Annotated in this window: 38 protein-coding genes and 3 pseudogenes (1 of these 41 running past the window's edge); 3 read left to right on the top strand and 38 right to left on the bottom strand. The window is 43.6% G+C overall.

What is annotated here, in order from left to right:
- Window positions 1–150, bottom strand: partial view of a type 1 periplasmic-binding domain-containing protein gene (locus BLR42_RS05705; RefSeq protein WP_091867372.1) — the beginning only. 1,023 nt of this gene lie to the left of the window's left edge; the window shows 150 of its 1,173 coding nt (coding positions 1–150); its start codon is at window positions 148–150; its stop codon lies off the left edge, out of view.
- Window positions 134–2,374 (bottom strand): MFS transporter, encoded by a 2,241-nt coding sequence (locus BLR42_RS05700; RefSeq protein ID WP_091867370.1) that lies wholly within the window; start codon window positions 2,372–2,374, stop codon window positions 134–136. The genes BLR42_RS05705 and BLR42_RS05700 overlap by 17 nt, the downstream gene beginning before the upstream one ends.
- Before the next feature lie 484 nt (window positions 2,375–2,858).
- Between BLR42_RS05700 and BLR42_RS05695 the strand changes: the two genes are divergently transcribed.
- Entirely contained in the window at window positions 2,859–3,260 is a 402-nt protein-coding gene (locus tag BLR42_RS05695) for a YolD-like family protein (protein WP_091867368.1), read from the top strand.
- A gap of 66 nt (window positions 3,261–3,326) precedes the next feature.
- On the opposite strand, the gene BLR42_RS05690 is transcribed toward BLR42_RS05695, so the two are convergent.
- The 32 genes and pseudogenes from BLR42_RS05690 to BLR42_RS05540 all read right to left on the bottom strand — a co-directional run.
- The gene (locus BLR42_RS05690; protein ID WP_091867366.1) at window positions 3,327–4,934 is read right to left on the bottom strand and encodes a Y-family DNA polymerase; all 1,608 of its coding nucleotides are present in this window, start codon (window positions 4,932–4,934) and stop codon (window positions 3,327–3,329) included.
- Between the two features lie 11 nt (window positions 4,935–4,945).
- Window positions 4,946–5,818: a BMP family lipoprotein gene (locus tag BLR42_RS05685; RefSeq protein WP_242879226.1), complete on the bottom strand. Its 873-nt coding sequence runs from the start codon at window positions 5,816–5,818 to the stop codon at window positions 4,946–4,948.
- Window positions 5,803–6,072 carry a hypothetical protein gene (locus BLR42_RS23505; protein WP_242879223.1) on the bottom strand — a complete coding sequence of 90 codons (270 nt, stop codon included), beginning with the start codon at window positions 6,070–6,072 and terminating at the stop codon, window positions 5,803–5,805. The genes BLR42_RS05685 and BLR42_RS23505 overlap by 16 nt, the downstream gene beginning before the upstream one ends.
- Before the next feature lie 16 nt (window positions 6,073–6,088).
- Complete coding sequence (deoD, locus tag BLR42_RS05680; protein WP_091867364.1) at window positions 6,089–6,799, bottom strand: purine-nucleoside phosphorylase; 711 nt, start codon at window positions 6,797–6,799, stop codon at window positions 6,089–6,091.
- A gap of 123 nt (window positions 6,800–6,922) precedes the next feature.
- A complete protein-coding gene (locus tag BLR42_RS05675; protein ID WP_091867362.1) occupies window positions 6,923–7,744 on the bottom strand; it encodes a sugar phosphate isomerase/epimerase family protein in 822 nt (273 codons plus the stop codon).
- A gap of 17 nt (window positions 7,745–7,761) precedes the next feature.
- Window positions 7,762–8,661, bottom strand: a complete 900-nt coding sequence (locus BLR42_RS05670; RefSeq protein WP_091867360.1) for an alpha-hydroxy-acid oxidizing protein — start codon at window positions 8,659–8,661, stop codon at window positions 7,762–7,764.
- Between the two features lie 24 nt (window positions 8,662–8,685).
- Window positions 8,686–9,861, bottom strand: a complete 1,176-nt coding sequence (locus BLR42_RS05665) for an iron-containing alcohol dehydrogenase (RefSeq protein ID WP_091867358.1) — start codon at window positions 9,859–9,861, stop codon at window positions 8,686–8,688.
- Between the two features lie 192 nt (window positions 9,862–10,053).
- On the bottom strand, window positions 10,054–12,147 hold the full coding sequence (locus tag BLR42_RS05660) for a hypothetical protein (RefSeq protein WP_091867355.1): 2,094 nt from the start codon (window positions 12,145–12,147) through the stop codon (window positions 10,054–10,056).
- A gap of 434 nt (window positions 12,148–12,581) precedes the next feature.
- Window positions 12,582–14,336, bottom strand: a complete 1,755-nt coding sequence (locus BLR42_RS05655; RefSeq protein ID WP_091867353.1) for a YARHG domain-containing protein — start codon at window positions 14,334–14,336, stop codon at window positions 12,582–12,584.
- 442 nt (window positions 14,337–14,778) lie between these two features.
- Window positions 14,779–15,297, bottom strand: a complete 519-nt coding sequence (locus BLR42_RS05650) for a hypothetical protein (RefSeq protein ID WP_091867350.1) — start codon at window positions 15,295–15,297, stop codon at window positions 14,779–14,781.
- 222 nt (window positions 15,298–15,519) lie between these two features.
- On the bottom strand, window positions 15,520–17,268 hold the full coding sequence (locus BLR42_RS05645) for a leucine-rich repeat protein (RefSeq protein WP_091867348.1): 1,749 nt from the start codon (window positions 17,266–17,268) through the stop codon (window positions 15,520–15,522).
- A 349-nt stretch (window positions 17,269–17,617) separates the two neighbouring features.
- The gene (locus BLR42_RS05640) at window positions 17,618–18,505 is read right to left on the bottom strand and encodes a metallophosphoesterase family protein (protein ID WP_170832644.1); all 888 of its coding nucleotides are present in this window, start codon (window positions 18,503–18,505) and stop codon (window positions 17,618–17,620) included.
- 121 nt (window positions 18,506–18,626) lie between these two features.
- Entirely contained in the window at window positions 18,627–22,208 is a 3,582-nt protein-coding gene (locus BLR42_RS05635; protein WP_091867344.1) for a hybrid sensor histidine kinase/response regulator, read from the bottom strand.
- 189 nt (window positions 22,209–22,397) lie between these two features.
- Window positions 22,398–23,423, bottom strand: a complete 1,026-nt coding sequence (locus BLR42_RS05630; protein ID WP_091867342.1) for an ABC transporter permease — start codon at window positions 23,421–23,423, stop codon at window positions 22,398–22,400.
- On the bottom strand, window positions 23,420–24,940 hold the full coding sequence (locus BLR42_RS05625; protein WP_022762105.1) for a sugar ABC transporter ATP-binding protein: 1,521 nt from the start codon (window positions 24,938–24,940) through the stop codon (window positions 23,420–23,422). The genes BLR42_RS05630 and BLR42_RS05625 overlap by 4 nt, the downstream gene beginning before the upstream one ends.
- Window positions 24,941–24,966: 26 nt before the next feature.
- On the bottom strand, window positions 24,967–26,082 hold the full coding sequence (locus tag BLR42_RS05620; RefSeq protein ID WP_022762106.1) for a substrate-binding domain-containing protein: 1,116 nt from the start codon (window positions 26,080–26,082) through the stop codon (window positions 24,967–24,969).
- Window positions 26,083–26,299: 217 nt separating this feature from the next.
- A complete protein-coding gene (locus tag BLR42_RS05615; protein ID WP_242879221.1) occupies window positions 26,300–28,936 on the bottom strand; it encodes a glycoside hydrolase family 2 in 2,637 nt (878 codons plus the stop codon).
- Between the two features lie 63 nt (window positions 28,937–28,999).
- Complete coding sequence (locus BLR42_RS05610; RefSeq protein ID WP_091867338.1) at window positions 29,000–31,240, bottom strand: glycoside hydrolase family 3 N-terminal domain-containing protein; 2,241 nt, start codon at window positions 31,238–31,240, stop codon at window positions 29,000–29,002.
- Window positions 31,241–31,266: 26 nt separating this feature from the next.
- On the bottom strand, window positions 31,267–32,907 hold the full coding sequence (locus BLR42_RS05605) for a glycoside hydrolase family 43 protein (protein WP_091867471.1): 1,641 nt from the start codon (window positions 32,905–32,907) through the stop codon (window positions 31,267–31,269).
- Window positions 32,908–32,921: 14 nt separating this feature from the next.
- Window positions 32,922–33,956, bottom strand: coding sequence for an alpha/beta hydrolase (locus BLR42_RS05600; RefSeq protein ID WP_170832643.1), 1,035 nt, complete (start codon window positions 33,954–33,956; stop codon window positions 32,922–32,924).
- A gap of 107 nt (window positions 33,957–34,063) precedes the next feature.
- Window positions 34,064–35,533: an MFS transporter gene (locus tag BLR42_RS05595; RefSeq protein WP_242879219.1), complete on the bottom strand. Its 1,470-nt coding sequence runs from the start codon at window positions 35,531–35,533 to the stop codon at window positions 34,064–34,066.
- Window positions 35,534–35,757: 224 nt separating this feature from the next.
- The gene (locus tag BLR42_RS05590) at window positions 35,758–38,166 is read right to left on the bottom strand and encodes a GH39 family glycosyl hydrolase (RefSeq protein ID WP_091867333.1); all 2,409 of its coding nucleotides are present in this window, start codon (window positions 38,164–38,166) and stop codon (window positions 35,758–35,760) included.
- A gap of 120 nt (window positions 38,167–38,286) precedes the next feature.
- On the bottom strand, window positions 38,287–38,730 hold the full coding sequence (locus tag BLR42_RS05585) for a C-glycoside deglycosidase beta subunit domain-containing protein (RefSeq protein ID WP_022762113.1): 444 nt from the start codon (window positions 38,728–38,730) through the stop codon (window positions 38,287–38,289).
- A gap of 30 nt (window positions 38,731–38,760) precedes the next feature.
- Window positions 38,761–39,633 carry a sugar phosphate isomerase/epimerase family protein gene (locus tag BLR42_RS05580; RefSeq protein ID WP_022762114.1) on the bottom strand — a complete coding sequence of 291 codons (873 nt, stop codon included), beginning with the start codon at window positions 39,631–39,633 and terminating at the stop codon, window positions 38,761–38,763.
- Between the two features lie 87 nt (window positions 39,634–39,720).
- On the bottom strand, window positions 39,721–41,010 hold the full coding sequence (locus BLR42_RS05575; RefSeq protein ID WP_091867331.1) for a Gfo/Idh/MocA family protein: 1,290 nt from the start codon (window positions 41,008–41,010) through the stop codon (window positions 39,721–39,723).
- A gap of 69 nt (window positions 41,011–41,079) precedes the next feature.
- Entirely contained in the window at window positions 41,080–41,916 is an 837-nt protein-coding gene (locus BLR42_RS05570; protein ID WP_091867328.1) for a sugar phosphate isomerase/epimerase family protein, read from the bottom strand.
- A gap of 249 nt (window positions 41,917–42,165) precedes the next feature.
- On the bottom strand, window positions 42,166–42,885 hold the full coding sequence (locus tag BLR42_RS05565; RefSeq protein ID WP_091867325.1) for a gamma-glutamyl-gamma-aminobutyrate hydrolase family protein: 720 nt from the start codon (window positions 42,883–42,885) through the stop codon (window positions 42,166–42,168).
- 138 nt (window positions 42,886–43,023) lie between these two features.
- On the bottom strand, window positions 43,024–43,587 hold the full coding sequence (locus tag BLR42_RS05560; protein ID WP_091867322.1) for a WG repeat-containing protein: 564 nt from the start codon (window positions 43,585–43,587) through the stop codon (window positions 43,024–43,026).
- A 39-nt stretch (window positions 43,588–43,626) separates the two neighbouring features.
- Complete coding sequence (locus tag BLR42_RS05555; protein ID WP_091867320.1) at window positions 43,627–44,463, bottom strand: polysaccharide deacetylase family protein; 837 nt, start codon at window positions 44,461–44,463, stop codon at window positions 43,627–43,629.
- 462 nt (window positions 44,464–44,925) lie between these two features.
- Window positions 44,926–46,377, bottom strand: a complete 1,452-nt coding sequence (gene rhaB / locus BLR42_RS05550; protein ID WP_091867317.1) for a rhamnulokinase — start codon at window positions 46,375–46,377, stop codon at window positions 44,926–44,928.
- 75 nt (window positions 46,378–46,452) lie between these two features.
- Window positions 46,453–46,812 (bottom strand): annotated as a pseudogene (locus BLR42_RS05545) (class II aldolase/adducin family protein); the annotation flags it as partial.
- Window positions 46,808–47,308, bottom strand: a pseudogene (locus BLR42_RS05540) (L-rhamnose isomerase); the annotation flags it as partial. The pseudogenes BLR42_RS05545 and BLR42_RS05540, both read right to left, overlap by 5 nt.
- Window positions 47,309–47,675: 367 nt before the next feature.
- On the opposite strand from BLR42_RS05540, the gene BLR42_RS05535 reads away from it, so the two are divergent.
- Entirely contained in the window at window positions 47,676–48,662 is a 987-nt protein-coding gene (locus BLR42_RS05535; protein ID WP_091867312.1) for an AraC family transcriptional regulator, read from the top strand.
- A 54-nt stretch (window positions 48,663–48,716) separates the two neighbouring features.
- Here BLR42_RS05535 and BLR42_RS05530 read toward each other — a convergent pair.
- Window positions 48,717–49,082: pseudogene (locus BLR42_RS05530) on the bottom strand (methylglyoxal synthase); the annotation flags it as partial.
- Window positions 49,083–49,126: 44 nt separating this feature from the next.
- On the opposite strand from BLR42_RS05530, the gene BLR42_RS05525 reads away from it, so the two are divergent.
- Window positions 49,127–50,248: a helix-turn-helix domain-containing protein gene (locus tag BLR42_RS05525; protein WP_022762125.1), complete on the top strand. Its 1,122-nt coding sequence runs from the start codon at window positions 49,127–49,129 to the stop codon at window positions 50,246–50,248.
- Window positions 50,249–50,317: 69 nt separating this feature from the next.
- Here BLR42_RS05525 and BLR42_RS05520 read toward each other — a convergent pair whose 3' ends face one another.
- The 3 genes from BLR42_RS05520 to BLR42_RS05510 form a co-directional block, all read right to left on the bottom strand.
- Window positions 50,318–51,727, bottom strand: a complete 1,410-nt coding sequence (locus BLR42_RS05520; protein WP_091867308.1) for an MFS transporter — start codon at window positions 51,725–51,727, stop codon at window positions 50,318–50,320.
- Window positions 51,728–51,968: 241 nt separating this feature from the next.
- A complete protein-coding gene (locus tag BLR42_RS05515) occupies window positions 51,969–54,428 on the bottom strand; it encodes a glycoside hydrolase family 2 TIM barrel-domain containing protein (protein ID WP_091867306.1) in 2,460 nt (819 codons plus the stop codon).
- A gap of 137 nt (window positions 54,429–54,565) precedes the next feature.
- Entirely contained in the window at window positions 54,566–57,343 is a 2,778-nt protein-coding gene (locus BLR42_RS05510) for an alpha-L-rhamnosidase (protein ID WP_091867304.1), read from the bottom strand.
- Window positions 57,344–57,671: the final 328 nt, after the last annotated feature.

Here is a 57,671-nt window from a genome sequence, read left to right as displayed (position 1 = left end):
ATATTCCTCGCTCTCAACATATCCTAATCTGATGGGAGTGCCGGGAGTTACATTTTCCGATGCATTCGCTTCGCACACCTTAGTAAGGGAGGAGATGATTAAAATACAAATTATGCAGATAGTTGCAGTCAGTTTATTTCGTGTTTTCATTATCTGCCACCTCCTTCGCTCTATTATCCTTGCTTTTAAAATAGAGTATTGCCGCTCCGTAAACTACCAGGCCGATTACCAGAGCTGCCACGATAATTCCGGTAGCATTAGCAGCGCCTTTGTTAAGACGCGAGGTTATTGCAATAGGTCCTATTCCTATCGCGATCTTACCAAACACCATCTGAAGAAGTGTACTCTGCTCCGTGACGGTTCCTTCAACATGATCCAGTCCCGAATCAATTACAACCATACCGAAGCAGTCCCACAGGCTTGTAAAAATGATAGCCAGTATCGCAGCCCAAATACTTGATGTTAATACAAAAAGGCCAATGCTCAGGGTCTGAAACAGCATATAAAGAAACATCGCCGGCCTTGTGCGCATCCTTTTCGTAACCCATTCCGAAATCGGATCCGTAAGGTATGCAATTATCATGAAATTGACCATCAGGAGTCCCGCCACCATTGAATTGGAGAAATTCATCTCATCTCCGAACAGCGGGAATGTATACTCCACAAACAGCGAAGCCATGTACAAAGGAATAACTACAAAGATCATGAATATGCTGACCTGAGGGATTCTGAGTTCCTTTACAGCTTCGAAAAATGAAATTCCCTTCTCGTTTTCCTGCTTTTCAGGGAAATGAGCGATGAATATAAGAAACAGACACAGACATCCGATAGCCGCACCTACCAGGAATACAACTGCATAGGATGCCACATCCGCTATAAGTCCGCCTATTACCACACCGCAGCATACACCGAGATTAATTGCCGCCATGTATTCCACAAGAAGTCTGTTATGCATCTCCTGATTTTTCTGGGATGCCGCATAGAGCCTTATGGCATTTACAATTATGCCGTCGCAAAAACCGAATATAAATCTGGATACGATAAGGAAAGGCAGATTAGGTGAAAAGGCGCACAATATATATCCGAGGATTCCGGCTACTATTCCGGCAATCAGCGTCTTCTTCATACCGAATCTGTTTATCAGAGTGCCGCAGCCAAACAGGCCGATTAGCACCGCAACCGAGAACATGGTATTGGGCATTCCGCCTAAAAAGGACATGGACTCGGGCAGATTCATCGCATCAAACATTTTATTACTGAACACCGAGAAAAAGCCGCTGTCCAGTGCAAAGGCAATACCTTCTGCAAAGACAAACAGACGAAAGCCCGGGATATATAGCTCTTTTTCCCGGCGGCTGTCCCTGTATTCGATATGATTGGTAAGGAACTTTATCGTCTCCAAACTCATAAAGATTGCTATAAGAATCAATATGATAATATCTATGGCATTGTTAATTTTTTTTCTGTTTATATAATCAATGCTGTAATTACAATTAAGGTTAATTCCATCCTTGTTCTGAACATCAATATTTATACATTTATTCTCGTCGGTATCCGCTTTGCTTTCCGTCATTATCTCCATGCTCGATATTTCCGGAATGCTCTGTGACAGGTCCTCAAGGTATTCCTCAAGTCCTGTGAATTCATCATAATCTACGCCCTTGTTGATGACCTCGTTTATATCATTTTCCACCGAGCGCGCTGTCATTATCGCTATCTTATCCAGGGAAGTATCGAAAGCAGAACTCACCTTCATCATCGAAAATGTGCCAAGCAGACACTGGGATGCAACAAGTATTATGATAGCCGTAATGCGCATCCGCTTTACGGTAAGTTCCTCTCCTCCCAGGATGAAACAGGAGGCGAAAGCCGCTATGATTACTGTAAGCATGACAGCTAAGCTTACCCTTACTATGTATTCCAGATATTCTCTCGTAGCAGCTTCTACTGATCCCTTATCAAACTTAAGAATCATCTCACCGCCATCGAAATCCACAAAAGCGTACAAACCATCAGACCGGATAACATATTCCTCATCCGGAGTGGTTCTTCTTACAGGCTCATCAATGTCACTGATTGCCTCTACTCTCTCCCCTTTGCTGTCAGTGACCTCCACACCGATAATGTCTGTAGACAACGCGGCTATGCCCTCCATGATGTCCGTAAGACCATAGAACTTATTGATCGGTTTTCCAAAGCTCAGCGCATAGTTCATCTTCCTCACGGCACTTGTCGTATTAAGGACTCCGGAATGGACCACCGTGTCAGCCTGCAATTTGCGGTATGACATGGTATTCAGGGCAGCGGAAAAAAGCGTCATTACGACACCCAGGAGAATCATTGTAAGAATTACGCGATTTCTCTTTATCTTCATAATGTCTGTCCTTATCTGTTATAGATATACCGCTTTAGCATTTCCTTGCTGTCTTCTCCCTCACGAAGGATTATTTCGTCGGGATGAAAAGTTAAGATGCTATTGTTATCCACAGGCTTTCCCTTTCTGCGCCGGGGCAAATGTTTTCTGGACTGAGGTATAACGCATTCTGCGCCGGGGCATGTGCTTTCTACGCAGGGCAGAATGCTGAAAAAGTAAATACAACGGCAAAATAGCACTTTTGGTACCCTTTTTAGCCGGATTTTTCTGCTTTTTCATTACCTATTGTAAATGAGAGTTCCTTTTTGCCAGTTTGGTACCCCTATTTTCTCAAATCATGGGTACCAAAACCGGAAAAATCCACTTATATTTACTTTTTATTACTTTTATCCATTAATTTTACCATTTTCCATACAATGATTATCTAAAATAAGTATAAAATCGGACATTGTACCGCCTAAAGAGTCTCGTTATACTATTAGGTATGGAGAAGTACGCAGATATAATTAATCTTGAAAAACCGGTCTCAAAGAAACATCCCCCTATGCCCCTCCAAAACAGGGCTGCCCAGTTCATGCCCTTTGCTGCTCTTGTGGGTTATGATGACGAGGTGTCAGAAGCGGGAAGATTTACCCGCGAGAGGATTGAACTGACTGAAGAAAAACAGTCAGAACTAAATGAAAAGCTCACGGAAATGATTGGTTCCCATGAGCCCGGTGATACATTATCTGCAACTGTGACATATTTTGTTCCCGACGAATTAAAAGAGGGTGGAGAATATGTTACTAAGCAGGTCAATATAATAAAAATCGATACCTTCAAAAAGTGTCTTGTACTTGAGGATAAATCAATAATTCTTATTAAGGATATCTACTCATTTGACTGATATTTGCGGTCACAAATTGTGACCGCAAAATTTTCGAACTATTCCTTTTTATGCCAAGGCATCCCCTCAGGCCTTATGTCCGCCTATCTGCTTACCTCGCTCAAGGCCGGTGGCACCTTCCTGAAGCGAAGTGCCTTTTACTATGGCGTTTTTCCCGAATTTCTTCTGAATCTCAAGAGTTGCCTTCTGAAGGGCAAGCTGTTTTTCATCGGACCTGGCGAGCTGTTTCTCATTAGCTCTGCTCTGCTCCTCATTCGACTTGGTCTGATCCACCTCATCTGCATTTTCCTTCCGGGAATCAGCGTTTTGCGAATTCATAATATCAAAAAGAGAAAGCTGCTCGTAAGACTCCTCTGTCGCTTTTTGTGAAGAAGCTTCATCTATCACATGCGATGCGACGATTGTCACTCTTCTTATCAAAAGCTCGGGAGCCACTTTTTCATCATAAATCTTTAATGCTGCATCTATTATATGTCCGGAGAGAGCCGTGAATTCGTCAAGGTTACAGCTTCCGTGCGCATGCTCGGGAACCTCTCTTCCGTAATAATCCTTTTTAATTTTACCTTTGTATTTCTTAGCTATTCCGGGAATCTTAAGGCTCTCCATGTCATAGCCTATGGTCAGGACTATCTGATCGGTAACCTTTTTCTCCTCCAAAAGCTGCATGGCAAGGGCATCCGCCATTTCCCTTACAATTATGCGTGCCTTATCAAAATCATAGGGACAATGCAGAACCTGTCCCTGACTTAGGCTGTTGTTCTCGGGCTTGTAGGCCTTTATCATCTCCATCGTACAGGGCTCGTATCCCCACGCATGATCAATGAGGAGCTCCGCGTTAATTCCGAAAAGCTTGTAAAGAAGCTCTTCGTTATGGAATTCCATGTCCTTTCCGAGGCTGCATCTTGCGATATCTCCCATCGTATAAAGCCCGACCTCGGAGAGTTTTTTCACGTAGCCTCTTCCGACTCTCCAAAAGTCCGCGAGAGGAGTATGATTCCACAGTTTTTCCCTATAGCTCATCTCATCCAGCTGCGCAATTCGGACTCCGTTTTCATCGGGTTCAACATGCTTGGCGACAATATCCATCGCCACCTTTGCAAGGTAGAGATTCGTGCCAATTCCGGCTGTTGCCGTAATTCCGGTGGCCTCCTGGACATCCTTTATCATGTCCATTGCAAGCTCCTTCGGAGTTCTGTTATAGGTTCCAAGGTAGCCCGTGGCATCTATGAAAACCTCGTCAATCGAGTAAACATGTATATCCTCGGGAGAGATATACTTCAGGTAGATTTTATAAATCTCCGTGCTGATCTCCATGTATCTTGCCATTCTCGGCACAGCGGCAATGAAATCCAGCTTAAGAGATGGATTTGAAGAAAGCTCGTTGTCATCATCCGATTCTCCTGTAAAAGTTCTTCCCGGAGCCTTCATCAGCCTATTCGCATTTATCTCCTTAACCTTCTGCTCAACCTCAAAAAGTCTGGCCCTCCCGGGGATCCCATATTTTTTGAGAGCGGGAGAAACAGCCAGACAAATTGTTTTTGAAGTTCTGCTTCTGTCCGCAACTACGAGATTTGTAGTCAGCGGATTTCTGCCTATATCATGGCATTCGACAGAAGCATAAAAAGACTTCAGATCTATAGCGATATATGCTTTTTGTTTTTCGTTTTGAGACATAGACTTAAGTATCAGTGTATATTGTCAAATACCTTAATTTTTATTTCAGTAGTCGGCATCGCTTCGATGTCATTTGAAATATTAACCTTTCCCTCATACATTGATGAAACAAGTGCCTTGTAGTCATCAATGGTAAAATTCTTCATGGACCAGGTATCCATCGGAAGCTGTACATAATTCGCTTCAGGGTCATCGCCCGAAACAATTCCCAGGCTCATAATTTTGCCTGCGTAGTTGTCCCAGTTTCCGTCGAACAGATCTGTAAGCGCTGCCTTTATTGACGGAGCAATTCCCTTCATAGCAGAAGTCACACAGATTCCGTCTCCGTAAAGACCGTCCAGAGATACAGACTGATCGACATCAACACCTATGATCTTGCCGCCTGCCTTCTTTGCAGCTTCTCCTGCTGATGTGAAAATTCCGCCGCCGCAAGAAAATACTATCTCTGTGCCATTCTGGTACCAGGTATCCATAACTGCGGTAATCGACTCATCGCCGAAGAACTGCCCTCCGTATACATAGTTTACTTCAACTTCCGAGGTATTTCCAAGTTCCTTTGCCGCATCGTCGGCGCCCTGGATGAAACCGTAACCGAATCTGATAACCGCAGGAACTGCCATTCCACCGAGAAATCCAAGCTTTTTGTATCCTTCCTTAACTACAGCATAGCCCGCCATATATCCCGCGAGCCCTTCGTTATATGTCAGAGAGCAGGTGTTCTGAGGAAGCTCGTAGACTCCTGCGCTTTCGAAATCGCCCTGACTGCAGTCAACCACGATAACATGAACATCTTCGTTACTGCCGGCCCAGTTTGCAAGGACTTCCGCAAACAGATACCCGGGCACTACTATTACATTAAAGCCATCAGCTACCGCATTATCAATTGCAGCAATTCTGGCATCATCAGTGTCCTCGGTGGGTTGTAGTACTGGAAATGCACACCTCTTTCCTCCGCAAACTCTTTTGATGCCTCATAGGTCGTCTGGTTAAAGGACATGTCCGTGACATCACCGGAGGTAGTGATCATCGCTATCTTGTATTCGCCACTATCACTGCCTTTGCTCCAGGAAGATGCGCCGCAGGCAGTCACGCCGGTTAAAAGTAACAGAGTAAGTAACATTGCTATAATTTTTTTCATCTTGTGCCTCCTATTTTCATAGTTCTACAGCAGTCTGAAGTGCGATTTCAATCATATCCGTGAGAGTTGTCTGCCTCTCCTCCGGAGTTATATTATCCTTTCTGAAAAGATGATCCGAGACAGAAAGAATAGAGAGCGCATTTTTCCCGGCATCAGCAGCATTCATGTAAAGCCCTGAAGTCTCCATTTCTGCCGCAAGTGTGCCAAAATCTCTGTAGCGCGCATACCTGTCCAGAGTGTCCGAGTAGAAAATGTCAGTCGAAAAGACATTTCCTACATGATATCTTACGCCTCTTTCTCTTGCTTTGTTCACGGCTCTCTCAAGAATGCTGTAGGTAGCTGTAGGGCAAAAGCACCCCACCAGTCCATATTGTTGTCCGTATGTGGAATCGTAATGAGCTCCCACCGCAAATATCAGATCTCGGGCTCTTATGCTATCCTGCAGTGCTCCCGCAGTGCCGATTCTTATGATATTATCAACATCAAAGAAATTGTAGAGTTCATAGGTGTAAATACAAATTGAAGGGATTCCCATTCCATGCCCCATCACGGACACTTCCTTGCCTTCATATTTTCCTGTGTACCCAAGCATCCCCCTTATCTCATTTACACACTTTACATCCGTAAGATAATTCTCCGCCACGAATTTTGCCCTCAGCGGATCTCCCGACATTAGAACTGTCTTCGCGAAATCACCGGGTTCTGCACCTATATGAGGTGGTGACATAGTTACTGCCTCCTCATCAGAAGTTCTCCTCTTATTTTACTATATTTCATCTCCTCATATTCTTAAACAAGTATAAAATATGAAAAGGGACTCAAGCCCCAAACAGGCAAAAGTCCCTTGAAATCATATACCTTTCAGAATCTCCTTAAGGTAATCCATATATTTATAATATTCTTCGTCCGTGCTAAGGTGCTCGAGGATTACTGGCATATCCTTATCCAGAGCACTCATTTTTGATACATAATATCTAAGCGGGAATTCACCGCATCCGGGTGCACATTCCTCAAGTCTTGTGGTGTACTTCTCGCTGAGATGAACGTCCTTAATATGACAGCTTCTGATCTTGTCGCCGAGAATATCAACGCATTCATCCACGAACTCCTCTGCCCTGAAGTAACGCTCAATGGAATTCGTCATGTTTATTATATCCATGTGCACTGCAAAGCGGTCTCTTTCGACTTCTTCAAGAAGCATTGCGTAGTCCTTGGGGCTTGTAGGAATCATCCAGGGCATGGGTTCCAATGTAAAATAGGTATTTTTAACATCAGCCCTGTCAATTATTTCTCTGACCATCTTTATGGTTTTGCTTCTTGCTTCCTCAGTGAAGTTTTCCTTATATGCCCCGTCCCATATCGGTCCAAAGGCTCCCGCCACATTGACGCAGCACCTTGCACCTACGAAATCAGCGAGCCTTAGCTGTTCCACGCAGTAGTCCAGATTTTTCTTTCTCTCGTCCGGATCCTGAGCAAGCGCATTTCTCCAGATTCCAACCTCCGCTATGGACAGCCCTGCCTTGTCGGCGGCTTCCTTATATTCAATGATCTTCCTTTCAGGTTCATTACTCTGCACAGGAAAAACTACCGTCCTGCACCCAAGCTCAGTCTGTGTCTTCGCCCAGTTTTCCGCAGAGTCATAGGCAAGGGGTGATGATGTACCAAGTCTCATTTTTTACTCCCATATAATCAAAGTTCGTACAATACTGAGCTGTCTATGTCGGAGACTTTTTCAAAACCGGTGGAGCTCATAATATATCGCAGCTCACTTTGCACTCCGCCTATGAACTTCTTAACGCCTTCCGAGCCCTCACTCTCAAGTGCAGGAAGCATGGATCTTCCCACAGCTGCAGCATCTGCGCCAAGGGCAATTGCCTTAAACACATCGGCTCCTGATGCTATGCCGCAGTCAACGATTATCTTTACATCTCTTCCCTCCAAAGCATCCTTTATTTCGGGAAGTACCATCATCGGAGGAACCGCATAGGGAACCCTGCCGTGATGGTGGCTGACAATGATGGCTTTAGCTCCAATATCTGCGCTCTTTACAGCATCTGCGACGCTGAGCACGCCCTTGACTACAAAAGGAAGATCCGTGAGTTCCACATAAGAATGGAGCATCTCTGCAGTCTGGAAACTCATCTCTTCTCCCACAACAACGTCGTAGCCTTCATGTCCGAATATATGATCAATATCCATACCTATGGCAAAGGCTCCTACCGACTTTGCAAAAAGCATCTGATCCTTCACCTTGCCGTTGTCGGCATAGGGCTTTACGATTCTTACGGTTTTTGCACCTGTATCGGCAATTTCCTTAAACTGGTCATTTTCCATCATTCCGCAGAAATTGAGAATGTTCAAATCCCTTGCAGCTTCGGAGTATTCTACAAGGCCGTTCTTTTCACGCCCCGCATGCTTTCCGAGATGTGAAAAGGCCGGTGTCATAACAGGCATAGAGAATTTCTCACCGAAGAATTCCGTCTCCGTATCCGCCTTCACGGAATCTATATATCTGGATTCTATCAAAATTGAATCCATGTACTTCTCTGTAATGATATTGGGATCAGAGATTCTTTTATAGTTTTCCATAAGTATCGCTCTCCTGAAAAAATCTTATACCATCATCTTGTAAATCTTCTCACAGTCCTTTTCATCCAAGGTTACAAAACCGGAAATACTTCCGTTTCTTCCATCGCCGTAGCAAAGAGCTTTCACAAGTGTCGGAATATCCTCCTCTTTTGCTCCGAGCTCTTCGAAATTAAGAGGCATGCCGATGCTCTTTAAGAAATTCTCAAGTGCTGCTATTCCTGCAAGTGCGGTGGCTTCGGGATTGTCGAAATCCATCTGGCATCCCCAGACTCTTACTGCAAGCTTTGCAAAGCGCATAACATCATGTTTATAAACATACTTAAATACTGCGGGCATTGTCACAGCGAGTCCTGCTCCGTGAGCACAGTCATAGAGAGCTGACAGCTCATGCTCGATGTTATGGCTGTTCCAGTCCTGGCTACGGCCTACGCCGCAGGAATTGTTATGAGCCATCATTCCTGCCCACATGATATTTGCTCTTGCTTCATAATTATTGGGATCAGCTATTACTCGGGGTCCCTCGTGAATCATGGCAAGAAGAAGTCCTTCTATCAGTCTGTCGGTAACCTCAACATCTTTTGAATTAGTTAAATATCTCTCGTGAAGATGCGCCATAATATCAGTGATTCCGGCCGCTGTCTGATAGGGCGGCAAAGTCTGAGTAAGCGCCGGATTAAGGATACTGAACTTCGGTCTGATGGCATCTCCGCTCGCTCCGCGCTTGAACATTCCCTCTTCCTTCGTGATTACGGAATCAGGGCTTCCTTCACTTCCGGCAGCTGCGATTGTGAGAATTGTTCCTACGGGAAGAGCTTCCTCAATTCTTTTTCCCATATAGAAATCCCAGAAATCACCATCGTAGATGGTTCCTGCCGCAATAGCCTTAGAGGAATCTATTACACTTCCTCCGCCGACAGCCAGCACGAAATCAACCTTCTCTTTTCTGCAAAGATCAATTCCTTCATAGACAAGTCCGCTGCGGGGATTGGGTTTAACTCCTCCGAGCTCGATATATGCAATCCCTTCTGCTTCAAGGGACTTTTTCACACGATTCAAAAGTCCGGATTTTACAACGCTTCCTCCGCCATAGTGAATAAGAACTTTATTTCCACCGAAGCGCTTAACATATTTTCCTGCTTCGTTTTCTGTATCTTTTCCAAATGCAAAAAATGTAGGTGAATAGAATGTAAAATTCTCCATTGATTATTTCCTCCTAAAAATTACGGATTGTTACTTTATACCTGCGAATTAACAGGTCGTGCCTGTTCGGTAACAGGGTTCACTTGCTTATTATAGGGTGGACCTCTTAAATCAACTTCTCATTTTCTGCTATCGCACTGATTAATTTTTGTTTAACCTTTGGACCGATTATTGAGATTTTTATAATTGTGTTTATCCCTTGGGCCAGTTATCGGGGTCTTTATAATATAGCTGTCCAGCGTAATCCATCATGTATCCGAAATCATCAACCGGTGCAAATTCAAAGTCCTTGTAAAATGTGCCATCGGAATAAAAGAGTCTGTAAATCTCGCCGTCTTCCAAGATGGGATCCTTATCCCTGAATTCGACGTAGCCTGTAGCCTCCACAAAGCCATCCGCATCATGTGCAGTGAAGGTTCCCACCGTATCGAATTCCATCCAGGTCGGTGCAATTCCGTCATCGTAGTAGAGATACCAGATTCCGGGAATAGCTGCGGCGTGTTTCCCTTCAAAAGTAACTTCGCCCTCTTTTAAATATGAGTCATCTATTATCGGTGCTCCAACCGGAGTTAATCCTGTAGGGGCAATGTTTTTCATATGTGCCAAAGTGTTCTCAAAGTCCTTGACCTCATTCAGCCTCATGCCCTGCATATCGGGAGACTTCAGGAACTTTGTTCCATCCTTATCTAAGTCATAAGGTTTCGTCCGGTCGCTTCCAAAGATGTTTATATCCGCAGTTCCTGCCGGTATATAATAATTTGGAAGTATCTCTCCCGTTTTTGGTGAGTAATACATCAGTCCGTACATTGAGTACTCTCCGACCTGCTTCACTTCTCCCGCTTCAACTGTGAAAAGGTGCACAGGATTCCAGGGACAGTCCCCATTTGCAAGCACAAGGTCCGGAATATCATCATCGTTTACATAGATGAGTTCGAAAACCACATCGCTAGCGTCTACAGGTCTGTCTTCCTCTCCAAAACCTTCTTCATACATAGTAGATATAACCGGATGCTGCATGTAATTTTCCAGAAAATCGGCGTAGGCTTTTGTGCTATCTGCAGTGCCTAAGAAACAGCTAAAGGTTCCGCCGTAATCCGATTCGAAAAATCCTGCCTTCTCATTGTCCCAGGGATTGTCGTATTTGCTTGTTCTGGAATCATAGGTGGCGTTTCTGTACTCAATTGATTTAGAACCGTCTTCATTCTCTGTTGTCTTTGAGTAATTTATGTTTACTATGCCATTGTCTCTTTCGATTATGCTATCCAGTGTATATCCCTGACTCTTCAGCTCTTTTTCCGCATTGATTCCGTACTTTTCATCCAAGGTATCCTCATCTATAAACCTTGCTTCGTATTCGGTGAAATCACCTTCACTTCTTGAGTAATAATAGTAATACGGCTTCCAGGTGTGCCCTGTCCACATGGGTTTGTCTGCCCCTTTCTCATAGTCGCAGTAATTGTCATAGGCATCGATGGTTATTATCAGATCGCCTGTGCTTTGATCCACTTCTGCATAACCCATTCTTGAAACAGATGACTCGTTTAATTTATCCCCGTCAACATAGTAGAGATTCGTCACCCTGCTTGTCACATAGACATCGCTGAATGCAATAAATCGCTTATCCGCACCTTCGATAATTCCAAAGACATTTTCATTATCAGCTGCAAAGCCAAATTCATCATGAATCTGTCTGCATTCGTTCTCGTTTACAAACCAGATGGTTCCTTCACAAGCACCAAGTTCATCCATGACTCCATCACCAACATAAAAGAAGCCCTCGATTTTTCCATCGGTATCGAAATCGTCCACAAGATAATACTTGGATGCCTTTTCCGGCGACACGCCTACTGCCTTGGCAACCTTAGCAGTGAAGGTGTCTGTCATCTTTGCAATTTCAATCTGCGACACTACCGGCGCCTTCAAGCCGTCTGAATCCGGCTCGTCTTTGTCGGAGGATGTGGATTCATCGATGTCGTTCTTTTCTGTATCGTTTGTTCCGGTGCCTGTTTCTTCGATGTCGTCACCTTGGCCATCGCCGGCTTTGCCGGTGCTGTCCTTATCATCGCCCAAATTATTCTGATTCGTATCGTTAGAATTATCCTGTTTAGCTTCGTTCGTATTGACTGCCTTGGCCATACCATCTTGCTCAGCCTGCGCGGAATCTACTTCTCCACCGTTGCTATTGCTATCTGAACCGGGATTATTGCTATTTCCGCATGCTGTTGCAGCAAGTGATAAAGTGACTATTGTTATCGATAGTAGTGACAACAAAGATTTCTTTTTCATGCTATCTCCCTCATATCATGCTGTGCCAAGATATATCATGTTTCAACCTTATCTTGGCAATGAAATAGTTCTCATGAACCAAGATATTTCTTGTTTTGACTTTATCTTGGTAACAAAATCTTCCTCCTGTACCAAGATTTTTCACGTTTCGCCTTTATCTTGGTAATGAAACAGATTTCCCAGACCAAGATATTTCTTATTCTCTTATTTTAGTAGATATTTCCTGGCGAAATCTGTGTTTTAATACTTTTCTCTGATTACACAGATGTATTTTTAGCGGAAATCTGTGCTTTTGACTTGTTCTCTATTTCCACAGACATTTTATCTGCAGTAGTCTGTGTTTCAGCTTAATTATTCTATTCCACAGATTCCCGCCAATCTACTCATCTGTGCTTTCACACAAATCTTTCATTCCATAGAAAAAGAGATCGAACTTACTTCTTCATCTTCTTCTCATACTTACTGATAAAGTCCAGGTTTTCCTTTTCATATACGTTCAAAAGGCTCTCATCAAAATCGTCAGGCTCGGTCATAGGGAAATACCATTCCATTGTCTCAAAATATTCCTGAAGCTTCTTATCTTTGAACTTTCTTCCCCAGCGGGCATATATCTCATTTCTTGCAATCCTGAGTTCTTCCTCACTGAAGCCCTTTAAGTCATCCTCAGTTAAGTATCTCTGGTCGCTGTCGGGAATGAGCTGTCCCTCTGTGATCGTACTCTGATCAATATCCGGCTCGTAAGACGGATTCTTTGCAATATAGTCAGGAAGATTGGATTTAAAACGATATGTGCCATTTTCCTCGGTGAAAGTCACACCATACTCCTCACCTTCATAATTGGTGTAGATAATAGTGTACTCACCATCCTCCAGCATTCCTTCGTTAACTGTGACAAAGGCCATATTGGTATCGCCATGCTCAGAAATGAAAAGATCATATTTCTCAAGATAAACCCAGTCGAGGTCGTTTACCATTTCATCGTAGTCAAAGCCGGTAGTCTTCTTCACATAATCCCTGACGTCCTTACCGGAAACAACCGTGAGATCAGTGTATATCTCATCATCACCGGTTGCCTTCAAAAATGCATCCCTGACCTCCTTCGTAGCTCCGTGCTGATCAAATCCGGCACCTGTATAGAACACTTCATTCCAGTCAATGTAGTGAGGATCCGTGAAAGACCTTAGCAGGAAACCATAGTAACCGATACTGTTCAGCTTTTTCTCAATTACCCTAAGCTCGGCCGCTGACATATTGTTCTTAAATACCTTCGTGGGCTCCCCACTATCTGCCTCTACGCCATCACCGCTATCTTTGAAAAGTGTAAGCGGAAGCTCTTCCTTTACCAAACTGTCTTCCTCATTTGAAAAATCCATATCGGTGATGTCCAGTTTTTCTGATTTTTCCACATCATCCGTTCCTAATGTATTATGGTAATAGGAGGCGGTTCCGTCATGATTATCTTCTGAAAAATAGAAATCCTCCCATACTTCCTCTGTGCCATCATCGCTTAGATGGCATACCCCAAAGTACTGGTACATAATGCCGCCTGAACCCAGATAGCTGAACTTTCCGTCGCCTGCCCAGTAATAGCAGCTTCGATTAAAGCCATCAAAGACTAAAACAGGCTTATTATCCTTGCAGGTATAGCAGCAATAGACAATTCCTTCATTCCCGGGTCCTATAAAATCTTTTTGTCTGTTTCTTCCAACCACAAGCTCCGGCACGCCATCACCGCTGAGGTCTTTTATCAGATAACCGACGGTATCATTCATGATATCTTTTTCAACATAATTCACGTCTTCCAACATTCCCATCGCAATATAGTCGGAAAGTGGACCTTCGTAGTCGTAGCCGTTTTTCAGAATGTCACGATAAGCATCGAGAACAGGTGCGTAAACTTCTTCGTAAGCTGCTATAGGAATCGCATCTGTTCCGGCATCGCCTTTGGACGAATCAAGTGTGGATAATGAATCTTCGCTGTCATCTGCCTGTGCATCTGCATTATCTTTATCTGCGTCATCCTTGCCTTCGGAAACAGCACTGTCTTCTTGAGCTGTTTCTGCTACGCTGCTATTCTCATTCTGCGCGTTTGAACCCTTGCCGTCACCTGCTTTTCCGCAAGCAGTCATATTCAGCGCAATCACTGCAGCAAGTGTTAATGAAAATGCCTTTATATAATGATTTTTCATATTCACTCCATGTGAGAAGTATTAGTATATTTTCATAGTGCAACAACTCTTCTTATCATTTCTGGATTTGTTGTACCTAAGAATTCTCTAAACAATAAATTTTGTTGGTATCAGCCGGTTTGTTGCACCTTAGAATTCTCTATACAATAAATTGAGCTGCTATCAGCCGGTTTGTTGTTTACAAAAATAGTCGCAACAACAAATCTAACTATTCTTTACGGATTTATTGTACAGGTGCCTTTTCCCTTACAACAAATATATCCATAGCTGCTCCATTTATTGTATTGCTCATTTTTCCTTACAATAAATTCAAGCAACACTACTTCTTTTGTTGTTTCCCTTATTAATCATAATACATTTCTTATTCTTCACTACCGCCATAAGTAGGTAATTTCCGATTTTCTGCTGATTCCAAGATAATAAACAAGACTTCCGTAACCTATCACTTCACCTTAAATCCCATATCTACAAGATCATCAAGTTCTTCAAGAAACGGATACCCATAAGGAATATTGTCGAATTGTCCGTTGTCGGTAACCCTGGTTCCGTCTGACAGCCAGTATTCCAAATAGAAATCCATACCATCCAGTACGAAGTCATCACTCTTGATTTCTTTGATCTTATAGATATTGTACTTATCCAGAATATTTAGGAAAAGCTTGACCTCAGCATTACTCGCCTTGTAATATTTCTCCCAATCATTTGAGAAGTAATATCCGTCAGCCAGCTTTACCACTTGAATCTTGTAGCTATTTGGCACAGCAGCCATCCCACCACCGGCTGAAAAGACAAAGTTAGTTAATTCCGGATCTTCTTCACTATCCAGCACCACAGTGTAGCTTTCTTTCTGCAATTTCAGCATTTCATCATGAGAGATAGTTTTCTTGCTCCCGCATCCTATAAGTGAAAAAAGCAGAAGTACAGTTATAGAAGTTACTACAAATGTTTTCATAGTTTTCATGATAGCTCCCCTCATAACAAGTCCCATGCAACTATATTTAATCATATAAAAAAAAGGAATCGATTCTATATAAACCTTCTTTTGAAAATACGGAGGAATCTATATAGTGACTCCCCCGTATTTTTTATCTTTTTATTCACTTCATCAGCTTGCTATTCTCTTTGCTATCTTTCGCATAGTAAGCTTACTGATTTCTTACCTATCTTGTATTTAGCCTGTTATTTACTTCGTAATCTTCTGTCCCTTGCCGTTTAAACCTTTGCCCGGAAGGAATTTCTTGTATAACTTAAGAACCTTCTTCGGAACTTTTGCTTTTGCCTTGGCATTTACGCCCTTGAAAGCATTCTTGCCAACTGTCTTCTTGGTAAGAAGAACTGTCTTGAACTTTATGTTCTTAAGATTCTTGCAACCAAAGAAAGCATTTGCTCCGATCTTGTTTATGTTCTTACCGATAGTTATCTTCTTAAGCTTCTTATTGTTTTTGAATGCATTTGCTGCAATCTCTGTTACCTTATACTCCTTATTATCAATGGTTATGGTGTCCGGAATTGTAGCACTTGTAACCTTATTGGAATCAGGCTTAGCATATGTAACCGCTTCTTTCCCTTCATCTACTGATGAGATGGTGTAAGAAGCTCCGCCATTCTCTACAGCTTCTCCCACAGCATGCGCAGCAGGTGCGGGGTCCTCAACTTTCTTTGCTTTTTCTGTCTTTTCCGCCTTTCCGGTCTCTTCTGTTTTATCGTCTTCCGGTGATGAGGATGATTTCGAGTCAGGGAAAATAAATGTTGCTTCCCTATAATATGCGTATTTTGCCTTATCTAATTCTGCCTTAGTCGACTCACTAAGACTCTTGGTAATACTAGTCTTAATGCTGCATGTAGGAAGTGCTGTGATAGTCATATCAACAAACTTATAGGCCGAATCTAATGTCAAAACAATATTTATATCCCATGTACCGTCTTTGTCCAAATCAGCATCTGCTTCGGTAAGGGATTTTTCATTTACTTTAATACTTCCCTCATCGATGCACGCTTTGTAATAAGTATAGAAATAACTGATATTTTTTGTATCGTTTGTATAATATGAGCCCTTTGATAAGTCTATATTTGGTGCTGAGAAATTCAAAATTACTTTCTCATAAAATTTATACCCGGATGATAAGAGCATATTTTTCATTTCATCAGATAAAACTATTATAGCCTGATCTCTAACAGTATTTGTGCTTAAGACCTCAATCTTCGCATACATATCGGGATCTGAAAAATCAGTAGCTGTGACTTGTATATCGCCTTTACCATCTTTGTTCAGGTCAAAATCTATTCCTGTATCAAGCTCACCGTCTCCAAGTCTATCTGTAGTTCCATCAACTGATGAACCTGAAATATTGTAGACAACTGCTTTAGCGTCTTCGCCTGTTACTCTTGCGCTGCCACTGGATAAATCGATTGTATACGCTCCCAAGTTCTTCCCATCTACTGCTGATGCAATTGTATATCCGGTACAAATAATTTTATGATCATCCTTATGCTCTACATCCAAATCTTTCAGCCATTTTACGCTACCCGGAGAATCATCTATTTCCACGGTGAAGTCATTTATATTAATCATAGATGTACTAATCGTGGCAACATAAATATAGTATGCGCCTCCCATAAATGACATCCCTGCTTCCAGCTTTTCTTTCTTCCCATCACCAATAACCCTATACCATTTTTCTTCAACAGAATATGAGGCTTTCCCACCAATATAATAAAAATAATCTACAATTCCTACATCACTACTCTTCTTTCCTGCTTCTGGTTGTTTGACTATCAGTGTGAATTTTTGTCCGCTAAACGAGAATTTGGGTTCAAATGGACTATCATCTTCCGCCTTCGCCTTGATCCCCGACACCGGCAGCGCCGTAATAAAAAGTGCAACAGCCATAATTAAAGGCATGATGTTTTTAAATAATCTCTTTGTCTTCATTAAAATTTCTCCCTTCCCAAAACATAAAAACCATAAAAAAGAACACAAAAAACACACCCCAAGTAAACTTAGGATGTGTCATATACTAAGTAAATGCGAAACCGTATTTGACTATTACTCTGCCTTCGTAGTCCAGTCTCCAGTTTCATATTTTGTATCCCTCAAAGAAAATCGTTTCCCATACCCATGGCGCTGTCTGGATTTGCAGAAAAGAAAACGCCAATAGTATTATACACGAAATCCTTGAGGGTTTGCCTACGAATTATGAATAAGTCAGTTCATATTTCGTACTTGACTTATGCGAATTTTTATCTTTTGAATCAGAATTCTTCATCTAATATCTGAAATATCAATCCATCACCGGTTCAGCTATCGGAATACTGTAGGAATCAAGCGCCATGTCCCAATACTTCTCAGGAATCTTACCCCACTGGGCAAAGCCTTCGGCCTTTTCGCAAAGTTCGAAAGCCTTCTTAAGGATCTTGCCCTGGGAGACATCGCCTCCGAGGATTATGGATCTTGTGACCTGATACCAGGCGGGTGCGTGCTTCCACAATTTTTCCTCATCCATCTCTCGTATGACCTCTTCCACCTCATAGGGGAGCGATATGAACTCAGGCTCCCATCTTCCGTCATTTCCGTGAAGCATCATGAACTGAGCCTTTCCGCCGCATCTAAAGGACAGCCCTACAGAGCCGGGATTTATTACGCGCTTTCCGTTTCTGACATACTGCATCTGAATATGAAAATGGGCGCAGATTGTAAGCTCGCTCTCGAGTTTTTCCGTAAGTTCATCAATATAATCGTTGCCTTCCCTCATGCTCTCTGTGGCACTGAAGGGTGACCCGTGGCAAATTGTAAAGGGCGGCATCCCCTCGCGCTCTATCACCATGGAAATCGGCATCTTTTCGAACTCATCTATCTGACTGTCCGTGATCCTGTCAAAGCCGTACCTGAGCATTCCTGTATTTGAGGTCCCCGGCTTCCACTCCCACTCATCATGATCTGCCTGTCGGTAATCTATCCAGTAATCCTCCTTATTCCCCCTGATAAATGTGCAGGGAACTTCAGAGCGAAGCTTTTCAAGGTACTTAAGTGTTTTCTGAGGATAGGCGAGATCTCCGACGTAATCTCCAAGAAAAAGGAACTCATCAGCTCCAAGCCTTTGTGCCTGCCTGACACACTTTTCAAGTGCTATATGATTGCTGTGAATATCAGCCATTACCGCTATCTTCATACCATTTCCTCCTGACTTTATCATCTGAAAAGAATTATAAAGTTTGCCCCAAGGGCGAGGTCAAGACATAGAAACACCCTCCGGAGAATTTCCGAAGGGTGCGAAAAATCATACGACAATATCACAGCGCAGCTTCACAGATAACTTCATTAATTTTGCGATACTCCTCCATCATAGCCTTGTGATTAGCCTTGATGTAATCGGCATCACCTTCCTTGGCCGCTTTTTCCAGAGCAAAAGCCTTCTCTGCAAGCTCCTGCATTCCGATTGCACGAAGGTTACCCTTAAGTGCATGGATCAAAATGTCGTAATCATGCCAGTTTTCACTCTCATAATAAGATTTAAAATTCATGCTCTTCGTCTCATAATCATTTGTAAAAACAGAGAGCACTTCAAAGAAGGTATCGGGATCACCTGCACAATAGGCAAGGCCTGTCTCGGTGTCCATACCTGCCTCCTTCAGTCTTTCTATATCATAGACAGGTGCATCATCATCGAATACTATCGGCTTATATTCAGGCTTCTCAGACTGTTCAGATTGTTCAGTTTTTTCAGTATTCCCCGTTACAGGTTCCGTTTCGCGCACATGTTCATAGGCGGTTTTCGGAAGATACTTTTTAAGCTGCTCCACAAGATTTTTGAGTTCTATGGGCTTGGACAGATAATCATCGAAGCCCTCCCTCAAATAGTTTTCCTTAGCTCCCACAACCGCATTGGCAGTTAGGACTATCATCTTCGTCCCGGTAGGAATGAGGCTGCATTCCTCAAGTTCATGCAAAGTCTCGATTCCATCCATACCCGGCATCATATGATCAAGGAAAACAATGTCATAGGACTTCTTCCCCATGAGATTTATGGCTTCTCTGCCGGAAGCCACTGCATCAGGAAAAATATTGCACAGCTTAAGAAGGCTCTTTGCAACCATGAGGTTCAGGTTATTATCGTCCACCACAAGAACACGGGCACCCGGCGCGCTTATCAGGTCCTCGTTCGTGCGCTCTTTTTTCTTGTTCTCCAGATTCTTTGCAAAATCGCCTATAGGCGTTTTGTCCACAACTCCCTGTTCAATAACAAAGAAGAAATTTGAGCCTTCGCCATAGGTACTTTTCACGCAGATCTTGCTGCCCATGAGACTCAGAAGGTTTGTAACGATGGACATTCCAAGGCCCGTTCCCTCGATGTTACGATTTTTCTTTTCATCAAATCTCTGGAACGAAAGGCTGAGTCTGTCTATATCTTCAGGCTTGATACCAATACCGGTATCCCGCACGGAGACGTAGAGCTTCAACTTGTCACCGTCAATAATTTCATTTTTCATGGTGAGCCAGACAGAGCCTGTCTCAGTATACTTCACGGCATTTGTAAGAAGGTTAACTATAACCTGCTTAAGGCGCACATCATCACCGAAAAGCGTGCAGGGAATGCTCTCGTCTATCTCCGGAATGAGCTCCAGCCCCTTTGTCTCCGCTCTTCTCTTGATGGAATTTATCAGATCAAGAATGAAGGATGAGGTATCGTAATTTACGGGAATGATATCCATCTTGCCATCCTCGATCTTTGAAAAATCCAGGATGGTATTGATAAGCGCAAGCAGGATGTTCCCCGCAGAATCAATGTTATTGGCATATTCAAGAGTCTGTTCATCCTTCGAGGTGCGAAGGATCATCTCGTTCATGCCAAGCACTGCATTGATAGGCGTTCTTATCTCATGAGACATCTGTGCAAGGAACTGGCTCTTTGCCTTGTTAGCCTCATTCGCAGCTGTCTCTTTTTGCTTGAGTACCTGAGCCTCATACTCATGGCGCATATCCGCGCTTCGCATATCCTCCATCTTTCTGGCATTCAGCTGTTCATTCTTATAACCCAGATAGTAGAAGAAGGAAATCAGCAGGAAAATCAGCAGTGACACAACTATATTCACCGCCAGCTGTCCGTTGGATTCTGCAAAGAGCTCGCTATCACTTATGGCAATCACCACATACCACTGATTTATGACGGAATTTATGAAAAGAGTACAATCACGGTTCTCCAGTCTTGCTTTCACCGAGCTGTTGCAGTTTTCAGTAATAGTTTCTATGAGTCCGGTTCCGTATATATCCTCTATATTGCTGCCGTTTAAGGAGCGATCGGGGTGGGCTATTATCATCCCGTCTTTGTTTACAACGAACCCGAAGCCCTTGCCGCCGATATTGATATCCTCGGTAACCTTCTGAACATGATTGACGACAAGATCCAGTGCGACGACATCGCGTTTTTCATAATTTCCGGGTTCATCTCTGTTATCAATCAGTTTACAAATGGTTATAACCAGCGATCCCGTCTGCATATCAACATAGGGATTAACAATGATGGTGTTGCCGTTCGCATCCACCGCATTCTTATACCAGTCACGCACTTCCACGTCGTAATCCGCAGGCGGAACCCATCCGGAGCCGTCCATATACTCTCCGTTCACATAGGCGTAGAGACCGGTGAAGTTCTCATCAAACTGCTCAGACTGATTCTTTGTCTGATCAGTGATGTAATCAAGGACATTTTGCTGTGAAGAGCCTGTTTCCAGCATGATATCTACCGTATCTGCCGTAACCCACAGAATCGACCTTGCAACACCTATATAATTCTCGAGTTCTTCCGAGGTGGAATAAACCCTGTTCTGCCCGTTTTCTATTACACCCGTAACAGCCACTTTGTAAAACAGCCTTGATGTATAAATAACGGAAATGATCATCAGCGACAACGTGATCACAATAGTCAGCACAAAGTTGAAGCGTCCGCGCTTTATGGCAGCATCTTCGGGCATATTGCGCTCTATGGCCTTATAGCGCATGGCTGTCATCGTGATTATCATCATTATGAAAAGTACAAGAACAATTGAAATGACAAAGAGCGTAATTGCGATATTTTTATAGCTTCCGGGATCCGATGCCCCTTTAGGCAGAGCATTTTTCATCATAACACCGACAGAGTAGCCACCGACACCGCCGAAGAAGATAATTACTGCTATCGTTGCCTGCAAGAGAATTGTAAACCGAGTCTCCTGAACGCTTCTCTCAGGCTTTACACAGCCCCTCTGGGCATATTCCTTGTCAGTGGCTGGCGCCAGAAGGAGCAATGATCCACACTCAAGGAAGCTGAATACATAATAGGGATCTACCGGTGCCCAGCTCCAATCGTAACATGAGGAGGTCCACATGCCATATTCGAATAGTATAAAAAGAGCCAGAGCAACATGGAAATACGGGAAAGCTACATTCTCCGCCCTGTGCATGAAATAATGCAGAATCACCTGCAGGCATATGCACGCGATACCGGTAGCCAGGACTCCCTCCCAGATATTGTTGAAGATTCCGCCATATTGAATATATATGAAAAACTGCCAGATATTGAGCGGAATCGGAAGCAGCATCAGAAGATTGAAGAACCCTTTTACATAATCCGGCCGCATTTTAATTGCCATGAGCAGCATAACAAGATAGCCTACATTCCAGCCGAAGTAAGCCATCAGAGCCGAGACATCAGGGTCCTCACCGATTACGAGAAAATATGTGGTCCAATAATAATCGCTGAGAAGATGTGTCAGGAAAAAGATGGAAATGTAAAGCCACCCACGAAGCGGCGTCTTGACGTATTTAAAAAGCGAATACAACGTCCCGAAAATAACGACCAGCAGGGTGCATACGTTTTCAATGATATCGATGCCCATAACACAGGTTCCTCTATAAGAAAAAAAGGTACAATTTAACCTTTATGCATCTATTTTACTATGGTATTTCATCCAAAAATCTTAAATAAACATAAAAAATCACAGACCCGTTTGATTGGATCTGTGATTTGTCTATGTTTCTTATAATTCAGGCATGAAGCTCTATGGCTTTGTGCCAAAACTATATGATCATTCTTTGGATGTCATAAACTTCTCTTTGATCTGAGGGCCTGCAACCTGGATAAGGATTACAAGGATGAGGATTATGCCCTTGATTGCGTTGTTAATAAGTGAATCCATCTTAAGAGCGATGATGATTTTGTCGATTACGGTGTAGGAAAGTGATCCGAAAAGTACACCGATCATTTTTCCCTTACCGCCTGACATTGCGATGCCACCGAGTACTACTGCTGCGATTGCATACATCTCATAGCTGTTACCTGTTGTTGCGGGATCTGATGAACCGTTCATGCAGATCCAGAGGAAAGCTGCTGCACCGATCATAACTCCCATGATCACGAAGGACATCATTTTCATGAGTCTTACGTTGATACCGCTCATAAACGCACCCTTTTCACTGGAACCAACGGCATAGATCTTTTTACCAAACTTTGTATCGTTTGTGATGTATACGAAAAGAACAGTGAAAAGGATAAGCACGATTCCCACGATGGGAAGTGTTGCAAGTTTGCCGTTACCAAAGCCGTACATTGAATCGTAGCCCGCAAGGCCGGAGGTCATCTTGTATACTGAGCTTCCTCCGCCGATAAGCTTCTTTGAAATGTGCTGGCAAAAATACTGTGCAAAGGATCTGTAGATAAGCATGGTTGCAAGAGTAACAATAAAGGAAGGCATTTTCACAACACCGACCAGTATTCCGTTGATGAGTCCGAGAAGCGCACCCATTACCAGTGAAAAGATGAGCGTTGCTGCGATGTTGCCATTTGTCATATTAAAAATGACTACCGAAAAACCGCTGACGAAAGCCAGTGTCGAGCCGGCTGACAGATCTATCTCTCCCGTGAGGCACACAAGACCCATGCCAAGTGCTACTATTCCGATAACTGCTGAGTGACGGAAAATATTCATGGTCGCACTCCAGGTAAAGCCGCTGCTGGTCAGAGCGTAAACCAGAAAAATTATGAAAAATACAAATATGAAGCTGTAGCCTCGCCATATTTTTCCAATCATATTTGTTTTTGACTTGTTCTTCATTTCACTGTTACCTCGTTATCGTTTTTCTTTGCTCCGGTTTCCGTAAGTCCTGTGGACATCATCATCACTGTGTGCTCTTCTATCTCCTCGTGACTAAGAGTCCCTGCTATTTGTCCCTCATAGAAAATCAGACATTTGTCCGCTACCTTCTGAAGCTCAGGTATTTCGAGCGTATTTACAAGTACTGTTTTGCCCTCATTTGCAAGAGACAGGATCAGCTTGTATATCTCTTCCTTTGCGCCGACGTCTATGCCCTGAGTCGGGTTGTCGAACAAAAGGATATTAGCATCTGTGTTAAGCCATCTTGCTATGAATACCTTCTGCTGATTACCGCCGCTCAGCGATACAATAGGCGAATTCCCCGATTCTGCCTTGATGTTAAGCTGCTTCTGGTAGCGGTTGTATTTCTCTGTTTCAGCCTTTTTATTTATGTGGAATTTTCCTGCGGACAGCGTCTGCTCCGCAAGATACATATTCTCCACAAGGCTCATATCCGGTATTACCGATGTTTCTTTTCTGTTTGCGGGAAGAAGTCCTACTCCCGCTTTCATAGCTTTGTGAACGCTACCGCTTTTTACAGGCTTTCCGTTTATCTCCAAAGTTCCCTCTATTGGCGCTGTTATTCCGAAAAGACACTGTAAAAGTTCACTGCTGCCGCACCCCTGAAGTCCGGTCAGCCCTATAATCTCCCCTTTTTTTACCTCAAAAGAAATGTTTTTAAAGCCCTTACCCGACAAGTTTTCGAGCTTCAAAACCGTATCTCCGGTCTTTCTCTTTTCGTAGCTTCCTGCCTCCTCGGCGTGACCAACCATAAGCTTTGTCACCTCCGGAGGAGTAGTGTCCGCGATCTTACCGCTTCCAATCAGTTCTCCGTTTCTGAAAACGGTATAAGAGTCGCAGTAGGCAAAAATCTCAGGCATCTTGTGTGAAATGAAGATGAAGGATATTCCTTTATTTTTCAGGTCCTTTACCATACCGAAAAGGTGCTCAACCTCATCATTGTTAAGTGAGGTGGTGGGCTCATCAAGTATGAGGAGCTTTGCCCCTGTAAGAAGAGCCTTACTGATCTCAAGAAGCTGCTTGTCTCCTGTCCTTAGGTCGGACACCATAGCCTTCGGATCCATTTTTATTCCCAGTCTCTCAAAGAGTTCCTCGGACTGTCTGATCATTTCTTTTTTATTCAGTTTTCCAAAAGCTCCGGTGATCTCTCTGTTTATGAAAACATTTTCAAAAACCCGAAGATCGTTAAAGAGATTAAGTTCCTGGTGAACGAAGGCTATTCCAAGCTGTTCACTTTTTCTTACTGTGATGTTCTTAAGGTCCTGCCCGTCAAATCTGATGCTGCCGCCGTCACACGGTATTGTTCCGGTAAGTACGTTCATAAGTGTGGATTTTCCTGCACCGTTCTCACCGAGAAGGGCATGAATCTCACCCTTCTCAACTGTAAGATCCACGCCCTTTAATACCGGCACACCACTGAAGGACTTTCGTATACCTTTCATTTCAAGAAGTGCCATGATTTTTACCTATCCTACATTATGATTTAGTTAAATCCTACGAAGTCAGCTACGTTGTCAGAAGTTACGTTCTGGCACTCGATTACGTGGTCCTGAGTAACCTCTTTGCCATCAAGTGAATCAACCATATCCTGGATTGCTGTCTGGATCATGCTGGGGCTGTATGTTACAGACATGATGCCGCCAAGCTTCTCTGTGATGTCTGTGTAGTCCTCACCGCGAAGAACGCCGTAAAGCTCATCAAGACCGCCGCAGCCTGTGATAACGGGCTGGTTTCCAAGGAAAGCTTCCTTAGCTGCATCGTCGATTCCGCCACCCTTAAGTGCCTCAAGGATACCCATTGCAAGTTCATCATCCTCAGCGTAGAACCACTTGATATCTGTGTTTGAAGAATCACCCATAAGTGTCTCGAAAGCAGCCTTGGTATCGGAACGGCTCCAGTTCATAGCGCCTGAATATGTGATGTTTGCATCGATCTGATCCTGTGTCCACTTTGCATCATCAGCGATCTTCTGTCCGTCGAATTCGATCTCGCCAAGAAGATACTCTGTGAATCCCTGGTCACGAAGAGTTGTAACTGAAGAAGTGTCGCCCTCGTAAACATATACCTTTTCACCGGGCTTCATTCCAAGTGATACGAAGTATGCTGCAGAACCTGCGCCGATACCTTCGTTGTCACCCTTAACGTTTGAAACTGCGCTTGATGCAACGCCGTCGATGATTCTGTCAAATGCTACGTAAGGAATTCCTGCATCTACAAGTTCCTGGATAGCTGACTGTACTGTGTCATCGATAGGCTGAACAACTACTGTGATGTCCTTCTCGCCCTTAGCGATGATGTCCTCGATCTGTGTGATCTGGTAAGCAGCGTCCTCACAGGTGATAACCTCTGCTGAGTACTTTCCGCCACCGTTCACTTCTGCAACCTTCTCCTTTGCAAATGTTGCAACGGAACCTGTCCAGCCGTGATCCTCGGGTGCTGTAAGAACATAGATGTGTGATGCGCCTTCAGCTGCAGCTGCCTCTGTGCTCTGTGCTGTATCTGCTGATTCTGATGTAGACTCTGCGGATGAGCCGCCGCATGCTGTAAGTGATAATGCCATAACGCCTGCAAGAAGTCCTGCTAATAGTTTCTTTTTCATTTTGATAATCCTCCCTAAACTGAAAAATATGTTCGTCACAAGTGCTGTGCACATGTGCGTGTTTCATTTGATGTACATATGATATCGCGGGAAGAAGGGTGCCCGCTTTTCCCTCTATTGAATATAGCCGCCCTTTTATTGCAAAAGTTTGAAGACATAAAAAAAGCATGCAACAGAAGTCAAATATTCGTTGCATGCATATGAGGGGGAAGGCTTTTTATTTGAGGTATAGTCTCACCTTCCCGCAAATACCCGTCGGGTCTATGGTTTCATGATTAAAGTCAAAAGGTACAGAGGGGTAGTTTCTCTGGTCTCTGGCGGGTGTTGTTGCAACTTCGCAGAGAATCTCGTTTTCACCCTCCTTCAGAAGTTCACCGATGCTTACCGTGTAGGGCGGAGTGAGCCTTACTTCAGACTCCTTTCCGTTTACAAAAAGCTTAACCACATCATAAACCTGTTCCATCTCAAGGTAGGCTTCCTTCACAGGGCGGCCTATGGTGACATTTTTCCTGTATCGAAGGACACCTGCAAAATCCGGGTGCGCATCGCTATAGGGCTCCAGATCTCTATAGGTCTCCTCCTCTGAAAAAGTGGGATAATCTTTTGCTTTTGTTGCAGAGACCTTCCACTCGTGGGAGATATCTTCTATCTTATCCGCAGCGCGAAGTCTTCCGGAAAGTGAGCAATAGGGCTTTAGCCCCTCTCCGTCCTCTTCTATTAATAGACAGCTCTCACCTGCTGGGACTTCGATTCTTACCCTGCCGTCTGCCATCCTGCTAAGCGCCCATTTTTTCTGTCTGAAGGCGTCGACATATACTGCACTTCCCTCAAACGGAAGATTTATCACGCCGTTAAAATCTTCCTCGGGAGACTCGTTCATAAGCATAATGATCTGCTTACCTTCTTTTTCATAATGGTAGAGTGTGAGCTCCGAAAACTCCTCATCAAGGAAAGGCTTGCTCCAGTCGTTGCACTCAAGCTCTCCCGACACCTCATCAAGGCTGACCATGCTGAAAAGCTTCTTCCATTCCTCTTTCGCAGGCGCTTTTCTCACTTCATCCATAAGCATGGACTTCGGGTAGCCACCGACAAAGTAAACGGGGAAGGTAGGATTTTCCTTCTTAAACTCATAGAGCCTCTCGGGGAGATACTCCGCATAGGGCACAAGAAGCACATCAAAGGTCTCTCCGTTTATGCATACTTTGTTTCCGTCCGCATAGCCGTTATAGGCCTTGAGGTCACACAGCATATCCAGGCATATGATGTCGAACTCTATCTGATTCGTTGTGAGCGCGCGGCACACTCTCTGCATCGGCATGCATGAACCGCTCCAGTCGCCCTCGCCGTCATAGAGCACAGCTATTCTTGCTTTGTGGACACCGCCGTTTAAGAGGTCGCACATTCTGTTTGCATACTTCATGAGTTCTGCAAAATATGGAAATTCCGGGTTGTTTCCACCTGCATAGAAATGCGGCGGGCAGTCGAAATCCGGATACTGTGCCATGGAAAATGCATGCGGAACAAGATGATTGATACCTCTCACAAGAAGGTGATCAAGAAGTCTCTTCTGATCGCGCACTCCGAAGTTCCATCCGTAGGCTCCGAAAAGTTCACACATAGTGCGGCCTTTTTTCTTCGGATCAAGGTGACCCGCTGAGGCACCCATTTTTCCTAAGGCATAGTGATAGAACTCGCCATCGAGAACAAGCGGTCCCATGCCCTTTCTCTCCTGAACCGGCGCGCCGAATACCACCTGGCCTCCGATTACGTCAATACCAGCCATGTCCTGGCCGCTGATTGCGCGGAACCAGTGGGCATCTCCCAGGCCAAGTCTTGAATGAACTCCGTTGTCCTCAACCACGTGTCCTATATATTCGACACCATGCTCATGGCACCATCTGCCGATGGGCTCCGAAAAGTTCTTCTGATAAAGTCTGGAAACACAATCCATGTAGTCATAGCGGATCTGAGGCTCGTCCTTTTTCTCCTCACCCTCTGCAAAAAGGAAGGCAAGAAGTCTCTGATAGTCTTCTCCGCAGCGCTCCTTCAGCATCTGTGCAAGCTCATCGCTCCAGGGAAGCTGCATACCGGGCTTACCTAGCTTCGTATCGTAGCCTTGCTCCATTGTATTTCCAAGCTGCGGTTCATCTGAAAAGAAGCCCGCGATCACATTTCCGAAAAGATCCCCGTAGTGCTTATAGTGCTCCTCGTAAACCCCCTCTATCTGAGTATGCGCGGAAACGCTGTCTATCATGTTGATGTAGCTCTCGTTACCACCGTCGGTGCAGGTTGTGTAAAGCACATGTATCCTCCACTGTCCCTTGGGGAGAGTGAAGGTTATCTCATCCTGTCCATGGTACTGGCCCATGAGGTTTATCTCTTTTTCATGAAAACGGTTGCCCTCTGCGAAGGGCACAGCCATGATTGAGAGTATCTTATTCTTTTCTCTCTCGGCATCGTTTTCCGGTTGTCCTATCTGCCAGAAGCCTATGGTAGGCTTCATCATGCGGCGAACGTTAAGTGTGCGCGATCTCACGGAACCGAATACATCGCAGGCAGTACATGCAAGATACTGCTTTTTCCTTTCGGGATACTTTTCCTCGATAAGTCCGTTGGCGTAGCCTGTGGGAAAGTGTTTATCGTCCAGTATCCATATTTTCATGTCGCGCTTCTTTGCTTCGTCAATGACAATGTCCATGTCATGCCACCAGCCGGGACCGCAGAAATCCTTGTGCGGTCTCGCTTCCACGCAGACGGCCTTTATGCCGCATTCGTCTATTTTTTCCATTTCCTTGCGGATGGTGGCTTCGTCCTCGCCGCGCATCCATAAAAACGGGAAGATATAGTTGTTCATGATTGTTCTCCTTTATATTTTTCCCCTCATCTGGCAGCTTCGCTGCCAGATGAGGGGAAGGCTTTATTCTGTAGGATAATCCGGCTCCTTCTCGACGCCTTCAAACCCTACTCTTATTTTTTCGCACAGTTCTGTAGCTGAGTCCGCACCTGCATAGATTCTGAAAAGTCCGTCCTCCAGGCAGTACTTACCATGATTGTTCCAGAAGCCCATATGCTTCTTTAAAAGTTTTACCTCTACAGTTTTTTCCTCGCCGGGGTTTAATTCAACTTTTTCAAAACACTTAAGCTCCTTAACGGGTCTTACGATTGATGCAGCGACATCCTGCATATAAAATTGAACAGTCTCGGTGCCTTCTCTGTCACCGGTGTTTTTAACCTTAACAGAGATTTTGAGTGCATCGTTGTCCTCGGTTACTGCAAGGTCTGAATACTCGAAGCTTGTGTAGGAAAGTCCGTATCCAAACGGATAGAGCGCGGTGAACGGTGCATCGAGATATCTCGAGGTGAACTTGAAGTTGCCCGCAGGTCTTCCCGTGTTTGGATGATTGTAGTAGATCGGGCACTGTCCCGTAACTGCAGGGAATGAAGATGAGAGTCTTCCCTCAGGATTCTTTTTACCTGAAAGAATGTGTGCTATCGCATTACCCATCTGAATTCCAAGATGCCAACCCTCAAGGATTGCAGGAACATTCTCTGCTTCCCACTGAAGGGCAAGCGGTCTTCCGTTCATAAGAACCAGAACCACCGGCTTTCCGGAAGCAATGAGCTTTTGCAGAAGCTCTCTTTGTTTTCCGGGCAGTGTGATGTCCGCTCTTGAGGAAGCTTCGCCTGACATAGCAACAGTTTCTCCGAGAACCGCAACGATCACATCGCCGTTATCGCAGGCAGCCTTGACTTCATCATCATTTATATCACCCTCGGGACCACCGCAGGGATAGTAATTTACATTTGAAAATTCCTGCTTCATTCCATCTAAAATAGAAACGCAGTCCTTTTCCTTCCAGCTTATTGCCCAGGCTCCAACTACCTCAGACCTGTTGTCGGCAAGACTTCCTACAAGACTGATTTTAGTGTCCTTTTTAAGGGGCAGTAAACCACCTTCATTTTTCAGCAGAACTGCAGACTTCTCTGCAGAAGCAAGTGCAAGTTCTTTGTGCTCTTTCGGTATCTCTTCGTATCTCTTCATCACCTCTTCGGACACATAGGGATGATCAAAGAGACCAAGCCACATCTTTACGGACAGAACTCTGCGGCAGGCATCGTCTATAGCTTCCATTGAAACCTTGCCTTCCTCTACGGACTTCTCAAGGTTCTGAATATATATTTCCGTTCCCATGTCCATGTCGAGTCCGGCATTTGCTGACTTTTCGCCTGCATCCTTCTCGTCCTCGGCGATGCCGTGAACCACACATTCTTTTATTGCATTGGCATCACTTACGACAAATCCCGGAAGTCCCATGTTGTCCTTAAGGATGTCACGGAGCGTCCACTTATTCACAGTGCTGGGAACACCATTCAAATCGTTGAAGGACGCCATAGCTGTCTGCGCGCCTTCCTCCACTGCTGCCCTGAAGGGCACGAGATAATTGTTATATAAAATGTGGTTAGCCATGCTTACAGTGTTGTAGTCCTTGCCAGCCTCTGCCGCGCCATATCCCACAAAGTGTTTAAGACATGCTGCCACGTAGTTTTCATTTTCAGAGTGGTCGTTCTGAAGTCCTCTAACCTTCGCCCTTGCAAAGCATGAGCCAAGATACGGGTCTTCTCCCGGTCCCTCGGATACTCTTCCCCATCTTGCATCCCTTGCGACATCGAGCATAGGCGCAAAATGCCAGGCAACGCCTGCGCATCTGGATTCCTTAGCCGCCATCGCAGCAGTTTTCTCCATAAGCTCTGTGTCAAAGGAGCCTGCCTCCGCTATTGCAATCGGATAAACCGATCTGAATCCGTGAATTACATCAAGTCCGAAGATAAGCGGAATTCCGAGTCGTGTCTCCTCCACCGCAATTTTCTGAAGTTCGTTGCACTTCTCGGGATCCTGCACCATGAGTGATCCCACTTTTCCTTCTCTGATTGCATCCTCATGGTAGTCGGTCTTTGCGGTTTTCATGATGGTTTCAAACTCTTCTTTCGAGAGTCTTCCGTCAGTCATCATCTCGATGAGCTGTTCAAAAGGCACATCAAAGCCTCCCACAATCGAAACGGACTCCTGATTCATCTGTCCGATCTTTTCAGTTAATGTCATTTTTGAGAGCAACTCTTCCACCCTATTTGTCTGCTCTTTTGTTAATGCTATACCCATTTTTGCCCTCTCTTATTATGCCTTTTTTATCTGCCTGTATATCCAGCGTAGTCAAACTTTGCAATGTTATCGGATTCACTTCCGTTACCGGATGCAAACATTCCCAGCATGGTTCCGACCATGCCGCCAACCTCTTCGGGGTTTATCTTCTTTCCGTCTGCATGTGCGTAGAACTCTTCCAGGTTATCCGCAGTCTGTCCCATGTAGAAATTATAGTCCTGTCCCTTTGCTTCAAGCCTTAGAATTACAGGTCCGTCAAATTCCACCTCGCATTCCTTTAAGATGGTCTCAGTTGACTCACTCTCATATCCCGGCATGAAAGGAAGTCCCTTCTGCTTTGTAGTCACAAGTACAAGTGCAATAATCTGTTTTCCGTCCTTGCTTTTTTTCTCGAAGCGGTACTGGTGATTGCACTGCTGCATTATCACCATGCCTGCGCTTTCACTTATCCCTTCATTTGTGCCTGCCTTGAAGTCCATGCTGATTTCGAATGAAAAGTCTATGTGTCTCTGTCTTCTGCCTACAAAGGCTACGTTCTCATCCTTTTCGGTTTTCGGTGCAAAACTCACAGGCTGAAGCTTTCTTGTCATACCTCTCTTAAGGCACTTAAGCTGTAATGCGCTGTCTTCTATTTTGTAGTAGTCCTCCGAAGGTGTTCCCCAGAAGCTCCAATCTATGTCAAGTGTTTTTCCATCAAAATCATCTCTGTCTGCGGATATTTCATCCCCATCCTCGCACCACGGAAGATTCGGATCCGCAGGATAGCTCAGCTCAACTTTTCCTGTTTCCTTGCTGAAAACCGGCCATCCTCTCTGCCATTCCACAGGGCAGATGAAGGACTCTCGTCCCATGTTCATGTGCTGACCATCGATTATTCTGACACCCAGCATAACGGCGTACCATTTCCCCTGAGGTGTCTCCACAAGATCTGCATGGCCGACATTTTCAATAGGATAATCCCATCCAAGGTGTCTGTGTGTGAGTACCGGATTCGCGGGGTTTCCCTCATACCAGCCGTCTATGGTCTTGCTTCTTGCGATCATTACGGAATGGTTGTGCTCTGTGCCGCCCTCAGCGATCATCAGATAGTAGTAATCGCCAACATGATAGATATGAGGAGATTCAGGAGCCCAGGCTCCTCTCATCGCACTGTTCCAAATTTTCTTTCTCTCACCGCAGACCTTGAAATTCTCAATATCATAAGGTGTTAAATAGAAAGCCCTGTTGTTATCCTGCTCTTTATCCTCACCGGGACTGACCAGATAACACTTGTCATCGTCGTCGAAGAATATGGAGCAGTCAATATCCTGAATGTCTGTAATGTAATGAGGCTGTGACCACGGTCCCTTGGGATCCTTCGCTGTTACTATAAAGTTGCCCTTATCCCCAAAGTTACAATTTATAATATAGAATGTTCCCTTGTGATAGCGTATTGTAGGTGCCATAACTCCGCCGGAAAACAGGTTGGCGTCAGTATAGAAGCCGTTCTCCGGTGTCATTGCATAGCCTATTTGCTTCCAGTGCGCAAGGTCCTTACTGTGAAAAATCGGTATTCCCGGGCACAGCTCGAAGCTTGAATTTGCTATATAAAAATCATCTCCCACTCTGCATATGGAAGGATCGGGATAAAATCCCGGAATTATTGGATTTCTGATTAAATGCTCCATAGTAACTACTCCCATCAAATATTAGGTATCTTGGAAAGCTTCTCATCCATCTCGTCAAACTTATCAACATCAATATTTCTTTCTGCGAGAAGGTCTCTCATCTTCATTTTTCCAAGGACTCCCATCATCATGTCTTCGAAGGTGAGATCAGGGGCAAAGGGAGGAATCTCCTTTCGCATTCTGTCGATAGTGTCAGAGAGCACCTTAACCGCCTCGGGATTACCAAAGATTCTCTGAAGTGTGCAGTCAAGTGAGAGCCACTGCTCACCGTCGTCTGTCACATGCGCCTTGCAGACAGGCTTTGTAATACCGGTCTCATCAAAATCCCCAAGAACATCGCGGAGCCAACCGATACTGTCATCAACCCAGTTCTTAGCTCTCTCGGTGATAAGCACATTCTTAAATACCAGACTTGAATCGCAGGTTGAGAAGCCGTGCGGACCATAGTCATAGACATGGCACTCGAAGGAAGTGTTGTACTTATTCAGCGCACTCATCATGTCTATAGTATTCTGGATTGGCACCACATTGTCAGTCCTTGTTGCAAACAAGAAACAGGGGCAGGTCTTCTCATCAACAGCATCCACAATTGAAGGACCGTCTGTAATCTCATGTGCAGTATCTTCTCTTAAAACTGCATATCCAAGAATTGCTGCTGCGGGACGGTTCTTTGACATTGTCGCTGCTGCGCCCGCGAGGTGTCCGCCTGCTGAAAAGCCGATAACTGCAATCTTATCAGTCATTACGTTCCACTCATCAGCTTTTTCCTTAATATAATCCATAGCCTGATCGTAGTCATTCAAAGGATTGGGCCAAGCTGAATCCTCTTTAACAGAATATCTCAAAATAAAGGCATCATATCCAGCCTTGAGATACGGAAGTGCCACCGGATCTGCTTCCCTGTCGGAGCAAAACATATAACCGCCGCCCGGGATTACAAATACTGCAGGGCGCTTGGTCACTCCTCTGAATTCTCCGCCTACATCCTGGATCATTGCGGTTAAAGTTACGTTTCTTTCTTTATTAAGTGTTATTGTTTCTATTTTCATAATGATTCCTTTCATTATGTCGGAAAGTAAGTAAAAAGCGCCGGCATGTCTTTTCACATACCGGCGCGATTACATACCAAAATCGTTACCATTAGGTTTTTGAAAAATTACTTGTTCTTTCTTGCATCAAGCTCAGCATAGATCTGCTTCATCTTCTTAGGTGTAAGATCATAGAAGAGAACTGAGATACCTGAAATAGCAATGACTACTGCAGGGAAAAGGTTAACAAGTGCGTTGATACCGATCTTAACTGCTTCAGTCTGCTCTGCATTGGGAACATAACCGATAGCTGAAAGAAGTGATACTGTTACAACACCTGTAACTGCTGTAGCAAGCTTAACTGAGAAGCTTACAAGTGAGAATGTAAGACCAACCTCACGTACGCCATACTTCCAGTCGCCATACTCGATAGAGTCGCACATCATACCGGGTGCAATGTTCGCATTAGCCATTGTAAGACCGATAACTGCTGAAACTGCAAGGATGAATGCCATGTTGTTTACAGGTACAAGGAAGAGCAATACAAGTGCTGCAACCTGGATGAATGTTGTAAGAAGCATGTAGCCCTTCTTAGAGAATGTCTTTGTTCCCCAAGGAAGTGTCAGGTTACCAAGAAGCTGGCAAACTGTCATTGTTGTGAAGATAGGTGAAATCATCATCGGATTTCCAATTACATAGATTACATAGAATGTAAGCATTGACATACGAGCCATGCAACCGATAGCACCGGAGAATGTAGAGAAAACCGTGATCATGATGTTCTTGTTTTTAATAACATAAGGAAGAGCTTCCTTGATAGGTGTAGGCTTTACGTTCTCTTCCTTCGGAACTGCAACTTCCTTACACTTCCATGCGCAAAGGAGGCAAACAGGGATAAGAAGCAGTGAGAAAAGAACAGTTGTCTTGAAATAACCCTGAGCTGTAGGCGTTGCGCTGTGACCGAAGTAAAGGATAAGAGGCATTGCAACAGCTGAAAGAATCATGCTGATAGCACCTGAACCGATACCTCTGCAAGAAGCATAGTCCATACGAACCTGTGAATCTCTTGCGATAAAGTTTACAAGTCCCTGGTAAGGGATGCAAAGTGCTGTGTAAGCCATACCTGCGCCGATGTAGCAGATCAGGCATACAAGAACTTTCATAGCGCCCTGAAGCGGGAATACTGTAAATGTAAGTATGTTAAAGATTGCCAGGAAAATAGGTGAGAACATGATGTAAGGACGGAACTTACCGAAGCGTGTCTTTGTCTTATCACATATAGCACCCATCATAGGATCGTTGATAGCATCCCAAACACGAGCTATTACGAAGATCAGTGATATAGCTGATGCTGATAATCCAACGATATCTGTGTAGAAAATTGTGAGGTAGGTGTTGATCATATACCATGAAAGCTGGCAGCCAACCTCACCCATTGCGTAGAAACCACCGGTGACCCAGTTAGTCTTTTCTTTTTTTTCATTGTTCGAAGCATTGTTTACCGGTGTTAACACCCTCTCATCAGATGCCTCTGTCGTAGCATGATTTACCATTTTGTCGTTTCCTCCCAAGTCATGGGATGTAAATTTCGATCCCATACCTTTATACCTTCCTAAAAAAATATAGTATTGCGTTAAAAGTTTTTTGTTTGCCTAACCCTTAAGGACGGGTTAAACACGTGCACGTTTGTTATGTATATACTTTATCTTTTATATGCAATTCTCTCTTGCTATACATTCCACGATTTACTGCAAACGTTTCATATTTCAGGCCAAAAAATAAGAGCGATGCAACAAATGACAAACATCGTTGCATCACCCTTTTAATCCATTGAAAAGATATGAATCATGCACACTTCGTGCGGTTCAAGGCTGGCATTCACCATAATCGAATGATCCGAATCCTCAAGCTCCGCCTTCTCCAAAGTGAGCTTCGGAACGCTTATTGACTCAAGGTATTTTACATCATTTCTTGTAAGTCTTGTCTCATACTGGAACTTCTGCCACTCATCAAGTATGCTTCCATGATTTCTGTTAAGAATACGCCTCTTTATATACCAGTTACCGGTACCCTGCAAATGTTTGATGGTCACTGAAAGATCAAGCGCCTGTCCTACAGTATATGAGCCCGAACTCATCCTGTCGAGCGGCACTTCCTCAGGTCCGAGGAAATATCCCGCAGAGAACCAGGAATCATTGAAAAGCATCATTCTAATACTTCCGTTATCTGTTTTCGTAATAATATAATGGTCTCCGTGCGCAAGAAGCTTATGACCAAGAGTATTCAAAAATGCAAAGGAATAATAAGCAGGTTTCCTTATTCTGTCAGTGGATATAAGTCCGATACTTCCGTTCAAAAGTCCGGTGGTATCCATATAGTTACTGATCCAGTCCGTAGAGCTCATTATTGAAAGTGCATCAACATGTCCGAGAAGCTTCTCAGCTCTGCCCGCTATATATGAAGCTCTGAAGCAGCTGTCATTTACATAGTTTCTGTTAGAAATAGAAATATTCCACTCGGTTATAAAAAGCTTGCTGTCCGATAATCCGGACTGTTCCATCAACTCTCTTATCTGGCGTACCTGCCGCAGTTCATTCTCAGGATCCTTGCATACACGCCTGTCATAGTTCCCTTCGTCATCAACTGAATTCTCATAGGGGAACAGCAGGAAGGACACAAAATCCGGCGTCTCATCCTTTGCAACGAGACTCAAATACAGTGATCGAAGCTTCTCCCAGTCATCCTCAACCGTTCCACCGAAACCGCCGACCATTGCATCCGGTATCTTCCTTTTAACAGTCTTATACAGAAAATCGTATGCCTCTTGTACGGAATAGGAATCCCCCTGCCATAATCTGATATTGTCCTCCTGAAGAATCGGTATGGAAGATAGCTCGAAAATCCAATCAGATACTTCCTTAAGTCCGTATCTGTCGACTATATGATTGAAGAATTCCGAAACGGCTGTCTCCCAGGCCTTCCTGGACACAAAAGGAATATAGTCGTCCATTTTATATATCTCACCCGTGGACATAGCCGCCATATCAGGCTTTCTGCCAAGGCTGAGAAATACTTTGATGTGATGTCTTACAAGGAAGTCGAGTGCAATATCCACCATGTTAAAATTGCAGGCTTTCCTTCCGCTGCCATCCGTTATCATCAGTTTTGTTGAAAAAAGTGTCCAGATACGTGCCATATCAAAATTGAGCTTGTCGTGCAGATATTCAGTGTGATACTGCATATTTGCACGTGTCAGATCATTGACACTTCCTATATTAAGCATGCGGTTCCAGATCTTTTCATAATCCTCACCGTCATTTTCGGATAAATCCACCGAAATGCTGTCAGACACTCCTGCGCTTCCATGAATAGCGACGTTGTTCTCAAGCTTTTCCCTAATTTCAACGTCAATTTTCTTCTTCTCATCCTCCTCTTTCTTCGCATCCTCGCTGTGAAGCTCACGGTACTGTGAAGGAGACATATTCATCTCTTTTCTGAAGGCGCGGTTAAAGGATGAAGAGTTGGTAAAACCGCAGGACAGCGCTATCTGCGTCATGTTCTGATCAGTTGATGATAGCAAAAGAAGTGACTGCTGAAGTCTTAATCTTGTTACATAGTCAGCAAAGTACACACCTGTATTTTTCTTAAAAATTCTGGAAAGAGTGGATGCAGATACATACATGCTCTCCGCAAGTTCGGTGAGATTGACCTCCTGATCCAGATTGCCGATGATATACTGCATCATCTGCTGCATACGCACGTCGTTGTCAGGATTACCCTGCGCTTCATTGAGGTTCTGCGTCTGATAGTTCTCTATAAGAGTATCAAGAATCAGGTACAAATTGCTGTCAATACGGCAATCCGACTGGCGCGATCCGTAGAGATACTCCTCCGTCATATGGTAAAAAATGTTCCTTAAATCCTCGTAGGACTTACTCTTATCAGCCACCGAGTTGCAGTAAAAGAGCACATTTTTGCCCTTCATTACACTTCCGATCATCTTCATGGAAAAAAGAGCACGTCCCACAATGGAGTCGCCCACATCTCCAAAACTGTACTCAACACCGGGATTAATCATGACAACATCACCCTCGTTAAGGACGAAGCTATCTTCAAGCACGTTGACGGTAACGCTTCCCTCAATTGCAAAAAGAAGCGTCAGGCTCATAATTATGTGCTTTTCATTCTTTTCCGGTCTTACTATTTCATAAGAGCATGTATCAAAATTCATAGAAACATCCTTTTCAATTTATTGGTGAATATTAATTGTAACATTTTGGAGATTTTTACGCAAAAAACGCCCCGATAAAGCTTACTGTAAGCTCTATCGAAGCGCTCAAAATTTTACAGATTAAACAATAAGAAGACGTCTCTCATTTACGTGATGACCGAACTCGGGCATGTAAACCATGGGCTCCTTGTCGGGATCAAGTCCGTCCTGGATGATGGGCGGCATATAAGATGATGTCCAGCAGAAACCATACTTGAGGTCGTGATAACCCTGTGCAAGGCCGCCTTCCTTCTTAACCTTCAGAACAGCGGGAACTGTTGTCATCCAATGTGTATGGAAGTCTGAAGCCATCTCTTCGTTTGTGAAATCCTCACCCTTGATGTTCCAGGTGATGTTTTCCTTCTCGATCTTCTCACCGTCAACGAAAAGTGTGCCGGGACGAAGCTGTGAAAGGAAAATTCCTCTGTAATAGGGCAGTCTTACCTTGAACTGGAAGCCTGTAACATTGCCCTCTGCGTCTTTTATATTTCTGAATCCAACTGACTGGATTACCTGTTTCTCCATTGTATTTCTCTCCTTCTCTGAAAATCGGTATTAGTCACCAAGCACATCCTTAAGTAAGATGTGGTGTTTTCTGAGTGTCTGGCCTACTTCGTAGCCATCGTCATACTTGTCAGCACCTTCATACTCACTAAGGAGATATCCTTCGTAGCCGTTTTCTGCCATTACCTTGATAACCTCGCGGTAAGGAATTGTTGTCTCCTCAAAGTCATCACTCATGTTGATGAACTTAGCGTGGCAGCAGTAAATGTAAGGAAGAAGCGGGATGATATCCTCAGGCTTGTTGGGTGTGAAGTTGGGATCTACCCACTCACCGGGCTTGAACTCTGTACGGAAAACAGAGAAGTCAATGTTAAGTCCGAAGTTCTTGGTTCCTGTCTCCTTTATGAAATCAACGAAATCTGTCACAAGCTTGCCCTTCAGGTTGGAAGGTGTGTGAATCTCAGGGCACATCTGGATTCCGAGTTCCTCAGCAAGCGGAAGTGCTCCCTTGATGATCTCTCTCCAGTTATCAACAGGCTCAAGAAGATCGTTGATAACGGGCATCTTGGTCCTCATAACTGTGAAACCAAGGCGGTGTGCGAGACGGATGTCTCTCTTAAGCATCTCAACAGACTCTTCTGTTGTAAGATCTCTGTCACCGAGAACGTGGCTGTCGATCCAGTTACCATACTCAACAGGAACGATTTCATACTTCTCGCAGAGATGATGCCATTTCTCAACCCACTCATCTGTGGGATAAGGATAGTTTTCGATATGTGTATTTGCAAGAATCTCAATACCATGAGCTCCCATGTCATAGAGATCTTCGAAGCAGTCTTCAAGTGTTTTGGTAAGGCCAAACTCTGCTGAATAGCTGTAAAGAGCTACGCCGCGCTTGGGGCCTTTTTTGTTATACTGATACATTTTGAATATTCCTTTCTTTAATGTTATATCCCCTCATCCGGCACTTCGTGCCACCTTCTCCCTTGGGGAGAAGGCTTAAGGTGTTTTTTATTCGGGCTTGTACTCGTCGAAGTCGTATGTGATTACGCCGAAGTCTGTCTTCTGCTCACGAAGAGCGATGGACTTGGACATCTTCTTGATTTCTTCAGCTGTTACGCTGCGGCCAAGTTCATTTGAAAGCATAACACCCTCTGACAGGAATGCTGTCTGCATAGCGATATAGGGTGAGTCAATTCTTGTCTCATCTGTGAGATCTCCGCGGAGGTATGAGTACCACTGAAGCTGGTTGTCGTTGTACATAGCCATCTCAGGGTGAAGAGCGAGTTCCTGCATACCTGTAACGTCGTCGATTGCACACTCAAGCTTTGTATCAAAGAGGCGACCCTTTTCATCAACACCAAAGTACTGAAGTCTTGGCTTCTGAAGAGCACCGCCGCCTACGATCTGTCCGCCTTCCGGAACAGCCATAGGGCCACCTGTCTGGTCAACGTCTGTAAACTTAAGTCCGCCGAGTGAACCAGCGATGAAGCTTGTTCCGATCTCATCCATGTGAATAGCCCAGTCTTCATAGATATCCATTGAAAGGCCGTTTTTGAAGCGAGCGATTGCAACTGAAAGATCTTCAACAGGTGTGTGGCAGTCTACTGCATCGTCGATTGCCTTATCTCTCCAGTAATCACAAGTTGTTGTTCCGTATACGCTCTCGAGCTCAGGCATGCCCATTACATAGAGCATCTGTGCAATGTGATATATACCAAGGTCGAAAAGAGGTCCGTGTACGCCTACGTTAGGATCTACGAAATCACGGCTGAAGAAAGGCATATCATAGCCGGGACGTCCCTGACGTCTGTGTCCAACTGATCTGCAATGGTAGATCTTACCAAGCTTTCCGTCAGCGATCATTTCCTTAGCAATTCTTGTCTGAGGGTTGTAGATTGAGCTGATCTGGATAGCAAGCTTCTTACCATACTTCTTCTGAGCATCGTAGAGAATCTTTGCATCAGCATAGCTTGCTGACATAGGCTTCTCTGAGTAACAGTCAAAACCTGCTGCCATAACTGCTGTTGCAACAGATGTATGAAGGTTGTTGTGTACACAAACTTCTACTTCATCGATGTCGTCTCTCTTAAGCATTTCTCTGAAATCCTGGTAGAGGCAGTCCTCTGAAAGGCCGTACTGTTTGCCCCAAGCCATAAGCTTGTCCTTGTCGATTTCAGCAGCAGCTACTACGCGAAGATTCTGTCCTCTCTTGTTGAGGTTCTCGATAACTGTCATGTGACGGTGTGAAATCATTCCGCAACCGATGATTGCAATTCTTAATTCCTTAGGTGTGTTCATTGTTTTCCTCCCTTATTTAAATGGAAATTGTTTTTCCGTTAATGTACTATTTATTGTTTTTAATTCGATTTACCATCCGAAGATCTTGAGGTACTCGCGGCTTCTTCTTGCGCACTCAAGTACGTCTGCATCGTAGTGCTCATCCTGCTCAACGATTACCCATTTTGCATTAGCCTTAACTGATGCCTCGAGAACGGGCTCCCAGATCATCTGGCCGAATCCAACGGGGCGGAATCCGAAGTATCCTGTATCTCCCTCTGACTCCTCTTCCTCAATTCCGATAAGCTTGTACATGTTCTTAACTTCGCCCTTCTTGATGTAGTCCTTAAGGTGTACGATCGGGATTCTGTTTGAATACTTCTCGATGAACTCAGGTGCCTGGCCTGTTGCAACATCGCACCAGCAGGTGTCAAGCTCACACATGAGATTGTCGTGGTCAATTGCTTCGAACATTGCATCGTATCCGTATCTTCCATCAGGAAGCTTTACAAACTCGAAGTCGTGATTGTGATAAAGGAATGTCATTCCTGCATCGTGGATTTTCTTTCCTACTTCATTAAGAAGAGGAAGGAACTTTTCAAATCCTTCGGGATTAACCGGTCTGTACTCCTCAGCCATGTAAGGCATTACAAGGTACTGGACTCCGATTTCCTTGTAGTCTGCGATAACCTTATCAAGATTATCCATCATGTCAGCGAATGCAACGTGTGCACTTACGGGTGTAAGACCAACCTCTTTAAGTGTCTCTCTTACGAAAGCGGGCTCAAGTCCGTAAAGGCCTGCCAGCTCAACGCCGTCATAACCGAACTCCTTGATCTTTGTCATTACGTTCTTGAAGTTCTCAGGTGTGTTCTCCAGAAGATCACGAAGACCGTATACCTGGATTGCAACAGGAAGTTTGCTCATTTTTATATCCTCTCTTTTCTTATAAAATACTCTCCCGGTACCGCCTCGATGCGGTATCTTATGTGTTACATGCAAGGCTTTGTTCCTTGCGTTTTTGTTATCTTATGGTCTATATATTATCGTTTTGAAAAGAGCTCCTCTTTGTTCAGATTTCTAAAAAAGGCACAAATATTGCAATAAAAAAGTGCATGCAAAAAATGCATGCAACAAATGAGCAACATATGTTTCATTTAATAACAGGGATAAGACTCAGCAATCAGAGCAGCGGCTCACGAACTCTTTGAATATCAGTCTGCTGTTGTCATCCTTTTTATATGAAAATTCCGGGTGCCACTGCAATGCCCACACAAAGCGTTTTCCCGGTAGTTCCACAGCTTCTGTCAGACCATCTTCTGATACTGCCATTACTTTTAAAGAATCGGCGACTTCCTTTACCGCCTGATGATGATAGCTGTTTACGCTGATTCTATCTGACTGAATCAGCTTATGCAGACCGGATTCTTCTATAATATTAACTTCGTGAACAGGCACATCATAAGGTGGTTTCTGGTGATGCTCCGTCTCTGAAGGATGCTGTTTCCCCAAATCCTGATAGAGCGACCCTCCAAGATATGCATTCAGAAACTGAATACCTCTGCAAATTCCGAGAATAGGAATGTCCTTTTCCAGAGCCTGACCCAACAGCTCTTTTTCCATGCTGTCTCTTGCCTCGTAGCAGGCAACAGAACTATCAAGCTTCTCTTCTCCATAAATCTCCGGGGACACATCCTGTCCGCCCGTCAGAAGAATTCCATCCACGGTATCAAGAAGCTGACGAATCGTCTCTTTATCTGAAGTTAATGGTAGCATTATCGGTATTCCACCTGCCTGCGTTATTCCATCCATGTACCCCGGCAGCATCCATAAGCTATCTTTTTCATCATCAAAAAGCGGCGATACGCCAATTATTGATTTTTTCTTATCTTTCATCTTATTATCCCCTTTATCAAGCTGTCCTGTCTTACTTCCTATTATATATAACAAAAGGCAAAGACCACGTTCGTTCTGAAAGCGTCTTTGCCTCTTTTCATAATAATATCATATTTTTTTGCATTGTTTGCATTTTCTTCACACGACTTGTGTTTCAGCATCCCCTACATCAGGTTTTTTCTTAAGAAGTGTTATACTGATTTTCATCGTGAATAGATAATCCATGCTCTTACCTGTAAGTCCCGTTTGGAGCGCAAAAAGTGCAAACTTTCTGGGATTATCAAGAAATCTTTCATCCTTACCATAGTATTTGCAATCAACAACTATCTTGCCTGTTTTATCAACATAATGTCCCTCGTAGTCCCAGGCAAGTCCGTCGAATCTGAATAACAAACTGTCTGAAAATCGCGGCTCTGTCGCTGTCTTATTTTCAATATCAATAAGTCCGTATTTTTCCTGATAAAGCGGAAACCAATGCGGCCATCTGTTACTTACCATGTACTCTGCATAAAGTTCATCGGTTTCAGGGATGTGCCCGAAGTATACCTCCTTGTATCCCTGATCAACAACCTTGTTCCCCTCTTCGTTAACCACATATTGATTCCCGTACTCATAGCGCGAACAATAAGCAGTGACTATTCCTGCAATAAGCGCCGCAACAGTCAGGCCCGCGACCTTTATTTTCTTAGTGTTTATAGGCAACTCCCATTCCTCCCCAAATGATTTGTTCCCCCTATTATATCAAAATGTCACTGTGTTTCCTGCAGGAACATATACATTTTTCTCGCCATAGGAGAACCACAGTGCCTTGGAAGTCGGATTCTTGCACATAGTCATATCAGTGTTGAAAATAAGCTGACTGAACGCATGGCAGTAATCATATGCTTCGATGTTGGTACAATACCAGATATCGTCGCGACCGCCAATATACTCAGCGAACTCCTCGATCACATTCCAGTTGTCGAACTGTTCGAACTCATAGGTGTGTCCCCAGAGATAGAAGAACATCGGATCCCACCAGTCCTTGGTCTCGACAAACCTCTTTGCAAGATTCATAAGCTCCGGATCAGCGTGGTGGCAGGTTGCAGGCAGTCTCATCCAATCCTTGGGAAGATGGAAATCATGTGTTGCCTCCACCGTTCTCGCATAGCAAATGCCGCAATTCTTAAGAATCTCCACACTTGTATCATCATAAGCACCATAAGGATAAGCAAAGCCTCTTACGAAGGTTCCGAAAATCTCCTCAAGTTCCTTTCTGTCCTTTGCAATCTCCTCTGTCGCAATATTCCCGGGAAGTCCCACAAGCGATGCGTGAGTGTAGGCATGCGCTGCAATCTCCCATTTACTCTTAGCATAAACCTGCTTCGCACGGTTAAGAGGCATGCGTCTGTGAATTGTGCCGGGCTCGTACTTCACATCCTCCGGAGGAAAACAACCGCTGTTAAGGTTAAAGGTTCCCTTCAATCCGTTCTTTTCTACTGTTTCAATAAACTTTTCATCCTGCTCTACACCATCGTCATAGCTTAAAGTAAGCGCCTTCGGAAGGCCTCCGGGAAAGCGCATTATCATATTTGCCATAGTTCCTTCTCCTTTTTTCTATATAATAGCAGCATATTCCAAATAAGAAAGAATGCCGCTTGCGGCATTCTCGCGCCGAGCGCGGTTGCATTTATGCAACATATTCCTTTCGCGCGAGTGCGCATCCTCACGGAGTGTTTTTATATCATAGGAAAGCAATTTCCTATGATATAAAAAAGCCATATATGCTACATATTAATGTAACATATACGGCTACTGTGTTCTTGGGCATTATTGTTATGATAATGCCAATTATTGCTTTTAAACTCCTTACTCTGCGAGCATCAGAACAAGCATCAGCATAACGCTGAAATACGTCATCATAGTTGCAGTCATAAGTATCGGAGCGAAGTATAGAATGCGATTGTGTTTCATGATATCCCCCTACTATTAACACTTTTTTCAAGCATCGCTACCCTTATAATTTATCACCCCGTGTCCTACAAAAAGTCGTCAAGACAATTACTTAAATTCTTTAACCCCAAAGGATGAAAAGATGCATTGTCTGAAGGCATTAAGATCAGCAAAAGTGCGGTCTGAGAGCATCTGCGCTCCGATGTTACCGATGGCTGTTGCTTCCGAAGGGCCTGCATAAATCGTCTTGCCGGTTGCCCCCGCTGTCAGCTTATTCAGATACTCTGCGTTTGATCCGCCGCCTACTATATTTATGGAGTCAAAATGCTTCCCGGTAATCTCTTCGATTTCTTCTGCTGCCTGTTTGTAGCACGCTGCGAGAGATCTGTAAATCACGCGCGAAATCTCCCAAGGCGTGACAGGCACCGGTTGACCAGTTCTGTAACACTCATCCTGAATCGCCCTTATCATGGACTTAGGCGCAAGGAAAAGTTCGGAGTTGGCATCAACTATGGAATCGATTGTCTCCTTTTCAGCTCTTGCACAGAGATTTGCAAAGGAATAATCTGCTGCCTCCGCGTTATCACTGCAACCATCCCCGGAAGTATAGTTGTAGTCTGCCTCAAACTCCTTCTTCACGGACTGGATCATCCAAAGGCCCATGATATTTTTTAGGAATCTGTATCTGTGATCGTATCCTCCCTCATTAGTAAAATTAGCACTGCGCGCTGTTTCCGAAGTGTTCGCTTTTTCCAGCTCACACCCAAAGAGCGACCACGTTCCGGAGGAGATGTATAGAACATCCTCCGAGGTATTCGGAACACTCATGACTGCGGCGCCTGTGTCATGCGTCGCAGGTAGGATGACCTTGCAGTTAAAGCCCACTTTTTCCTGAATCTCTTTTGAGAGGTCGCCCACTTCAGTTCCGGGCATGGAGAGCTTTCCGAATAATTTTTTAGGAAAACCGAGTTTTTCAATAAGTTCGATGTCCCACTCGTTGGTTTCCGGATTTACAAGCTGCGTGGTGGTTGCATTGGTGTACTCCTGCCTTTTTACCCCTGTCAGCAGGAAGTGCAGATAGTCGGGAATCATCAAAAGTGATTCTGCCTTTTCAAGATTCTCGGGCTCCTTGGTTTTGCAAGCCATAAGCTGGTAAATTGTGTTGAAAATAGCCTTCTGAATTCCGGTGCGCGCATAAAGATCTTTTTCGGAAATAATCTTATAGACCTCACCGTCCATTTCTTCGGTTCGGCTATCTCTGTAGGCATAAGTGCTGCCAATGATGTTGTCGTTTTTATCAAGGAGAACGTAATCAACGCCCCAGGTATCGATTCCCATGGAGGCGGGTGCTTTGCCCATCTCATGACACTTCTTCATGCCGGTAAGGATCTCTTCAAAAAGCCTCCCTGTGTCCCAAACCTTGTGACCGCCTTCGTCATCCATACCGTTGTAGAATCTGTGTATTTCTTCATATTGAATTTTGCCGTCTTCGATCCACGAAAGGATATGGCGTCCCGAGGAGGCGCCTATATCGACGGCTAAGTAATATTTTATATTCATGTTGCTATACCCTTTATTTAATGCCCTCATCCGGCGCTTCGCACCACCTTCTCCACTGGAGAAGGCTCTTATATGTTAGCGCTCCCCGATTATGTTGCTCTTTTTCTCGTAGAGGCAGTCTTCGTTTACCTTGATTCCGAAGGGTTCATCGAGGGCCCTGAAATCATCGGGTTCGATAGTCTGACGTTTTGTGTTTGTCATGGACATAACCTTGACGAGGACCTCTGCTGCCTTCTCTACTGTGTGCATAAGTCCGAAGGTGATGTCGAAATCAGCTCCGCAGGCGAACATGCCGTGGTGTGCCCAGATAGCTACGTCCTGCTTTTTCATGATGTCGGAGGTTGCAACCGCGATGTCGCGTCCGCCGGGTACCATCCACGGTACAACGCCGATTCCGTCAGGGAATACAACGGGGCACTCTGTAGCCATCTCCCATCTTAAGGCATGCGATACAGTGATCAACCCAGAATTTTCTAACTGTCTCATCCTCTGATGAAAGTGTTGCATTCTCTGCCATGGGATGTGAAAACATTGTGGGATTAAAATCAAGACCGATGCCATGCTTCTTTGCAAAATCTACCCAGGCCTTGAAGTGCTTAGGCTCTAATTTATCTCTGTCTACCCATTCATCACCTTCAAATACTGCGTAGCAGGCATGAAGATTGAGCTTATGTTTTCCGGGTACAAGTGTGAATACCTCATCTATATCCTGCATGAGCTGCTCAGGTGTTGTAGCCTTATACGGATAATTTCCTGTTGTCTGAATTCCTCCGCTAAGAGGTCCCTTCTGATCAAAACCTACTACATCATCTCCCTGCCAGCAGTGCATTGAGAGACTGATTTTTTCAAGTTCGCTGATAGCCTTATCTGTATCAACGCCAAGCTTTGCATAACGCTCTTTTGCTGCTTCATATCTTTCCTTAACTATCATTTTTTGTAACCTTCCCTTTCTTTTTTGCTATCTGTTTATAATCCGGAAAAATATTACGAGAATAATCTCATCGTCTACACCGGCACATGATCATTACATGCACAGTAAACTATGGTTAAATCCAATCTGACACTCTTTACAAGTAATCCTATCCAGTAGTGTCAGGATTATTGACAAATACTTATGCCAAAAACTATTGGCCAAGATAAATCAATCGTGAAAAACTCTCGTCTTAAACATCTTGAAATTATATTAAAACTCCCAGACGAAATATTTAAGGTCCTACATTGAAGAAAAATAGGTCCTTTATTGCAAATAATAAACACACATGTTAATTTAAAGACATAATCCTTCACGGAGGTCCTAAATGAACAGAGAATTACTGCAAAAGCTCAGTATTATCACAGATGAGGAGCAGTCCATACTGGATGGAAAAGAATATATAAACCGTGACTTGTACTATAGTCCTCAAGCGTCCAAAAAATCAGATGAGATTGATTCTGCGAGGGTATTAAAAAACGGACGCCTTATAGATATGCGTCCGCATGTGCGCTTTATTCACTTTCCGAAGCATACTCACAACTATGTTGAGTTCATTTATATGTGCAATGGTACTACAAGACATATCGTGGATGGTCAGGAAATTATTCTGAAAGAAGGCGATCTTCTTTTCCTGAATCAGCATGCCACTCAGGAAATATATCCGGCAGGTGAGAATGATATTGCAGTTAATTTCATGATACTTCCGGAATTTTTTGATGTGGTGCTTCCTATGATGGGAGCTCAGCCAAGCGCCCTTAGAGACTTCATAATAAGCTGCCTCACCAGAAAGGATTTGACCAGCAACTACATGTATTTTAATGTTTCGGATGTTCTTCCCATTCAGAATTTAATGGAAAACCTGATATGGAATATGCTGAACTCCGACAAAAACAGCAGAACCATAAACCAGGCCACTGTGGGACTTCTTTTCCTTAATCTCACAAATCATTCTGAGCTTATTCATATTGCTTCGCATTCCTATGAACAGGAGATAACGCTTAAGCTCCTCTCCTATATTGATACATCCTACAAAACCGCATCTCTTAAGGATTTTGCAGCAACAGAAAAAGCAGATGTATACACAATTAGTCGCATAATAAAAAAAGAAACAGGCCACACCTTCAAGGATTTCCTTCAGGAGAAGCGCCTTGAAAGGGCCTGCTCTCTTCTTGTTCGTTCAAATGCACCTATTGCCGATATCGCTATCTCTGTAGGCTATGACAACACCAGCTTTTTCCATCGTCTGTTCCGCAGAATATATGGCTGCAGTCCCAGAGACTACCGACTGGCTAATCACAGTTTTATACAGTGATTAAATATCCCAAAATACATCTGCCTGTAGCTAATATCATATTGCATTTTCAATTTACAAAAGTGTCTCTGCTCTGTGCTCAATGTTCTGCTTAAAGTTGATAATGTCGTGGTCATATTCCTCATCCATGTATGATGAATGAATAAGGAAATCAGCTGTAGCTTTGTTATTGGCAAAAGGAATATCATACACCTGTGCAATTCTCATAAGTGCCTTTACATCAGGATCATGAGGTGCTGCTGTAAGCGGGTCTGAAAAGAAAATAACAAAATCAATTTTCCCCTCTACTATCTTAGTGCCGATCTGCTGGTCACCGCCAAGGGGGCCTGAATTATAACCGCGTACAGGAAGATTTGTTGCATCAGTTATCATACGAGCCGTTGTACCTGTTCCGCATAAAAAGTGCTTTGAAAGAATATCTGCATTATTTTTTCAAAAGAATTTTAGTATGTTATGATATAGCCATGAAAAAATATACGACTTATGGAAAATTCCAAAATGAAATGAATTCATATTACAAGCGCACAGGTATGAAGCTTCAGTTTACCGAAATGATGCAGCGCATGAATGAAAAGGGGCTTCTTAGTACATCGCCATCTTTTTTCAGGCTTCCTGCAGATGCCCTGTCAGTAAGTGATGATGAATTTGATAAGCTTGTGGATAATATACCTCTTCATTATGATGTAGAGCATGCAATAAATTCCTATGTAGGTGAGGAAAAAATCATTCCTCAGTTTTATGATGTCTACACTATTCGTCATCCGCGATTTACCAGAAATTATGCTCACAGGCATAATTATTTTGAGCTGGATTTTGTGATAAAGGGTGCGGGCACTCTGTATTTTGAGGGAACTGCCCATAAGATGCACGAAGGTGAAGTATGTATAGTTGCTCCGGGCTCCAATCATGACTACATCATAGATGATGAAACCAGCATAGTTTATACCGTTTGCATCAGGAAAAGTACCTTCGAAAGTACCTTCACTTCACTTATGCTTCATCAGGATCTTTTGTCAGGATTTTTCAGGCACATCCTTAGAAATGAGGATAGGCCCAATTACCTTATGCTCTTTACTGAAAACAATATGGAATGCAGAATTTTCCTTCGAAAGCTTCTGATCGAATCAGAGGCTCCTGACGGGTATAGTAACAACTGCTGTATTAACATAATCAATTTATTTTTTGCTAATCTTCTCCGAAACTACAGCAAGACAATATCCTTTTACAACTATGATATTGATTCTGATTTTTCACTTGTACTGCAATATATTCAGCACAACTATCAGACACTTTCGTTGTCCTCTCTTGCCGAGTTTTTTCACTATTCGGAGCCGCATCTTTGCACACTCATAAAGCAGAATACCGGAAAAAACTTCACGGATCTTATTAAGAATCTTCGTATGCGTGATGCAGTAAATCTGCTTATAAATACCGACCAGAAGGTAAATGAAATAGCTGAAGAAATAGGGTATAACAGCGCCGATCATTTTTCCAGGGTATTCAGAAAAACCTATGGCTGCTCACCGGCCGATTTCAGAAAGTCCAATAAAAAGGACAGCCCCTTCATTCCATTCTCACATGAGTAATGTAAATCAAACTTCACACACTGAAAAAGGAACCGAGACCGTATGCGGACTCAGTTCCCTTTTTTCTTATCAAACAGCCTTCTTCAGACTATTCTCACTGTCCTCAGCATGCATTTTGGACTTCATCTCTTCTATCTCTTTCTTGTAGTGCTTGATTGGTCCAAATACTACACAGAGAATAACAATGCTTCCTGTAATGCTGGGTGCTCCGAACTTGATGAAGTTAAGAGCAAACATAGCTGATTCGGGCTGTTGTCCAATGGCACCTGCCACATATCCTGATACTGCAAGGATTGCAAGTATGCCTGAGCTTGTAGCTGTATTACCGCACTTCTGTGCAAATCCCTTGATTGATGAAACAAGTCCGTTTGCTGTTTTTCCTTCCTTGTACATGATGAAATCAATAGTATCATTTACAAGAATATTAACCAGTGCGTTCTGCATAGCTCCTGTTACAGATGCGATGAAAGTGAGCACGCAAAGGAAAGTAAAGTTTGTCTTTCCGAAGAAGAAAAGAACTACATATAAAGCTATTGTTGTCACCTGAGAGAAGCAAAGTGCTCTCTGTCCACTCTTGAATATCTTAAGAACGATTGGCATTGCAACAACCATTGAAATAAGTGCGCCGATTGAAATAACACCCATGTATGCACCTATAAGGTCAGGTCTCTGGTAGTAATACATCATGTAGTAAACTGATGATGAAAACATAAGTCCATATCCCATTGAAGCCATTACCCAGGCAATGATGTTAGGATATACTTCCTTGTGCTTTAATACCATTCCAATTCCCTTAAGAGGATTCTTTTCAGGCTTTGCAAGATATCTCTCCTGTCCCTTTGAAGCCTTAAAAAGTCCCCAGAAGGAAATAAATGAAAGAATACCGCAAATGATCATGTAGGGCACATAGCCATTTGAAAATCCAAGGCTGTTAAAGAAGCCTGTGATGTTTGGAGTAAAGGTGTTACCTACTGTAAATGCTGCGGCACAACATCCTGCTCCCATTGTGATTATCTTATTTCTCTCGCCGTCATTCTTAACAGCTGCAGGAAGAATTGCCATCTGAGGCATTGTGTACATAGTAACTGTCATTCCGTAGCCGATGTACATAATAAGAATGTATACAGCCTTAGCCGTAGTATTTGTAAAGCCCCAGTCTACCCAGACCATAGTTGCAAAGAATGTAAGCAGAACCGGTGCAAACAGGAAGTAAGGCCTGTAACGTCCCATCTTTGTATGTGTACTGTCAGCGATCACACCCATCATCGGATCGTTTATCGCATCCCAGAGAGTTGCTATAAACATTATTACTGAGCATATAGCTGCCGGAATCCCTAATGTATCCGTCATATAAACAGACAGATAACTTGCCAGTACTGCAGCTACCATCATCGCGCCGCCGTTTACGGAAGTAGCATGGAACCATCTAAAGGCACCACCGACTTCTGCTTTATTTGTAGAATTACTATTGTTCCCCATTGTCCTTCTCCTTTTCATGTTTTTAAATGTGGTAAACAATGTTTTTTGCTTTGTGAGATTATAATAGCAAGGTAATACTTCCTGCTCCATGTAATATGTTTATCTATATCCGACATTTTTTAAGATGCATAAATATAAATAAAAATCCCCAATAATAATCCGGCCTAATATTTTAGATTCCGGACAGTTATCGGGGAAACTCCATTATATTACATGATATCTCGAATTATTTAATTTTCTATCACAGTACTATTTCAGTTTTAATACCTGAATCTATACCTGCCTTGAGAACGACTTTTTTTCCCGGTATCTTACGGACAATAGCCAGGGCACGTCCATTCCAGGTATTTGAAGTATTGCTACTATAAGGCTCCTGCTCTTTGGGATTACCTGATCCAAAGCCTAAAAGCTCAGCGTCACCTTCAAGCTCAAGCGTAATACTCTGATCAGAGTTTATGAAAACATCTCCATCAGAGTCCTGAAGAGAAAGATTCACGTATACTATCTCACTATCTTCCAATATATTTCCATCTACCTCAGCAAAAAGCTTCATATCTCCCACTGCAGTAGTTAGCTCATATTCTCCTATGTTCTCGCCATCTTTGTATGCCACAGCTTTTAAGGTTCCCAGCTGATAAGTTGTTTCAAAAAGAGTTCTGCAGTTATCCTCTTCCACAACCTTTTTCTTTCCTATGGATTTTTCATCAAGTAATAATTCCACCTCATCCCCTGAAGAATAAACCTCAACCACAACCGGCTTATTTTCATATCCGCTAAAGGTCCATCCTGAAACAGTATCACTCATTACCCAGGGTGTCTTTATCAGTTTCTCGCCATAGTGTGCGGGATCCTGAACTGCTATATAAGGAGCTTTTCTTAGTCCGAAAACAATCTCCCTGTAATATGATAAAGGTCTTCTAAAGCCTGTGATATCAATATCTCCTGTATAAGCAAGCTTAGCAGGGAACTGTGCGCCAAAGCCGCCCTCACCGAATTTATATGCAGGAATTCCTACGCCTGCTTCTCCCAGGTAGTCCCAACCTGTCCAGGTGAAATCTCCGATAACCTGAGGGTATTTTGTAACCTCTCTCCAGTTTACAGCAATCTCAGGAGGATAGGTTTCACTACCGACAATAACACGGTTAGGAGCCTTTTTAGCATCAAGGCTGTAGCGTGCTGTCATGTAGTTATAGCCTGCTATGTCAGTTGCTGCACAGGCCTTGTGCAGACGCTTTGTGATCTCAGGATGTACGACAATTTTATCCATGTACTTATCCATGATAGTCATGAAATCATTTACGTTTATGGAATCATCACCATCTTCTACAGATGCAGCAACATCTGCAGTAATCTTAGGCACAGCATCTCCTGCCGCAAACACTCCGTTTATTGAAGCAAGGGTATATCTATTAGGATCCAGCTTGTGACAAAGTCCGCTGATTTTTGCAGCAAGCCTTGAGCCTTCGTCCGTTCCAATTTCAGGGATCTCATTTCCGATAGAATACAGAATAACTGAAGGATGATTGTAATCCTTCATGACCATCGCTTCCACATCACGCTCCCACCAGTCCATGAAATACATATTATAGTCATAGTCTGATTTTGCCCTGGTCCACATATCAAAGGCTTCATCCATGATATACATTCCGAGTTCATCACAGGCCTTTACAAGTGCAGGTGCCGTAGGGTGATGAGACATTCTTATGGCATTAAAGCCGGCTTTTTTTAATATAGCAACTCTTCTGTATTCAGCTTCATAAAAGGTCTTTGCCCCTAAGATTCCACTGTCGTGGTGAATGCAGGCTCCACGAAGCTTAACACTTTTTCCGTTCACTCTAAGGCCATGCTTTGCATCAAGTCTCAGCTTTCTGATACCGAAGATCTCCGCTTCATCATCCAGAGATTCTCCGCAGCCTGTCTGCCCGTCATTCTCTTCCTCTGCTTCGAACACCGTAACTTCAGCCTTATAAAGTGCGGGATTTTCATCAGACCAAAGTGATGGCTTGTCTACATATAATCTTGAAAAAACAGTCATCTCAGAATTAGCCTTAGCGCTGATTACCTTTTGATCGGAAGCAATAAGCTCTCCATTCCTGTCCAAAATTCCAAAGCTGATAACAAGGTCTTTTGGCGCTATATCCGCATTCCTTACAGATGCCTTAAGATGTACTGTTGCCTCTTCTTCATTACATTCTTCAGTTGTTATCAGGAAGCTGTTTTCCTTTATATAAGTATTATCCGCTTCAAGAAGGTATACGTCTCTGTAGATTCCGGAGCCTGTGTACCAGCGGCTGTTCTGACATGCATTGTTTCTCACCTGAACGCGAATTTCATTCTCGCCCTCTTCCTTAAAAAATTGAGAAATCGGAACTGTGAACTCTGAATATCCATAAGGTCTGTTAGCAGCAAGCTGACCGTTAACATAGACAAAGGTATTCATGTAAACACCCTCAAATAAGAGCATTATATTCCTGCTTCTGTCACCCTTTTTTGATTCAAAAAACTTCACATAAGTATAGGAACCACCATCATAGAATCCTGTATTGCCGCCATTAAGCGAATCAGCATGTGTCTCTGTCTCTATCATCGCATCATGGGGAAGTGTAATTTTTCTCGCATTTTCAGGAATGCTCCACACTAGAGCAAAGGCATCCTTGCTGTTCCAGAAAAGCCAGTTATCGTTCCATTTTGTTTTTTTCATTATGTTCCACCTCTTAAATACTGCGTTATGCACAAATTAGTCTGCTTATAAGTAATTCTATAATTTGAGGTTTAGATGGAACACTTCTTAATTTGCGGAGAATCCGACATTTATTAATATAAAAATAATAAATAGTTTTACCATCTCTTAAAATTGAATATCTTTTCATTCACAGGGCCTACATTTTCAGGTGTAAAGCCCATAAAGAACAGGAATGGCAGCTCGCCCAAGGTATGATTGCGGTTTTCCTTATCATGCTTACGGATTATTCCATAGGCAGGGGGAAGCTCCTTCTCAAGAAGTGCCATCACTTCTTCGTCCTTCTCAAGCTCGGAGAGCCTGGTTTCAGGTCCGTACACGCATCGATAATCTCTTGAAGGCACGTAGCTGATTTCATACTTTCCTGCAGGAAGTACTACTGCTCCGCTTTCATCAATAGTTTCTGCATCAAAACCTGTAACTGCAAGCTTACTTCTACTAAATCTGGGAAGAGTTACTTTAGCACTTCCGTTAAACGGAACTTCGATATTTAGTGTAAGTATTCCATCCTCCCCAATTTTCCAATTGGATACATATTTTCCTGCTGCAGTTACCATAGAGGAATTAAAATGTCTGAATTTCATAGAAGGCTGCGGTGCAATTATTGCACTCTTAAAGCCTTCAGTGGCAGGACGAAGTCCTCCTATGTACTCATACATAAACTGCACGACCGTTCCGTATGAATAGTGGTTAAGGGAGTTCATTCCCTCATCACATATTGTTCCATCAGGCATAACCGAATTCCATCTCTCCCAGATTGTGGTAGCTCCAAGATTTACGCAGTAGAGCCAGCTTGGGAACCCTTCATTAAACAGGAAATGATATGCCAGATCCATTCTTCCGATTTTTGCAAGAGTGGTACAAAGAAGAGGTGCTCCCACAAAACCGCATTTTATCTGGTAACAATCCTTATTAAGTCTGTCAATGAACTGCTCTATGAGCTTATCCCTGTCCACATATACATCAAAGGCAAGTGCAACAATATATGCTGCCTGAGTATCACAGGCAAGACGTCCTGTCTTTGAGAAGTACTCATCAAGAATTGCGCTCTTTACCTTTTCTGCAAGGGCATCATATTTTTTCTTATCCTCTTTAAGTCCAAGCCTCTCTGCCATCTGGGCTGTTATTACTGTTGATCGATAGTAATAGATTGCAGCAAGGTAGTCGTCATTGGTCCCTCCCTTGAAGCTCTGCTCAGTTATTCCATCAAGACCAAGCCAGTCGCCAAATTGGAAAGGCAAAATGAAGAACCCCTTGTCGCCATGCTCTGCATCATTTCGATGCATGTACTCTACCCAGCCCTTCATCATTTCATAGTGTTCTTTGGTATCCTCCAGAGAACCGAAGGTATTATAAAGTACATTGGGAACTATTGTGCTTACATCTGCCCAGATGCTTCCAACTCCCGCAAGGTTATTGGCTGTATTGGGCAGGAAGCTTGCAACACCTCCCTCATGGCGCTTTGCATCAAGTGCAAGATCGCGAAGGAACTTTCTGTAAAAAGCTCTGGTGTCCATGTTGTAGCTGGCTGTCTGTGAAAATACCTGCGCATCACCTGTCCATCCAAGTCTCTCATTTCTCTGTGGACAGTCTGTGGGCATGTCAAGGAAGTTGGATTTTTGTCCCCAGATGCAGTTCTCATAGAGCCTGTTGATTTTTTCGTTACTGGTCTCAATATAACCTGTGCGTTCCATATCTGAATACAGTACACGGGATCTTATCTTGTCAGTTGTAAGTACGGTCTCCTCCGGCCAACCTTCAATTTTCAGATAGCGGTATCCGAAAAAAGTGAACCTGGGATGTACTGTCTCTTTCCTTCCATCAGATATATAAGTGAACTGTGATCTGGCTTCGCGGTAATTCTTGTTGAAAAAATTGCCTTTCTGAAGTATCTCTCCGCAGGAAATTATTATCTTTGTACCTGCAGGAAAATCAGCATCAAACTCCATTACGCCTGCATGATTCTGTCCAAAATCAACTACAGTTTCACCCGCAGGAGTATGGATTATTTCTTTTGCGGGAAGTATCTCTTTTACAATTACCGGAATACTGTATCTGTCAAGAAGTGCTCTCTCTGCCTTTACTTCGACAGCATTACCGATTTCAGGTGTTCCTGCTGTTCTATCCAGATCTTCTCCGTAATAAATTCCGGATTCGATAACATCATTTTTCAGTACCTTCCAGGTATTGTCCGTTCCGATTACTTCATGGCTTCCATCAGCAAAGTCCACATGGAGCTCAGCAATGGCCTCCATTCTGTCACCGAAATTATGGCCGCCCTCAAGACCGAAGTTACTCATATACCAGCCCTTAGCGACCTGGATATCAAGCTGACTTTTTTCACCTATTTTGTCTGTCACATCAAATGCAATAATCTGCATTCCTGTTTCATAATCATTGATGTAAGGAGTCAGAACCTCATCTCCGATTTTCTCACCATCAAGATATGCCTCAAATACGCCAAGACAGCTCACATAAAGTCTGGCCTTCACAGGCTTTTCCCTAAGCTCAATGTCTTTTCTGAAAATCGGATGATATTTAGCACCATCCTCTGCTGCAATCCATTTTCCTGTCCAGGCTTCGTCCATCTTTCCAGTCTCAAAGTATTGCACATCTGAGACTGTGGTATCTCCGTTGTCGCCTGTAATCGTCACTCGCCAGAAATATCCGGTGCGGGGCTTTAAGTCAATATTTACCTTATCTCCATTGATAACTTCACCTGTCTGATCAAGGTTAGCAGCCTCTTTTCTGCAGAGAATCTCAGTAAAGTCCCTGTCTGCAGCCACCTCCAGCACGCCATTTTTTAATGTCTTCGCATCTGTCTCTTCCACATTCCAGGATGCTATAAGATTTTTAAAATCATAGTTACTATTCACGGTCTAATGATTGACTAAAAATATATAAGTGCTGATTGATGCAAGAGGTCGTAAACTCAGATTATGTCTGGGGTTACGGCCTCTCTGCATTTTGCACTAATTTCTGATTGAAAGTTTGTGGAAAATAATGGTACTATATAACTAAATAATACCAATACACGTATTGACATAAATATTGGTATGATATATAATAAATAGTACCAAGTACAGTTAAGGAGGTTGGATGAAAGATGTCGATAGTGAAGTACACAAACAAAAAGACTGGAATGATTGCCGTTTACGAGTCTACATCTCATTATGATCCTGAGACAAAACAGTCCCGTCCTGT

The sequence above is a fragment of the Butyrivibrio sp. INlla16 genome (assembly GCF_900104155.1).
In the GTDB taxonomy this organism is placed as follows: Bacteria; Bacillota; Clostridia; order Lachnospirales; family Lachnospiraceae; genus Butyrivibrio.
Note: the sequence above shows the minus strand (reverse complement) of the source record. Positions and strands in the feature narration are given on the sequence as shown.

What these genes read in the sequence shown, in the direction of transcription:
- BLR42_RS05520 (WP_091867308.1), bottom strand. Translation starts at nt 51,727, where the DNA reads ATGGGGAACAATAGTAATTCTACAAATAAAGCAGAAGTCGGTGGTGCC.
- BLR42_RS05650 (WP_091867350.1), bottom strand. Translation starts at nt 15,297, where the DNA reads ATGAAAACTATGAAAACATTTGTAGTAACTTCTATAACTGTACTTCTG.
- BLR42_RS05620 (WP_022762106.1), bottom strand. Translation starts at nt 26,082, where the DNA reads ATGAAAAAGAAACTATTAGCAGGACTTCTTGCAGGCGTTATGGCATTA.
- BLR42_RS05555 (WP_091867320.1), bottom strand. Translation starts at nt 44,463, where the DNA reads ATGGCAAATATGATAATGCGCTTTCCCGGAGGCCTTCCGAAGGCGCTT.
- BLR42_RS05565 (WP_091867325.1), bottom strand. Translation starts at nt 42,885, where the DNA reads ATGAAAGATAAGAAAAAATCAATAATTGGCGTATCGCCGCTTTTTGAT.
- BLR42_RS05595 (WP_242879219.1), bottom strand. Translation starts at nt 35,533, where the DNA reads ATGGGATCGAAATTTACATCCCATGACTTGGGAGGAAACGACAAAATG.
- BLR42_RS05675 (WP_091867362.1), bottom strand. Translation starts at nt 7,744, where the DNA reads ATGAGACTTGGTACATCATCACCCCTTGCCTATGACTCTGCGGAAAAC.
- BLR42_RS05615 (WP_242879221.1), bottom strand. Translation starts at nt 28,936, where the DNA reads ATGAACAACTATATCTTCCCGTTTTTATGGATGCGCGGCGAGGACGAA.
- BLR42_RS05655 (WP_091867353.1), bottom strand. Translation starts at nt 14,336, where the DNA reads ATGAAAAATCATTATATAAAGGCATTTTCATTAACACTTGCTGCAGTG.
- BLR42_RS05535 (WP_091867312.1), top strand. Translation starts at nt 47,676, where the DNA reads ATGAACAGAGAATTACTGCAAAAGCTCAGTATTATCACAGATGAGGAG.
- BLR42_RS05585 (WP_022762113.1), bottom strand. Translation starts at nt 38,730, where the DNA reads ATGGAGAAACAGGTAATCCAGTCAGTTGGATTCAGAAATATAAAAGAC.
- deoD (WP_091867364.1), bottom strand. Translation starts at nt 6,799, where the DNA reads ATGTCACCACCTCATATAGGTGCAGAACCCGGTGATTTCGCGAAGACA.
- BLR42_RS05700 (WP_091867370.1), bottom strand. Translation starts at nt 2,374, where the DNA reads ATGAAGATAAAGAGAAATCGCGTAATTCTTACAATGATTCTCCTGGGT.
- BLR42_RS05695 (WP_091867368.1), top strand. Translation starts at nt 2,859, where the DNA reads ATGGAGAAGTACGCAGATATAATTAATCTTGAAAAACCGGTCTCAAAG.
- BLR42_RS05580 (WP_022762114.1), bottom strand. Translation starts at nt 39,633, where the DNA reads ATGTATCAGTATAACAAAAAAGGCCCCAAGCGCGGCGTAGCTCTTTAC.
- BLR42_RS05605 (WP_091867471.1), bottom strand. Translation starts at nt 32,907, where the DNA reads ATGGAGCATTTAATCAGAAATCCAATAATTCCGGGATTTTATCCCGAT.
- BLR42_RS05600 (WP_170832643.1), bottom strand. Translation starts at nt 33,956, where the DNA reads ATGAAAATAGAAACAATAACACTTAATAAAGAAAGAAACGTAACTTTA.
- BLR42_RS05625 (WP_022762105.1), bottom strand. Translation starts at nt 24,940, where the DNA reads ATGGCACTTCTTGAAATGAAAGGTATACGAAAGTCCTTCAGTGGTGTG.
- BLR42_RS05630 (WP_091867342.1), bottom strand. Translation starts at nt 23,423, where the DNA reads ATGAAGAACAAGTCAAAAACAAATATGATTGGAAAAATATGGCGAGGC.
- BLR42_RS05575 (WP_091867331.1), bottom strand. Translation starts at nt 41,010, where the DNA reads ATGAACACACCTAAGGAATTAAGAATTGCAATCATCGGTTGCGGAATG.
- BLR42_RS05640 (WP_170832644.1), bottom strand. Translation starts at nt 18,505, where the DNA reads ATGAAGATAGCGGTAATGGCTGATATTCACAGCAATCATATAGCACTT.
- BLR42_RS05515 (WP_091867306.1), bottom strand. Translation starts at nt 54,428, where the DNA reads ATGAAAAAAACAAAATGGAACGATAACTGGCTTTTCTGGAACAGCAAG.
- rhaB (WP_091867317.1), bottom strand. Translation starts at nt 46,377, where the DNA reads ATGAATATAAAATATTACTTAGCCGTCGATATAGGCGCCTCCTCGGGA.
- BLR42_RS05635 (WP_091867344.1), bottom strand. Translation starts at nt 22,208, where the DNA reads ATGGGCATCGATATCATTGAAAACGTATGCACCCTGCTGGTCGTTATT.
- BLR42_RS05665 (WP_091867358.1), bottom strand. Translation starts at nt 9,861, where the DNA reads ATGGAGAATTTTACATTCTATTCACCTACATTTTTTGCATTTGGAAAA.
- BLR42_RS05610 (WP_091867338.1), bottom strand. Translation starts at nt 31,240, where the DNA reads ATGGGTATAGCATTAACAAAAGAGCAGACAAATAGGGTGGAAGAGTTG.
- BLR42_RS05525 (WP_022762125.1), top strand. Translation starts at nt 49,127, where the DNA reads ATGAAAAAATATACGACTTATGGAAAATTCCAAAATGAAATGAATTCA.
- BLR42_RS05660 (WP_091867355.1), bottom strand. Translation starts at nt 12,147, where the DNA reads ATGAAAAAGAAATCTTTGTTGTCACTACTATCGATAACAATAGTCACT.
- BLR42_RS05670 (WP_091867360.1), bottom strand. Translation starts at nt 8,661, where the DNA reads ATGGAAAACTATAAAAGAATCTCTGATCCCAATATCATTACAGAGAAG.
- BLR42_RS05570 (WP_091867328.1), bottom strand. Translation starts at nt 41,916, where the DNA reads ATGAGCAAACTTCCTGTTGCAATCCAGGTATACGGTCTTCGTGATCTT.
- BLR42_RS05590 (WP_091867333.1), bottom strand. Translation starts at nt 38,166, where the DNA reads ATGAATTTTGATACATGCTCTTATGAAATAGTAAGACCGGAAAAGAAT.
- BLR42_RS23505 (WP_242879223.1), bottom strand. Translation starts at nt 6,072, where the DNA reads ATGAAAAAAATTATAGCAATGTTACTTACTCTGTTACTTTTAACCGGC.
- BLR42_RS05690 (WP_091867366.1), bottom strand. Translation starts at nt 4,934, where the DNA reads ATGTCTCAAAACGAAAAACAAAAAGCATATATCGCTATAGATCTGAAG.
- BLR42_RS05645 (WP_091867348.1), bottom strand. Translation starts at nt 17,268, where the DNA reads ATGAAGACAAAGAGATTATTTAAAAACATCATGCCTTTAATTATGGCT.